Source organism: Candidatus Terasakiella magnetica (genome assembly GCF_900093605.1).
Classification (GTDB): domain Bacteria; phylum Pseudomonadota; class Alphaproteobacteria; order Rhodospirillales; family Terasakiellaceae; genus Terasakiella; species Terasakiella magnetica.
On sequence record NZ_FLYE01000046.1, the window covers coordinates 115,344 to 173,014 of the forward strand.

The following is a 57,671-nucleotide window of genomic DNA, read 5'->3' on the forward strand; positions in this document are numbered from 1 at the left end:
GTTCCGTTATTGGCTTCTTCAAATTTACCGATACGGCGTGCAACAGCCCCTGTAAAGGCCCCTTTTTCATGACCAAACAGTTCAGACTCAAGCAGGTTTTCAGGAATGGCAGCACAGTTTACCGCAACAAACGGCCCATCTTTACGCTTGGAGCTGCGATGGATAAAACGTGCCATAATCTCTTTACCCGTTCCGCTTTGTCCTGTGATCAGCACACTGGCATCACTGGGTGCGATCTGTTTGGCAAGGCGCACCACATCATCCATGACCGGATCATGATAGATCATGGCATGGCTTTCTTCGGCCACCGCACTTAAAACAGCGCCGATCAGCTCGGCATCAGGGGGAAGGGGAAGATATTCTTGGGCACCGGCGCGAATTGCGCGCACAGCGGCTTGGGCATCAGTTGCCACCCCACAGGCGACAATCGGGGTGTTGATGCGTTCTGCATTTAGGTTGGTGATAAAGCTTTCAATATCAAGCTGGATATCAACCAAGACAAGGTCAATCCCTTTACCTTGGCGTAAAGTTTCCAAGCCATCATTAATGTTATCGGTATGAATGACCTTGGCACCGCGTTTCACTGCAATCTGACTTGCAGCGCCCACTTGCCCATTCAAGGTTCCGACAATCAAAATCTTCATCTAACTTCTAACCTCTTTATCACGTTAATCAAAATATTGAACGCGACGGTTCGGTGGTAAAATACTGTTCAACATCATTTCCAAACGGCGCGGGTTTTCCTGTCGCCCAATGGATGCGGTCGCAAGAATATAGAGCTGATTGACAAGGAGTTCCTCATCAGAATTACGCTCTAATTTTGCGGCTAGGGGTATCAGTACCATATTTGACAGCACTGCACCATAAAAGGTGGTTAACAAAGCAACTGCCATGGATGGGCCGATTGTGCTTGGGTCATCTAGATTACCCAACATTTGAACCAGACCGATCAAGGTGCCGATCAACCCCATGGCAGGGGCAAATTCAGCCGCTTTTCTAAGGACATTCGCGCCTTTGTTATGGCGTCCTGCCATGGCTTCAAGCTCACCGATCATCATGTTTTCAACTTCATCGGCGGGCGTGCCATCCACAATCATGGACAGGCCTTTGTGAAAAAATTCTTCGCGTTTGATGCTTTCAAGTACGCCTTGCAGCTGGAGAACGCCTTGTTTGCGCGCCACTTCAGCGATTTGGATGGATTGTACGGCAATTGCACTGGCGTCATGTGTTTTATACAGAACGGTTTTAACGATGAGCTGACCACTGCGCAGCATCTCACCAAGGGAGAAACACACCATTGTGACCCCGATCGTCCCACCAATCACAATCAAGATGGAAGGCGGGTTGAAAAAGGAGTCTGGAGACCCACCCACAACGATAGCGGCCCCTACCAAGGCAAAGGCAATCAGAAGACCAATAATGGTGGCAGTATCTAAGGTCGATTTGGCGCGGCCAATTCCTTCACCTTCACTCATCGTGCTGTATCTTAGCTCCGTTCAGATTTGATAATCTCTGTCATGGTCACGCCAAGGCGCTCTTCCACAACAACAACTTCGCCACGTGCGACAAGTCGGTTGTTTACATAGATATCAATCGCTTCACCAACTTTACGGTCAAGCTCAACAACCGCACCGCGGCCCAGTTTAAGAAGGTCACTTACCGGCATGGTCGCTTTGCCCAAAACGGCAGAAACACGAACCGGGATATCATAAACAGCTTCGAGTTCACGCGCACTTGTGGGAAGGTCTTGGGATGGTCCCATTGAAGGGCTGGCTTGTCCCATTTGAGCTTCAGGTGCCATCGGGCCTTCTGGGTTATCCAGATTATTGAGTTCTAGGTTATTTTCTTCATCAGCCATCTTAAGATGTCTCCTCTAGTCCTGCCTGAGTGTCCAAAGGACCATCAACAGGAGCTTCCCCATGGGTGTCAGCCGTGGGCTGATTTTCGCCGGAATTGGCACCTTGCGTCAAGTTCCGTTCTATAATTTCATCAATTAGTTGCCATAAATCATCACTATTGCGCTCAGCCCCGCCTTCTGACCATTCCACACGGCAATCACCGGGCACAATATCTTCTTGGGCCATAACAACCACGCGTCCGTCAAAACCGATCTGATCGGCAATAACCGTGAGTTTATCATGCACATCATCGCGCAAGGATTCATGAACTTTTACAATGATGCGTGGTTCTGCACGAAGGGGTTCTAAGCATTGCGAAACCACATGGACAATTTCATCCAAGCCATTTTTTTCTGCATAAGCCGGAATGATTTTTTTCACAACAGCTGTTGCAACTGAAAGCGCATGGGATTCATGGTCTTCCTGAGTTTGGCTGTGGGATTGAAAAACATCCGGTATGTTTTGTGAAATCTGGGTCAGCGCGGTTGCAATGAGATGTTCAAACTGGGCATTGGCTTCTTGTAAGCCCGCAGTCTTACCTTCATCAAAGGCTGTTTGCTGTGCAGCAAGGACTTCTTCTTCATTAAAGGTCGGTGGAGGAGGGGCTTCTACCTCTTCTTCATCTTCATCATCTTCATTTTGCTCAGGTTCTTCTGTAGCAACATGAACACCTTCTTCACCTTCAAAATCATAGGTGTGGTCCGCCTCCGGGTCATAATCCGGATCGAAGTTCCTGTTTTCAAAAAGATATCTTTTAATGCTGCCCATAAGAATACGTTACCTTGATTAGAAGACCAGTTCGTCTTCTTCGCCTGGTTGTGAGATGTTGATCTCGCCGGCATCAGCCAATTGCTTGGCTACAACAACGATTTCGGCTTGGGCTTCGTCCACATCACGCAGGCGAACAGGACCCATGGCTTCCATATCTTCGCGCATCATCTTGGCTGCACGCTCAGACATATTCTTGAAGAAGAGATCCTTGACCTCTTCGGACCCGCCTTTAAGAGCCATAGACAGTTTGTCTTTTTCAGCTTGACGCAAGAGGATTTGGATACCGGCCTGATCCACACGAACCAGATCATCAAATGTAAACATCAAAGCCTTAATGCGCTCAGCAGACTCACGGTTACGTTCTTCAAGAGCCGTGATGAAGCGGTTCTCGGTGTTACGATCCAAGTTGTTGAAGATATCGGCCATCAACTCGTGGCTATCGCGACGTTGTGTGCGCGCCAGGTTAGACATAAATTCAGAACGTAGTGTTTTCTCAACGCCGTCCAGAACTTCTTTTTGTACAGCCTCCATACGCAGTAGACGCATGATAACTTCCATGGCGTAGTTTTCCGGCAAGAGCGAGAGCACGCGCGCAGCATGGTCGGGCTTAATCTTGGACAGAACCACAGCCACGGTTTGCGGATATTCGTTTTTGAAATAGTTGGCAAGTACGGCTTCATGCACGTTACCCAACTTATCCCACATGGTACGACCCGCAGGACCGCGGATCTCTTCCATGATGTTGGAAACACGATCTTTAGGCAGAGCCTGTTTCAGCAAGCGTTCCGTACTATCAAACGTACCCACAAGGGAGCCCGCAGAAGAAAGCTGATCGGCAAATTCTACAAACAGGCGTTCAATCACCGTGGAACTAACAGAGCCCAGAGAGGCCATGACTTGAGACATTTCACGAATTTCTTCGTCATCCATCATCTCAAACAGCTTACCTGAATGCTCATCGCCAAGAGAAAGCATGAAAATAGCGGCTTTCTCCTGACCTGTTAGACTTCGGTAATCGTCCTTTACGCGTGCCATACTTCTTTACCTTTAACCTTCTTGATACATCCAGTTTCGGATGATCGCCAAAGCTTCTTCCGGGTGTTTCTCAACAATTTCACCAACCTTCTTCACAGAAGACGCCTTCACGCGGCCTTCTACACGGTCGATATCGATAAGTTCTTCAAAGCTGTCATCTTCATCAGCCACCGTATCGGATGGAACAGGTACACCAGCCGGTCCGGCCAAGGCTTCCTGTTCGGCTTCAGCCAGCGCAGCAGCTTCTGCAGCAGCTTGCTGTTCGAATACACGCTTGATAAGTGGGCGAACCACCAAGAGGATAACCAGCAGAGCGACAAAGCCCAGAACGACCATCTCTGCATAATGCATGAGTTCTGGTTTTGTGAAGATCCAGAAGACAATTTCTTCTGTGTCGTCGATTTGCTCAATGGCAGCAAAGCGCATGTTAATCACATCAACACGGTCGCGATCATCGGTAAAGCCGATGGCGCTTTTAACCAGAGTTGAAATCTGGTCCATTTCTTCCTGGCTGCGCGCTTCGTAGGTGACGTTGCCTTCTTCGTCTCTAGTATAGACGCCATCAACAAGAACAGCGACAGAAAGGCGGTTAACAACCGCAGTTTCACGCACACGATTGATGATTTTTTTGGAAATTTCGTAGTTAACAGTTTCCTGTGTGCGGTTGGCACTGGAGCCTGCGGTTGCGGAGTTTCCTTGATCTTGAGCGTCAGGTAGGTTGTTACCTACCGTCACCGCCATGTCGTTTTCGCTTTCGTTGCTTTGTTCGTTTTCTTCCAAGGTGGAACTGGAACGTACAACCTGACCTTCAGGGTCATATTCTTCTTCAACCGATGTGACACGGGAGAAATCCATATCGGCAGCGACTTGAGCGCGCACTTTACCAAAACCGACGGTACGTTCAATCAGCCCTTCGATACGTCGTGCAATGGCTTCTTGTTTCTGAAGGCGTTGGTGCTCAATCTCTTGTGCTTTATCGGCATTACCCGGTTGGTCAAACCCTTTTGCGAGTAAGGCCCCCTTATCATCGACAATGGAGATACGGTCAGGCTTCAAATCAGGAACGGCCGAGGCAACAAGGTGCTGAACGGCAGAAATTTGTTCTTTAGTGAGCCGCTCGGCATTAAGCATTTTTAAAACGACAGAGGCACTTGGCTTTTGACGCTCCCGCGAAAAGAGCTCTCGGCGGGGTAAAACCAAATGGACACGGGCGGCTTTTACATTGCCAATGGAACGGATGGTCCTGGCAAGCTCACCCTCAAGGGCGCGCACAAGGTTTACGTTTTGCTGGAAGTTGGTGGAGCCAATAGCATCGGCATTGTCAAAAACTTCATAGCCGACAGAGCCCCCCGTAGGTAGCCCGTTTTCAGCGATTTTGAGACGCATGGGGCCGACTTGGTCGCTCTTAACGTAAATTTCCGTTCCTTCTTTCGCCACATCGTAAGGAACTTCTTCTCTGGAGAGGATACCGACGATCTGTTGGGAGTCATCAGCGCTCAGGTTGGAATAAAGCAATTCCATCTGCGGCGTGCCGATACGGGTCATCAAATAGATGAAAAAAGCGACAAGCGCCAGTATGACACCACCAACCACAGCTAAACGCTGGGGGCCAAGATTTTTTAATGCGTCAACAAAACCACTCACTTGATGTGTCCCTTCTGACTGTCTCTTTTCGTCTTTGACACCATACGCATCCCAAAAGCGCGTATGAAACTACACTGTAGAATCTAACGCAGTTACCCTAAACAAGAAGTTAACAACCCGGCATTTTTTGCCTAGCAGAAATCAATGTCGCGAATCGCTTCCTCTAAAATGGCCTGAAAACCATGAAGATTCTAGTGTTTTTTTCATATAATTCGTCATTCTGGCGAAAGTCAGAATCCAAGAGTCTGTGGGGGTCGTAGACTTTGGCCTTAGCCAGTGTGACAAAACGTTTAAAAAAAGGGCCTCGACGCGAAAAACGTGCCGAGGCCAAGTCTTAAAGAGAACCGATAAAAATCGGAGATATTCTGAAAAATAAAACGCTAATCTTAACGTTTCACTCTCAGAAGTTCTTCCAACATCTCATCTGATGTTGAAATAATCTTGGCCGCAGCGGAATAGGCGCGCTGGGTAGTAATCATGGAGGTGAATTCTTCACCCAAATCCACGGTAGAGGCCTCAAGGGCCGACTGGTTGGTTGTCCCCGCACCGGCAGAACCGGCTTCACGTACCGTTGGCTGACCGGAGAAATCGGTCTCGATCCAGACGTTACCTGAAAGACTTTCCATACCGTTTGGGTTCACCATAGTGGCAACCGGGATCTGGAAGACCGGACGGGTTACACCGTTATCAAACAGGGCCGTGACAATACCTTCAGAGTTGATGGACAGACCAGCGTAGTTACCAAAGGCGGCACCGTTTTGAGAGATGTAGTTGATCTGGTAGTTCCCACCAAACTGTGTGATCCCATCAGCAACGTTGTAGTTACCTAGTGAAACCTGCAAGGCAGGGCTTGTGGAACCATCCATATCTTCTGCACCGTTTGCCCATGCAATTTTATATTGGATGGTCGGATCAGAAGCCGTGGCTTCATCTGTTCCAAAGAAGGAGTCTGGCGTACCATCACCGTTAAAGGCAACAGCGTGGTTTGTTGATTGTGTCCAGTTGATGGTGGAATTTACCGCTTCCACATCAAATGATGTGGTCTGCATCACCGCATCCACACCTGCTGTTGTCAGGCCAGTGGCATCAACAGTCAGGGAGTCAGATGTATCGACGTTATGGAAAACAACTGCGTTTTCACCAGCAATACGTTCTGCCCATGTGTTTGGCGGTGAGTCCGGCACACCATCAAATTCATATTGCAAGATAGACTGGATTTTCTCACCAAGTTCATCCATCACTTGTGAAAGAGAACGGCTGGAAACTTTAATATCAAGGTTGGTTGTTGCGGCAACAGCGTTGGCAGCAACCGTTGCTGTCATACCACCACCTGCAACACCACCATCAGTGACGTTGGCGTAAGAGGCTGATGTGTTGTTAACCGAGATCACAGAAGCATTTACAGAAACCCATGAACCTTTCCCACGTGCGGAGTCCATTTGGGTCTCCATCGCACTGGCAAGGGCGGCAGCCACTGTGCTTGTGTTGGCACCTGTAGCAACGGTAACAGCGATGTTACCAGCTGTTACGGTACTGTCTGTATCAAGTTCGTAAGTGACACCATCAAGGGTGACCGTGTTGCCATCAGCTGGTGTGCCACCAATTGTAATCGTATCTTGGTGCATGGCTGTTGAGTCAGCTGTGGTGAAATCAATGGTGTAGGTGTTACCGCCCAACTCCATCGTCATAGATGTGCCGGAGTCAGGAACCGATGTGAAATCAAGGCGACCCAGTGACATATAGTTGTTACGTTCTGTATTTTGGTCTTCAATCACGATGGATTCAGAACCTTCTGGGGGAACAACTGATAGGTCCCAGCCGTTAGAGGCACGTTTTGTCCATGTGTGGTTGATGTTATGAGCTCCACCAAGGGAGTCATAAATCAGAACGTCGGTTTTATGTGTGGAACCAACATCATCTTCAGAAGGCAGGTTAGCCCCCATGGAAATGGTGGTGGAGGCAACAGCTGTACCACCGATGGTTTTTAAGTTAAGCGGGCGCAGGTTGGTTGAGTCAACGATGTTATCGTTGATATAGACCGTATCACCCTGAGAGTTCTGATAGGCTTTCATGTAGGTGTCATCATTGATGGTTTTTGTTACCGCTTGGGTAGAACCATCATAGGTCTGTAAAGGCCAGCCTTGCATGTAAAAGCCTGAAACGTTTTGCAGGTAGCCTTCTTTATCTACTTTAAAAGAACCTGCACGTGTGTAGGCATAAATATCACCTGTACCCGGGTCACCAGCTTCGTTCACGATGAACATACCGTTACCGGAAATAGAGATATCTGTTGCAGAAGACGTTGATTGCAAGAGACCTTGAACATCAATGCCTTGGCGTGGTTTAGACTGCACACCACCTGCGGAATATTTTGTTGTAGAGGCTTGTTTCGTGACAAGCGTCTGAAAGTTAACTGTGGTCGATTTATAACCGGATGTGTTTACGTTGGTTACGTTATCGGCGATTGCACCCATGGCACTGGACTGTGCCTGAAGGCCGGATACGCCGGAAAAGAGTGCACCATATAAGCTCATCTTTTATCTCCTTAGCGAGTTTTGTTTTTTCGCGGTTCTCGCATTTTCATTTTGGTGGTTCTATTCTCGAACCACCGGTTCTCTGTATGTCTTATGAAGTTGTTTCTTCAGTTGTTTCTTCCTCAGTTACGTCCTCAGTTGAGTCCGTTAAAGAGGCGGCCTGTTCTTTCAATGTAATGACTTGTGACAGACCGATTTCCATGTTGTTCAACATCAAGGCGGCTTCATCACCAGCGTAAGATACGCCGGTCACTTTACCGATTGCTGTTGTTGTGACATCCACAGGAGCGCCATCACCATCCATGGCTGATACGGTGAGTTTGTACATGCCATCAGGAACTTTATTGCCCTGCATGTCTGTACCATCCCAGATAACACCGTGTTTACCGACGCTGACCTGACCTTCAGAAGAGAAGACTGTGCGGCCCGTATCGTCTTGGATGTTGATGAGTGTCGCTTCTGCACTGTCATGAAGGACGTAATTGAACTCGGACTCACCGTTGTAAACCTGAACGGAACCGCTCTCGGCTTCAACGAAGCGACCGACATAGCTGGCCACGCTTGCCAGTTGCGAGTTTTCTTGGGCACGGATCAAGGTCTCTAGGTTAGAGTTCTGTGAGATCTGTTGCTCAACGCTCGCAAATTGGACAAGCTGTGAAGTAAACTCGGTTGCATCCATGGGATCAAGTGGATCCTGGTGTTGCAACTGAGTTGTTAACAACGTCATGAAATCATCCAAGTCGTCCGCAAGTTTTTGGGCGTCTTGGGTGGCAGCGCTTGCTGTTGAAGCGGCACCAATTCCTGAAACTGCATCAGCCATTGTTCAATCTTTCCTTCAAATCGTTACTTTTTTACGCACTAATATCCACACCGCCCCGAGAGGCTGCGCGTTCTTGAGCACGTTGGGCCAGCACTTCCATATCTGATGCCAGAAGAAGTTCTTCGTCATCATCCATAGAGTCCGCATCACCACCGTTTCCACCATTGGAGGAACCGTTGGCTTGTTCACCCTGTTCGTTTTGTTTTTGCAAATCGAAGTTCATATCACCCATGTTGAGGCCCGCTTCGCTCAGTGCTTTTTCAAGGTTTGAGGAGTCGTTCTTCAGCATTTGCAATGTTTCTGGACGTTCGGCAACGATGGAGGCCATCACTTTACCTGTTGAAAAGTCCAGTTGAACTTCAATGCGGCCCATTTCCAGTGGCTTAAGCTGAATGTTGATACGGTCCGCACCGGCTTTTGCCGCTTTGGAAATCTCAACATGAATTTCTTCAGGTTTTGCCGTTGTCTGGACAGCCGGCTTTTGTTGAGCCGCCTGTTTTGCCTGAGCTGCTTGCTGTGTTTGTTGTGCCTGTTGGGTCGTGTTCTGAGTATTGGTTTGCGCCATCTCAGGGTTTACGCCTTGGGGCTGTTGGACCATGGCGGTTTTCGCCGCACCACCAGCAGCACCTTTCACATCACCAACCATATTTTGGAAATTCTGGTTTTGTGTGTTCTGGTTGTTATTTTGCTGGTTTACCTGGGCTTGTGCATTCGCCATCGCAGCCTGAGGGTTTGGCCCTTGGTTTGCGTTGGTTTGCCCTGTTGTCTGCTGCTTGGTTGCGGCCAATGGATTATTGGCATCTGCGGCAACTTGGGCTGCATTGGACAGGTTTTGTGATTGTGTTGATGTCAATTCAGCCGATTGGTTGGTGACATTCACATTCAGGTTTGCACGTTGGTTTGGTCCAAGTTTCTTTGAAAGGTCGCTTGCTTGGCGCTGGGCTTCTGACATCAACTGACCTTGTAATTGCGGATCAGTATTTTGTTGATTAGCCATAGCGTTCTGATTTTGCTGAATGCCTTGCATTTGACCCTGTCCTTGAGTGGCTGCTTTATTTTGAGCCGCACCGGATTGCCAACCTTGGGAGAACAAGTCTTTATTGTTACCCGCATTAACATCGATGTTCTGGACAGTTTGAGTTGTTTGTTTGGCAGTCGTATCGGTCATACCCGCTTTCTTTGGGTCGACCATTGCAACGATTGCCGGGTCAGCTGCCATTTGTGCAGCCGCAGCTGCGCCTTGAGCAAAGGCATTGCTGGCAGCTTGATCAGATACATTATCGCTATTGGTTGTCTGAGCAGCGCTACTTTCTGTATCGTTGCTATTTTGGTTTTGCGATCCTGTATCAGATTGAACCTGTTCATTTGCACCTTGATCACCTGTATCGTGATCATCGCGTGAGGTATGTTGTTCACGCGGTGCAGTATCGTCTTGACGATGATCATCACGACCATCATGGGATGCTTCCTGACGGTTATCATCAGAACGCGAATGGCGTGGTTCATCGTCACGACTATAGTCTCGATCGTCAGAACGGCTGTGGGCCGGTTCATCATCGCGTCGCTGGGAACCCCCGGCTTCACGTTCGTCACGATAAGACTGATCATATCCACTATCGCCACCTTGGTCATAGACACCTTCGTTCTGTGACTGGTTGGCTGACATGGACATGGAGGTATTCATATTGTCAGTTCCGAACATCAAGAAGCTGGAGAACTGCGGGCCTGCAGAGCTTTGGGCTTTACCCGCGCTCTTGGCAGCCCCGGCAGCAGCGGCAGCGACGCTGTTTCGGGCTCTTACATTTAAATCATCCATGATTGCTTCCTCGCATATTCCACATGTCAGCCCTTATTTTGCAAGGGTCGTGCCAAAAATGATATTTTTAACTAAGTGGTTGTTTTTTAATAGTTAAAGTGGTTTTTAGGATGATGGGGATAGGGAAAAATATGCTTGTCTGAAGGCGAAGGGAAAGGATGACTAGGCAAAAAATACCAAGTCTTTTTGTAAGGAGCATGTTAGAACAAAATAGTCATTAAAGCGGGAGATGGATAATGAGTGAAACACTCTTGGTGCATTTGGGCATTGTGAGAACGGGCAGTTCAAGTGTGCGCCGACTTGTGCGTGATTATTGTCAGATTAAGGGTGAAACCTGTAGCCATTTTCCTGAAACAGAGGATGAGCCTGTAACGGAGCAAACCCGTTATCTCTTCACTGAATGTCCTTATCCCTATCATCTTGATACGGATCGACACTGTCAGTATTTCACCACCATCCGCAATCCGGTTGACTCCGTTATTTCAGAGTATTTTTTCTATCTGGAACGTGAAAAACTGGATGCGAGTGTCAGTCTTGATGACTTTATTGCTGCTTTGCCAAAGTCCTATAATAAGCAAGCGCGCTGGATTGCGGCAATTAACAGTCCTGATAAAAAACTCCATACGCTTGAGCAGCCACGCAATATGTTTGAGCATGGTTTTTATGAGGATATTTCTGATCAGGACTTACTGATGCAGGTTCAGGCCAGTGCGGGAAAATATTTTCCATGCATCGGGCTTTTAGAGCGTATGGAAGAAAGCGCTTTTCAGATTGCGGCTAAATTTGGTTGGAGTACGGTTCCCATTTTATCGCGCATGAATGCGAGCTTTAAAGATGAAGCCTTGAAGCGGGAAAAACCGACTGAACTGCAGATTGCCAAGATCAAGGAATGTAACCGCGCTGATGACATGCTGTATCAGGCGGTGGAGCATAATTTTAATCAGGAAATTTCGCAGATTAGAAGCACATTGGCTGAACAAATGGATTTCTATAAACAGGAATGCAAACGCCGCGATGAAGAGTTACTAAAAAAACGCAGAGAAGTGTTTGAGAAGGTCATGGATATTCCAACAGAAGGTGGCATACATTAATGATCAGGAAATGTGTCTTTCTTTCAAACGGCTTTATGGATAGCTGTACGGGCATTCAACATAACCAGTTTGCTCAGGCCATGAAGCATAATGGTGTTGAGTTTGAATTCGTTAATGCAGCCGAACTAGGTGGCCCGCAGCTTTCTGCCTTGCTCAATGAATTGACTGAGCCACGAGATGACCATCTCTTGGTAACCTTTAATGGGCGGATTGATTTTCCAAAGCAAAAACCGGGTGGGGAGCCTTATGAAATCCGCTGGCATCATTTGTGTTGGTTAGTGGATGATCCTGTACAGCATTTTGCCTCCCTAATTAGTCTGCCTGCCAATACGGTCATGGGGGTTGTAGAACCGTTTCATGCAGATATCTTAAAGCAGTTGGGCTGTGCGTTTAAATCGGTTCAGGTGCCTCATAGCAATCTTGATCCGCTGAATGAGATTATTCCCATTGCCAAAAGACAGCGCCGTGTCTTATTTGCAGGCTCCATTGCGCCGCTGCCAGATTGGGCGGATATGAAACGGATAAACCCTCCACAAATCCATCCTTTTTTAGAAGCAAGCGAACAATGCGGGCAGGATCAGGCAGCTCGCCCGCAATCTGTTTTTGATGCTTTTGATCAAGCCTGTAAAGAACGCTCAATCGACCATAATCAGTTGCCCAAACAGGTGCTTTCCGGTTTGTTGATGTTGGGCGAAATGGCTTCAAACAGTTTGGCGCGCCGCCGTGTTTTAAGAATTTTGCAAAAACATATGCCGATTGATTTAATCGGTAATATTGATGATCCTGAACTCTTGGCTATGGATGATGTCACTTTTTTAGGGCGCAAGGACTTTCAAGAGGTTTTGGAAATCTCTTCTCACCTAAAAGCCAATATTTGCCTGACCCCTAAATTCCCATCAGCCATAACCGAACGTATCTGGGGGGCGATTGCCTCAGGTACCCCGGCTTTTTGTAGTCTTTCAACGGGGCTGGATGAATTTGAAGAGAGTGTCTGTCAGCTGGATTTGAGCCAAAGTGATGCGACGCTGGAAGAAAAATTATTGTCCGTTTTAGAAGATGATGTGGCTTTACAAATGATGCAGGAGGGAGCCTTGGCAAAGGTTGCACCTCACCACCATTACATCCATCATGTGGCTAAAATTCTCGATTTTTTTAATCAGGCTTAACCTTGCAAGTCAACGAAACTACCGCGCTCAAAAAAACGGGCGTTATATTGGCCGCTTGATTGGGTCTGATATTGCACAGGCGGATTGTAACTGCCTGAGGAGGCATAGTTTGAGGCTACATTGGTTGCCAGTGAGGCATTGTTACTGACATTTGTCAGGCTGCCAAAATCAATCTCGTTTCTTAAGGCTTTATCCAGTTGTTCAAGGCGATTGACCCGTTCATTGACCACATAAAGGGCATTTTCAACCCGGCGCGACGCATCTTTAATCCCCAGCTCAGACAGCACATTGATATTGGAAAGGCCAAGGGCTTGGGCGTCAATAGCAACGCCTTTGACCTCAATCTTGCCGCCATATTCAGAAGATTGCAATTTGATGGTGCGCTCTTCTGTGCGCAACAGGCTAACAGAACCCACCTCGGCAGAATTCACAAGCCGTTCAATATTACCAAGAATAGTTGTGATCTCGGCTTGCAGGTTTACCCGTGAGGTTTCTGGGAAACTGTTGGGTAGCGTTGTTTTATCAGCCTGTTTGACCAAGGCGTCTAAGCCTTTAACCAAGGACTGAATGACAGCGCCTTTAACACGGGCAATTTGAGACAGGGCCTTGCTGCGACTGGGGGCGATTTGGGTTTCAAATGGCTGGCGCTGGGCAAGCGCTTTGGGCTGGCTTTTCGGTGCAGCCGTCGCGCTTGGCACATAAAGTGCGGCAGATAAATTGTCAATCGATGGGATTGCCATTTTAAAACAAACATCATTTATGATTTCTAGATGCACATATTATAGCAGAAAAACGCATCTATTGGGATGTTAATCAGCAATGCTAACTTTTTCTTTAGAAGTTGGTGATAGTTATCTTATAGTGAAATGAAACACATCCGTTTCTTTAGAGGTGGCATGTGGTTTAAAAGATAAAAACAGGTAGGGTTTATACGTGTATCAGGACCTATACAAAGAAGCGCTTCGCATTAGGCTTGTCGAAGAGAAAATTATCGAGCTTTACCCTTCTGACAAAATTCAAAGCCCGGTTCATATGTCTATTGGTCAAGAGGCTGTGGCAGTGGGCTGTTGTGCCGCCCTTGAAAAAGACGATCTGGTTTTTGCCACTTATCGCAGCCATGCGTTTTATTTGGCAAAAGGTGGCGATATGCCCAAAATGTTTGCTGAACTTTACGGGCGCATTGGCGGTGGTTGTAAAGGCAAGGCCGGATCCATGCATTTAGCCGCACCTGAAGCCGGCTTTATGGGTGCCTCTGCCGTTGTTGCAAGCTCAATCCCCCATGCAGCGGGCGCAGCACTGGCTGCCAAGCGCCGTGACACGGGCCAAGTTATTATGTCTGTCTTTGGGGATGGGGCAACAGAAGAAGGTGTCTGTCACGAGACGCTAAACTTTACAGCACTACATAGCCTGCCTGTTGTTTTTATCTGCGAAGATAATGGCCTTGCGGTCCATTCTCACATTAAGGATCGCCAAGCCTATAAGCTGGAAGAACTTGCGGCTAATTACGGTATTGAAACGGTCGTGATTGAAAACGGTATGGATTTTGTCGGTGTTTATGAAACCGTTAAAAAACATGTTGATGATGTGCGTGAAAATGCAAAGCCCGTCTTTATCGTGATCAAGACCTATCGCTATAAAGAGCATGTGGGTCCTGGTGATGATTTTAATGCAGGCTATCGCGATGTTTGTGACTATGAAAAATGGTCAGCCCTTGACCCGTTAGTAACAGACAAAGAAACCTATATCGCCCTAAAACCTGAAGTGGATGAAGAAGTTGATGCTGCTGTACAGTTTGCTGAAAATAGCCCATGGCCGGGCCGTGATGAACTTCTAACGGATGTTTGGTAAGGATTAAAAAAAACAATGAGAACAGTTTCTTATCAGGATGCGCTTTTAGAAGCGATGAACCAAGGTTTAGATGAAAACCCCAATGCCTTTATCATGGGCCAAGGTGCAGATGATCATAAAGGTCTGTTTGGTTCCACCACAGGTATGGTTGATAAATTTGGCCCAGAGCGTGTGTTTGACACACCTTTGGCCGAAGAAGGCATTACGGGGATTGCGGTTGGCGCTGCCATGAACGGCATGTATCCCATTACAACCCATATCCGGTCTGACTTTATGTTATTGGCGACCAACCAGATTATTAATATGGCGGCAAAATATCGCTATATGTTTGGCGGCACGACCGAGGTGCCTATGTTGATCCGCGCCATTGTCGGGCGCAGTTGGGGCCAAGGCGCACAGCATTCACAAAGCCTGCAATCGCTTTTTGCCCATATCCCGGGTTTACATGTGATTATGCCATCAAGTTCTGAGACCATCTTGGATACTTATGCCTATGTGATGAAAAATGTAAAAGGTCCGGTGATCAGTTTTGAACACCGCCTGCTGTATACGTTGAATTTTGAAGTTGATGATCAGGCGGTTGCCAATCAGGCTGACCCGCTTCGTGCACGCTTGTTGCGCAAAGGTAAGGATATCACCATCGTTTCAACTTCCATCATGACATTGGAAGCCTCACGGGCGGCAAAATATCTGGCTGAAGAAGCAGGTATTGAGTGCGAGTTGATTGATCTTCATTGCTTATCAAAAATCGATATTGATTTGATTTGTGAAAGTGTGAAAAAGACCGGGCGCTTGTTAATTGCAGATACCAGCTGGGCACCTTTTGGGGTTTGTGCAGAGATTTGTCGCCTTGTGTGTGAGCGCGATCCCTCATTGTTAAAACAAAAAGTGGAAAGCCTTTCTATGGCGCCTGCGCCTTGCCCAACAGCTAAGACACTTGAAGATATGTATTACCCGCATTTGGGTGATTTCTGTGATACGGTTTCACGTTTGGTGAAAGGTTCACAAGATCATGGGGTGAAATTGCCGGATGAGAAATCTATGGCGGATGTGTACAAACGCTTCCGTGGACCATTTTAAGAAATAAGGATTAAACAAAATGCGCGTCTTAATCACAGGAATTACCGGAATGGTCGGCAGCCACTTGGCTGAATATATTCTTGAAAACCATCCTGAGGCAGAAGTCTATGGCATGGTGCGCTGGCGTAGTCCCTTGGATAATATCCAAGGTATTCTTGAGAAAGTGACTTTGGTAAATGGCGATTTGCGCGACCTAAATTCTCTTATCAAGATTATGACGGATATTAAGCCGGACCGTATTTTCCATTTAGCGGCACAATCTTATGTCACCGTGAGTTTTGATCAGCCCGCTGACACATTGGAAACCAACGTGATTGGCACGACAAACCTGATGGATGCGGTGCGTTGGGCAAAGATTGATCCGCGCATTCATATTTGTTCTTCTTCAGAAGTTTATGGTCAGGTTAAAGAAGACGAAGTGCCGATTACTGAACATAACCCCCTGCGCCCGGCAAGCCCTTATGCGGTTTCCAAAGTGGGGGAGGATATGATCTCGCTACAATATTTCCTGTCTTATGGCATCAAAACCATCCGCACGCGCATGTTTACCCATACAGGGCCGCGCCGTGGTGATGTATTTGCTGAAAGTACATTTGCCAAACAGGTTGCAGAAATTGAAGCGGGTCTTAAGCCAAACCCTGTAAAAGTGGGCAATCTTGATAGTGTGCGCACCATTGCAGATGTGCGCGATGCGGTGCGTGCTTATTGGTTGTTGTTAGAACATGGCGAGCCCGGTGAGGTTTATAACATCGGTGGTGAAGAGACTATGACCGTAGGCGATATTTTAGATATCTATAAGGACATGGCAACTTGTGAGATCAAACATGAAGTTGATCCCGCCCGCCTGCGTCCATCTGATGTGACCTTACAAATTCCTGATATTTCAAAATTCCAAGAAGTTACGGGCTGGAAAGCAAAAATCCCACCGCGTAAAACCTTTGAAGATTTGTTGAACTATCACCGCCATCTGATCAAAAAACAGAGTGTGTAAATGAGCCTTGTCATCACCAGAACACCGTTTCGTGTTTCCTTCTTTGGCGGCGGAACAGATTACCCTGAATGGTACTTAAAAGAAGGTGGCTCGGTTCTTTCAGCCGCCATTGATAAATATTGCTATATCACGGCGCGTTATCGCCCGCCGTTTTTCCCAACTGCACACCGTGTGGTTTGGGCTCATATCGAAAGTGTTCAAAGCATTTCTGAAATCCTTCATCCTGCGGTGCGTGAAGGATTGCGCATGCTTGATTTTGATGATAGCCACGGTATTGAAATTCTCCACCAAGGTGATCTTCCTGCCCGCACGGGCATGGGCTCAAGCTCAGCCTTTGCTGTTGGCTTGATCTTGGCGCTTAAAATGATGCGTGGTCAGGCAGTGAGCCAAGAAGACCTTTATTTAAAAGCGATTGAGCTGGAACAAGATTGGTTAAAAGACTCCGTTGGCTCTCAAGACCAAGTGGCCTGTGCCATGGGTGGGGTCAATGTCATTGACTTTAATACCGATGGGGCCATTAACGTAAAACCCATCCAAGCCTCAAAACAGCGCTTAAATGGGCTGAATAGCCGTTTGATGATGTTTTATACGGGCACAAGTCGCCTATCTTCAGAAGTGGCACGCGATGTGATTTCAAATATTGCGGATCGTTCAACGGTGTTGCGTGAAATGAAAGCCATGGTGCCCGTTGCGCAGGCCATTTTGGAAGAAACGGCAAGTGATCTGGATGATTTTGGGCGCATGATGAATGAGACATGGCAGCTTAAGAAAAGCCTGAGTGGGAAAATCAGCAACAGCAATATTGATGATATTTACGAAGCGTCGCAAAAAGCAGGTGCCTTGGGCGGTAAGCTTTTGGGGGCGGGGCATTCCGGTTTCATGATGCTTTATGTGCCGCTTGATAAACGCGAAGCGGTGCGCCAAGCGTTACATGAATTGATGGAAGTGCCGTTTAACTTTGAAATGAAGGGCAGCCGGGTCTTAAACGATCATGGCTGGATGTCGGAGTTAAGCGCGAGCATTATCAAACGAAAAATCGGGCAGGTGAGTAATGGCGTCCAATAATGAACTGGCTCTTATCGCCGCAAAGATGCGCCTGCGTGCCTTAAAAGCTGCTCTTAAAGCCAAAAAAGGCCATGTACCACCTGCTTTTTCCTGTATGGATGTGGTGGTCTCTCTTTTTGAAGATGGCTTGCTCAATGTTAATCCTGATGAGCCCAAAGCGCCTACGCGAGATCGCTTTATCCTCTCAAAAGGTCATGCGTGCCTTGCCCTTTATACCATCATGTCCCATCGTGGTTTCTTTGGGGATGAGGAACTAGACGATTTTGCCGGACATGGCTCATTCTTGCCCGGTCACCCCGATCTGGAAATCCCCGGGGTAGAGGCTATTTCAGGCTCGCTTGGACATGGTCTGGGCTTGGGCTCAGGCATGGCTTTGGCAGCGCGTATGAATGGTGAAGACTGGAAGACGACTGTTATTCTTGGTGATGGCGAATGTCAGGAAGGCTCGATTTGGGAAGCAGCTATGTTTGCAGGCCAGCAGAAACTTTCAAACCTCACAGCGATTGTAGATTACAACAAGCTGGGGGCGACGAATTTTACTGACAATGTGATTTCACTGGAACCTTTTGCTGATCGCTGGACAAGCTTTGGCTGGAACTGTGTTGAGATTGACGGGCATGATTATAACGCGATCCGCAAGGCTTACACGCAAGGGCGAGATGAGCGCCCACGTGCCATTATCGCCCATACGACCAAGGGCAAGGGTGTAGACTTTATGGAAAACTCACCAAAATGGCACCATGCGTTGCCACAGGGTGAACAGGTTGAAGAGGCACTTGCACAGCTTCAAGGTCAAATTGATGCGTTATCGGATATGAGTGAGTAGGGGAAGATAAAATGGATTTTAGAGACGCCCTATTTAACGAAATTCACGCGCTCATGCGCCGTGATAAAGATGTGGTTGTTATCACCAATGATATGGGGGCTTTTGGCTTTGATCTAATCGCCAAAGAATTCCCCGAGCGTGCCGTAAACCTTGGTATTGCTGAGCAGAATTTAATCAGTGTGTCAGCAGGTCTTGCTTTTGCAGGTAAAAAGGTTTTTGCCTTTGGTATTGCCTCTCACGTGGCTTTTCGCTGTTTTGAACAGATTAAGCTTGATATGTGCGTGGGCAACCTGCCAATCGTTTTAATCGGTATGGGACCGGGGCTGACATACGGTAATGACGGGCCAACCCACCATGCAACTGAAGATGTGGGCGCACTGGGGTGTATCCCCAATCTGACCATTTATAACCCATGTGATGTGGTGGCGGTTGGTAAGTCGGTTCAGCTGGCTTTTGAAACGGGTGGTCCCTGTTTTATCCGCCTTGATAAAGAAAAGAATGAACCTGTCTGGCAAGAAGATGAAGCTGCTTTTAAAGCAGGTGTGAAGCTGGTGAAAGAAGGCTCTGAGACCTTGATTTTATCAACGGGCATTCCAACCTATCGCGCGCTTCATGCTGCTGAGGGAGCAAAGGCGGCTGTGGCTGATGTGCTTCAATTAAAACCAGCGCCTAAAGAGGCTCTGCTTGACCTGATAAAAGGGTTTGAGCGTATCATCGTTGTGGATGAACATGTCAAAACAGGCAGCCTTTATAGCAGCGTCTGTGAAGTCATTGCTGAAAACGCTTTGGTGAAAAAGCTTGAAGCCGTCACTTTACCTGATGAATTTCTGCTGGGTTCAGCCAGTCGTGATTGGGCGCATGAAAAATTCGGTTTCAGTGTTGAGGCACTGAAGCAACGTATTGGAGAATAAAGAATGTCTGCTGAATTTGACCAAAAACTGTCCTTGGATGATTTTGCCCAGCAGTTTGGCATGGATGTCTCTGATATTTCTGAGGAAATGAAAGAGTTTATTGCCTCAAAAGATTTCTCCTATCGTTTTCTTGATGGTAAAGAACGCGATAAAACAGCCATTGAAATTTTGGAACGCCGCGCGTGGGAAAAATCCATTGCGGGTGAGGGTAAAGTTGATCGCTGGAATAAAGGCTGGGGGGAAAACCTGCAGGCTTTTTTAGACAGTAAATGTGATCTGGAAACCCTGATCCCGAAATATATCCGCCCCGGTCAGCCCGTGCGTTTATTTAAGCATTTTGCCAAAGTTGCCGATGATGAGTTTGAGCTCAATTGGTATCGGATTTTCCGCGACAGCTTCTTTAGAAAATATCTGTCCGGTTTTAATGAAATTTACGAATTTGGCTCAGGTTCAGGCCATAATGTGGCTGTTTTGGCAAAGATGTATCCTGAAAGTAAGATCAATGCCTTTGATTGGGCAGAGCCCTCTGTGGATATTGTTAATCATATGCGCGATGAGCTGGGCCTAAATGTCTGTGGGCGTCACTTTGATTTCTTTAATCCAGATACATCAGTGAAGATCGCGCCGAATTCTGCGGTTTTGACCATGGGGGCGCTGGAACAGACAGGTGATAAGTTCCATACCTTCCTTGAATATATTCTCGATCAAAAACCAACCATGTGTTTTCATGAAGAGCCGATTGTAGAAGTGCATGATGATGATAATATGGTGGATTACACCTCCTTAAAAACCATGGAACGGCGCAATTTCCTCAATGGTTTGGTCAAGACCCTTCGCGAATATGAAGAAAAAGGCTGGATTGAGATCAAGAAGGTTCATCGTTCCCAGTTTGGTAGCTTGATGTTTGAAAGCTACGCACAGGTTATCTGGCAACCCAAATAAGTAATAAAAGGTAAGAGGTCCCCATGGATTTAGGGCTTAAAGGTAAAAAGGCACTCATCACAGGGGGGAGCCACGGGATCGGTCTGGCAACGGCCCTTCGTTTGGCAAGTGAGGGCTGTGACGTTGCCATTTGTTCGCGCACCCAAGAACGCCTTGATGAAGCCAGTGCATTGTTAAAACCACGGGGCACAAAGGTTCTCGCCTTTAGGTGTGATGTCTTGGAAAATGATGAGATTGATGAAGGCATTGCCCTGATTAAAAAAGAATGGGGCAGTCTTGATATTATCGTTAATAACGTTGGTGGTGGCGGGCGTTGGGGAAAACCCAATATTGTGGAAAGCCCCGATATCGTTTGGTATGAGGTCATGCAGAAAAATGCCATGGCAGCAGCGCGTTTTACCCGTGCATTTCTTGATGATATGAAAGCCCAAAAATGGGGCCGTGTGGTCACGGTTTCTTCCATTGTGGGTAAAGAAGGCGGCGGGCGTCCTTGGTTTAATATGGCAAAGGCGGCTGAGATTAGTTTTTCAAAAACCATGGCCTTGATGCCTGAATACGGCCAAGCAGGCATTACCTTCAATACGGTTTGCCCCGGTGCGATCATGATCCCGGGGACAGGCTGGGAAGATGAGCAGAAAAAAGACCCTGAGGCCTTTGCCAAAATGACGGCAGAGAAAAACCCCATGGGGCGTTTGGGCAAACCCGAAGAAGCAGGCGATGTGATCGCCTTTGTGTGTTCTGAGCGTGCAAGTTATATGTCGGGTGCTTTGATTACGGTGGATGGCTGTGAAACAAAATCATTCTGATCACTGGCCTAAAGGCCGTTATGTTTTATTTGGTGCCAGCGGCCTTGCCGGCACTCATGCGCTTAATCTGTTAAAAGACCAAGATGGTATTTCTGTTCTTGCGGTTTCAAACTCGCGCCTACCCAGTGTGACAGGGGAAAATATCGAGGTTGCGCAAGCGGATTTAACCGATAGTGAGAAATGCCTAGAGCTTTCAAAAGAGGCGGATTATGTGCTGGCTTTTGCAGGTGTGGTGGCAAGTGCGCCTGTGTTAGCTGCTGATCCCATTGCGCCTATTCAGACAAATTTAAAAGTGGCGGTTAATTGTATTGAAGCCGCATGGCGCAATGGGGTGAAACATTGTGTCTGGCTCTCAAGTACAACGGGCTATCCCGCCCTTGAAGGCGATATTATTGAAGAACAGATGTTTGATGATAACCCACCGGGCAATTGGTTTGGCCTTGGCTGGATGACCCGCTATGTGGAAAAATTTGCCAAACATATTAGTGAGAATGTGCCAAACCCCATCCCTGTGACCTGCCTGCGCCCCAGTTTGATCTATGGGGAAAATGACCATTTTGATGATGAGAACGCCCATTTCCTACCCGCCCTTATTCGCCGTGTGATCTTGCGTGAAAAGCCCATTGAAGTATGGGGGACAGGCGAGCAGGAACGCGATGTTATCCATGCAGAAGACGTGGCGCGCGCAGCCTTTTTAGCGCTCAATCGTGCGCAAGGTTTTCGTGATTACAATATAGCGTTTGGAAAAAGCTATAACGTTAACCATATGCTAAGCTTGATATGTTCCAATGATAACTTCGATGATGCCGAGATTGTTCATCTGCTGGATAAACCCCAGAGTTTGGCCAAACGGGCTTTTTCAATAGAAAAGGCGCAAAAGGAACTGGGGTTTGAAGCAAAAGTGTCGCTTAATGAAGGGCTAAAAAGAACAATCGACTGGTATCGAGAGACTATCTAAAAGGGCAGAAGCCCTAGAAAGTGAGTGATTATGACTCTTCAAGTCGGTGTCGTTGTGCCTACATGGCATTACTGGATTGATCCCATTAAGCTACAGCCGTTATGGGAACTCTATTATGCCACTTTGATTGAAGATCATATTGACGATGTTTCCGTGCAAATTATTGATCGACGCGGCAATAAAGACCAGCCTTATCCAGAATGCGATGTATATTTCTATTGGGTGATGAAATCGGCTGATGCGTTTGAGATTTATGACATCATCAAGGATTTGCGCCAACTCAATCCAAAATCCATCCACCTTGGTGGTGGTAACCATGTGGACCATCTGACAGACCAAGCCGCAGAGCATTTTGATGCCTGCCTTCTTGGCACGGCTGAAGGGCTGATCGTTGAGGCCTTTAAAGATTTGCGCACAGGCAAGCTTGAAAAAGTCTATAAGGCGAATGGGCCGTTTAAATTTTGTGAATACGGTCATAGCCGTCGCGAGTTTTTGCCGCCTGAGCGCGTGGTTAATGACAAGCATTTCTCCCAATATGGCGGCGTACCGGGAACGGGTGTTTATTTCTCGCGCGGTTGTAGCTTTAAATGTAGTTTTTGCGTTTATAATAATCCGGGCAAATTTGAATATCGTGAAGCCAGCCAAATCACAGCTGAGATTGAATATCTGAAAAAGAATTTTGGCGTTAAAGGGGTCAACCTTCGCGATGAAGTTTGCATTCCGGTGAACCGGAAACTTGCACAAAATTATCTGGAAGCCATTGGTAAAGGTGATGTGATTTGGCGCGGTCAGACGGTTCCCTTTGGTGATGAAGATATGGTCAAACTGGCGGCTGAATCTGGTTGTCAGGAAGTCGCCTTGGGTATGGAAAGTGCGGATTCAGATGAGGTGCTGATCCTTGCCAACAAGCCGTCTAAAAGCATTGATCGCAATAAAAAATATGTTGAGATGCTGAAGAAATACGGCATTAAGGTGAAAGTTTGCCTCATCTTTGGTCTACCCGGTGAGACTGAAAATGTGGTGGAGCGCACCATCAAGTTTATTGAAGAGATTGAGCCTGATTATGTGGCGCTTTCCGGTTTTGATCCGGTGCCCGGTTCTCCTTTTTATAACGAGCCTGAAAAATACGGCTTGAAGTTTATTGATAAAGACCTCTCAAAACATGCCCATCTTGTGTATCGCTTTGGTGATGAAGAAGATGTCGGCTTGCCGTTTGAATATGACGAAAAAGCCCCATGGGGGACACCGCTCACCCGGGATCAAATCGTCAATAATATCAAAACTCTCCAAGGCTGGCTGCGCGAGCGCGGCATGAGCTATTAAGAAAATCAGTTAAAGATCAAGGAACAAGACAGTGATTGAAGATAAAGTCCTCAAAGCAATGGATGGTGCCAACTGTGTGGTCACAGGTGGGACAGGGATGATCGGGGCGGAAGTTGTCCGTTTGTTATGTGATGCAGGCGCTAATGTAAAAAGTGCCTCGCTTGATGATATCAGTGCTGATGCGCGTGCAGAAACGGTAAAAGCCGATTTGACAGATATCTCAACCTGTATGGACCTGTGTCAGGACATGGATTACGTTTTTCATGTGGCAGGTATTAAGGGCTCAATTGAAGTGACTAAGTCCAAACCGGCAAGCTTTTTTACCAATTTGTTGATGATGAATACCAACATGTTGGAAGCAGCGCGTCGCGTTGGTGCAAAAAAGACGGTGTATACAAGCTCTATTGGGGCTTATTCCTCTGCTGAAGTGTTTGTAGAAGATGATGATGATCCGTCAAAACCTCCGATGGATATGTTTCCCGGCTGGGCAAAACGTATGGCGGAAATGCAGGTAGAAGCCTATAAAATCCAGTATGATCTAGATAATTTTGCCATTGTGCGCCCGTGTAATGTTTATGGGCCCGGTGATAATTTTGATCCGGCAAATGCCATGGTGATCCCGTCTTTAATGGCGCGCATTGATGGTGGGGAAAACCCGCTTTTGGTTTGGGGGGATGGCTCAGCCGTTCGTGATTTTGCCTATACAACAGATTGTGCAGAAGGCGTTATTCAGGCCCTTTATCATGGGACACGCGGCTCATACGTGAATTTGGGTTCCGGTGTGGGCGTGACCATTCGTGAGCTTGTGGAAACATTGGCAAAAGTAATTGATTTCGAATTTGAATTTGATACATCCAAACCAGCGGGTTTCCCGCGCCGTGTGATGGATTTAACCCGTGCGCGTGACTGGATTAATTATGATCCGAACACTTCTCTAGAAGAAGGTCTGCGCAACACATGGGAATGGTATTTAAAGAACAAGAATGCCAGCGATAAACGCCATAATTACTTCACACAGGACTAAGGGGGAAAGACAGATGACTGTAGATTTAAAAGGGGCCAATGTCCTTGTAACGGGCGGTGCTGGTTTTTTAGCCACCAATTATATTTTGAATCTGGTTGAAAAAGGCGCAAATGTGCGCGCAACCCTTCATAATAAAGAGCCCAAGACGATTGTTGAGGGTGTGGAATATATCAAAACGGACCTGCGCGATCTGGCAAATTGTGAAGCTGCGGTTAAGGGTATGGATTATGTCTTTCATTGCGCAGCCAATACCCAAGGCGCAGGCGTTATTGCCACAACCCCGATGGTACATGTGACGCCCAATGTGGTGATGAACACCCATTTGATGGAAGCGGCCTACGTTGAAGGCATTAAAAAGTTTGTCTTTATTGGCTCTGGCGCTTCTTATCCTGATACGGGTGATCGCCCCGTGACAGAACCAGAAATGCTGGATGAACATCCCTCAACTGTATATCACGCGGTTGCATGGATGAAGCGTTATGCTGAAATCCTGTGTGAGACCTACGCAACGCATCTTAAAAAGCCAATGCCATGCTTGGTCATTCGCCCTTCAAATGTGTATGGCCCATGGGATAAGTATGATCCAAAATCCTCTCACGTAACAGCAGCCATGATCCGCAAAGTGTTTGAGCGTCAAACACCGATTGAGGTGTGGGGCACAGGTGAAGATATCCGCGATCTGATCTATATTGATGACTTCATGGAAGGCTCATTTAAGGCGTTTGATTGTGAAGATGAGTATCTGGCGGTGAATGTCTGTTCTGGTTATGGGGTAACGGTAAAAGATATCCTTAATACGGCGATTGAGGCGGAAAGCTTTGATAATAACGATGTGCGCTTTGACCCATCCAAGCCTTCCACCGTGCCGATCCGTTTGATCTCGAATGAATATGCCAAAGAGAAAATCAACTTTGAAGCCAAGACGAGCCTGCTTGATGGGATCAAAAAGACTTGTGACTGGCTACGTGCAAACCCCAAAGCATTAGGTTAAGGCGAGCGTGTAACAATGCAGATTGTGTTTCCAGACAGTATTGAAGGTATTCCCGCTTTTTATCAAAGCTGTCAGGGTGATGAAGAGAAGATCAAGTTTATTGTCAAAGGACTGATTGAGCATGATCTTTTAGATTATGCAGAAAGCTTTACCCGCTTGGCATGTTCTGAATTTCATACTTCTTTTTGGCCTTTTATCAATCTGCTTTGTATTTTGACCAAAGCTGGCAAGAAAGTTGAGTCTATCAGCGTTGCAGCGAACATCATGAAAACCAGCCGTATGTCTGGTGATGTGATGTGTGATCAGGTGGTGTTTGAAATCTATTCAATCATGCGTGATTTCATGCAGGCCAATCAAAAAGATGTGGTGCAGGCCTTGATGGAGTTGGCTGCAAGATTGCGCCCCTATGGCAAGCGACTGATCAGTTCTTCAGGTGAGCTTGCCCCATTAAGCCAAGATGAATTTAAAGCTAAAATTACCAAGGCTATTGAAGAGTTTAAGCAGGGTAAAACGGCACTGCCTTTTGTATTGGATCATTTTAACAAATGTGAGCTTAAGGATATTTCGGCCTTTAAGGGGAAAAAGGTTTTAGGTGTTTTTCGCCAACGGGCCTATTCCTCAAAAGAAGCACGCGATGTGGAGTTTTTGGAGTTTTACCCCAAAACTGCTTTGCCATTGGGGCTGGATTATCGCACTTTTTATCATGATGCTTTTGTTCATACCAAACATTACAGTGCTGAAGACTATATAGAGCAGATTGATCGTTTAGAAAAAGAGGTGCGCGAGTGGCGCCCTGATTACATCTATATTGATAACCTGCTGTCGCATCATGAGCCGGAGATTACCGAGCGTGTACAGGCGCGCTTGGCGGCGTGGAAGGCAGAATACGGTTTTAAAGTCATTGGTTTCTTTGCAGATGCATGGGGTAATAAGCAGAAAAAAGCCATTGGTCAAACCATGGAATTGGCAGATGCTTTTCATCACAGCCATTCAACCTATATCGGCACATTACCTGAAGATGTTGAAAAGAAAACGCTTTGTTTTCCATGCCCTTATCCACGCTCGATCTTTGATTGTCCAGATGTCGAAAAAGATATTTTTACCCTTTTTCATGGAACGTTAAATCCCATGCGGGTGCCGTGGGCGACAAAAATTCTTGAGAGTGACCTCAATGTGAAAATGCATTTTTCCAACCATCATGTAAAAGGCGAAGTCGCCACCATGGATGCATATGCGCGTGCTTTATCACGTGCAAAAGTTTCCTTGATCCTGACGGCGCGCACAACCATGCAAACCGCCATGACGGGGACGGTTTGGGAAGCCATTTTGACCAATAGTATGATCTTGGAAGAAGAGAGTGTGGAAGCACCGCATTATCTGGTGCCTTTTGTGCATTACGTTCCATTTTGTAGCTATGCGCAATTAAAGCACTATATAAAATATTTAGAGCAGGACGAAGAACTGGTATCCTTAATTCGCCAGAATGCTTCAGACTTTTATGATCAATATTATTCTCCAGATCATTTCTGGAGCGGTATTCTCAGTTTAGCAGATGCAAACCATTAATAATCAAGGCAATAGGTGTTCAAATGGGTGACGTGAAAAATAGCAATATTGAAAAAGCATTGTCGAAAGTTCCGGCAAAGCTGTTGCGCAATTGGACGCTGGAGCTGACAAGCCGCTGTAACCTGCGTTGTACGTATTGCAGTGTGCCCCATGCTGAGGAATATGGCATGGTGGATATGTCTGCTGAGCGCATTGAAAAGCTTAAAAGCCTGATGAAAAACAGTGGGGTTGATTTTATTAGCCTGTCTGGACGTGGTGAGTTGACCTATATTGATGGTTGGGAAGAAATTGTCACACCGTTTTTTGAAATGGGTTTGCCTACCCATACGGTGACGAATTTCCAAAAACCACTGACATGGGAACAAGCCCGACTGATGGCGTGTTTTTCCATGTTGACCTTCAGTATTGATAATGTTGATCGCGAGATGACCAGAAAGGTCCGCAAAGGGGGCGACCTGCGCAATGTGATCTATAACGTCAATATGGTTAAAGCTGCCGGCCTTGCCATGGGGCGCAAGCAGATGAATATGCATGTGATTGCTGTTGTGACCAAATCAAGTCTGGGTGGTTTTAAAGACCTTGCGGCCTTGATGGTTTCTTTGGGTGTGCAGCACCTTAAGTTACAGGATTTGGTGATGGATTATTCTGATCGTGTTGATACGGTCGATATCAGTCATATTTCTGAGCTCCCTGACGATGAGCTGGTAGATGCAGCACAGGACCTTGTTGATGCGCGCCAGATTTGTCTGGAAAATGGGGTTGGTTTTTATATGCACCCAAGTCTGGAAACAATCATCAATAAAGCATTGGGCCATAGCCAGAAAGATGAAATCGTTGCTGATCGTGTGACCACAACCAATGTGGGTGACCATATGCGCCATGGTTGTCGCCTAGAAGAGGGTGAGACACGTGATTGTATCCAGCCATGGCAGTTGGCGATCTTATTAGCCGATGGTGGTGTGGAGCCTTGTACGGGCTCTTACGGCCCTATTGGAAATTATGACTTTGCTGAAAAACCGGATGAGTTCTTTAACTCACCCGATATGGTCGAACTTCGTAAATCTTTGCTCACAGGTAATCTGGGGCAAGCCTGTAAGTTCTGCGGGACGGCAAAAGCCATTAAAGTTGAGGACTTCCAAAAGAAAGTCCAAAACTATATTCGTGAGCGTCTAACGACTTAAGTTAGATACTGCGCATCACTATCACGCGGTGAGACAATCGGGTTATTAATGGGCCAGTAAAGGTCTAGTTTCGGGTCATTCCACAGCAAGGTGAATTGGCCTGCGCGGTTATATTCGCTTGTCTGTTTATAATGAAAAATGGCTTCATCTGTCAGGACCACATGCCCATTGCCATGCTTGGGCGGGATGAGAAGCTGGTGACGGTTTTTTGCCGATAAAGTATGGCCTTCCCACTGCCCAAATTGTGGGGAATCTTTATCCCAGTTGATGACGAGAATATAGAATTTTCCATGCAGGCAGCTGATCAGCTTCCATGTCTCTGCATCGCCATGGATGCCGCGCAGGACATGCTGGGAGGAAACTGAGATATCATCTTGAATGAAAGGCTGGTCAATGCCAGCTTCATGATAGAGGCGCTCGTTATAGGTTTCGATATATTCGCCACGGAAATCTTCAAAGATGGTTGGCGGGGTAATTTTCAACACGCCATCGAGTTTGGTTTCTTCAACTTTCATTTTCTTCTACCTGTCTGGTTATTTCACAGCTGTCCATGAAACAAAGGAGGAGGGGTTGTCATCTTGTAGGGCGGATATGTGATAATCGCGCTCTGTTTCAGTGATGACGTTATTGGCAAGTGACTTTTCATAAACTTCAAGGAAGTTCATATTGTATTTTTGGTGTTCCATATACTGCCTGTGGGCTTCTTTACCTTCGAGCACTTCATCAGACTGAAAGCCAAAGGGTTCAATATTGGCACCCGTATGCCCAATGGTGGTGAGGAACTCGAAATAATGCTCAGGAATATGGGCAATTTGTTCGAGCGAGTGGCAGGTGAAAACAAAGGTCTTTTGCGGGTCAAACTGCAAAGCTTCAGGTATTTCCGGTTCTTGATGATCAATGAAGCTGACCTTCATTTTGAGCTGTTCATCAATCTTGGCAATTTTTGCGCACAGCTCTCGTCCGGAATTACTAAACTCCATCCCGACAAAATTGTAATGTTTGTCCTTGTTAATGAGTTTATCCAGCAAAAACAGGTTAATGCCGTAGCCACAGCCAAGCTCAACAATGGTGTCAATCTCACCCTTAATCAGTTTTCGAATACGCTGGAGCAAGGCAAGGCGCATAGCAACTAGAAGACGGGCTTTTTGTGTCACTAAGGCATCAGGAACATCATTTTTGGTAAAAACACCTTTACCGGTGAGATGATAATTATTCGGATCATCTTCTGGATAGGATGTGGCAAGTTTGAGTGTATGCCCCACTTCAAACTGGTTATATTTTTCCACAGCATCAAAAATGGATTTAGGACCATCCTGAATAATACGATCAAAGACTTGCGAGCGCAGGCTCCAGGCAATTTCGTAAAAAAGTTCGTTATTTCTTTCCATCAGATTTACCTTATGCCAGCTACTTTTCAGGCTCTAAAAACATATTAAATTCTTGGGAAAATTCATTATCAGCAAGGGAGTAATTTAAAGGTGTGCCAATATCAATAAAGTAGCCATCATGGGCAAGGCCTGAAATTTTACCTTTTTGAGCGATGGTTTGGAAAATATCACTTTCCAAGGAGAGCTTTTGCACGCTTGCTCGGTGAGCTTCAAAGAGCTCTTTCTTCATGAAATAGATACCTGCATTGATCAGGCCCGGCTTGGCCTCCCCACGCTCAGCAAAGCTCAGCACAGTGCCATTGTCATCAAGTTTAACCACACCGGATGAGGATGTATCTGCAATTTTGCGCAACGCCATGGAAACAAGCTGTTTGGGATTGTTTTGGCTTAAGGAGATAAGCGCACGGGGATCACATGCAAGCCATGAATCACCGTTTGAGGCAATGAAACTATCTTCAAGATGGGGATAGGCGTGGATTAATGAACCGCCTGTACCAAGAGGTTCAGTTTCATGAACCACTTTAATTACGACATCATCTGTGCTGTAGGTTTGGGCAAATTCATCAATCTGTTGACCAAGATAGCCACTTAGCAACAGAATTTCATGCGCACCTGCCCATCTGGCCCATTGGACCAGATAGAGGAGGAAGGGCTGCCCCCCAATGGGAAGCAGCGGTTTGGGTGTCTGTTTTGTCTTCTCGCCAAGGCGTGTGCCAAAACCACCAACCAGAAAAACGAATTGCAAGAAAACCTCTAGAGAAACTTATCTGAAAAGTTACGTAGCTTAGGCTTCTTCATTCAAGCCGCTTGGTACGGTTACCGGTGGTGTTTCTGCATTTGCCTCAGGTGCTGCGGGCTGTGCCGGATAGCCTTGTTGAGGGGGGGCTGCAGCGGCTGCTTCTGGTGCAGGTGCTGCATCAGCATTTTGTGCACCTTCAAGAAGGCCGTTGGCGATATTACGGTTAATATCAACCAGAACCATGACGCGTTCTGCCTGTGGGTCTGAAAGCTGTTGTACAGTGTGGTTATCAACAAATTTTGCCAAGGTCAGCATGTTGATACGTACATCTTCAGGAACCGGGGTTTCTTCAGCAATCGCAAGTTCCGCCTGGAAAATCGTCCAGAGTTTCCAGTTTTTACGCAAGGCAGCCTGCATAGCCGTTTTGCGTTCTTTCTCGTCTTCGATTTGCGTACTTTCAACAAGGTTACGTGCAGCAGCAATCAGGGCCCATGCTTCACTGTACGTGGGCTGACCGCCTGTCGGCGCGCTTTGGTAACCCGTGTCCGGTTTGTCTGTATATGCCATTTTGTTCTGTCTCCAGTGTAATTCTTTCTTGGCCCTAATGCATCCTATAGGGTCACATTAATGGGTTCAACTTCTTTATTTAGTCGTTGAGACATCCCTTGTCTTTTAAGGCTTCGATAACATTGCGTTCAATCTCTTGTGCCAGGTTTTTCTGGTTGAACAAGTTGGTTGATTGCATGTCATCGGCGAGTTTTTTCTTACCATTTGTGACGTTAAGCTTGGCAAGTTCAATGGCTTTATTTGCATAAGCCTCAATGTCGCTGGCAATCCAGTCTTCCTTACCTGCTGCCTTTAAGACATTTACAGCTGATTGAATGGATGTTTGCTCCGTTTGAAGCGCCACAACAGGCGTACCCGTTGATAAAGCCATAGCAGCTGTGCGTGCATTGGACTGTGGTGCCGTACATAACAGAACATCAGAGGTGTTCATCAGCGCAGAGGTTTCAGCTTCTTCACTTGAAAGGTTTTGGAAGAAGATACGGTTGGCAATGCCGCTGTTCATGAAAATTTCACTATAGCGTTGGCGCACAGCACGCTGGTTACAGCCTTTGCCACCAACAAGGATGTTGGCAGATGTATCTTTTGTGAGGATTTCGTTCCATGCCATGATGACATCGGTTGTCACATTAGCAAGGTCACAATGGGTTGCATAAACAAAGGCACGTTCGGCTTCTTGCTTGTCCACGTGGGTGTGGTTCATATCAAAGAGCAGACCACCAAAGTCATAACAAATTCCGCCATTATTCATGGTCTCGTTATTGAGTGTACGGTCTGTTTCAACCAGTTGATCACTTGGCAGGTCATTAAGCCAGGAAAGTACAACTGGTGCCGGTTTTTGCGCAACAAGGTTGAGACGCTGGTTCTCACTAATGCCAATACAATCAATCAGAATATCAATACCGTCACAGGTGATCAGATAGGCTGCTGTCAGGTCATCAAGATCGCGGATTTCGCGCCAATCATCAGAGACATTGCGCATCTTGCCTGTGGTGGCATCGTTTTGGCTATTTTGCTGATAGCAGAAGATTTCAAATTTGCTTTTATCATGATTGCTAAGTGCAGATAAAATAATCTCGCCTTTTTCACAATCAAAAAATGAATCAGATAGATAAGCGACACGGATTTTACGACCATCAAGGTCTTCACCACCGCCCATCAAAATGGCTTCTTCAATATCAGCAAGTGTCAGCTCATTTAAGCGCGCGACAATGGCTTTGCTTTGAGCGTGATCAAGGCGATCGATTTTGCTTAATGAAACCATAATACGGCTAAGTAAAATAGTTTCTTCCTCGTGGCCTTTGGCTGCTTTTGCAGCACTTAGATAACTGTTAAAGGCATCATCAAGATGGCCCAGACCTGTCCAGCTGTCACCGACTTCGATTTGCCATTCAGGCTTGGCAATCATGTTTCCGGCAAGGCCAGTGTGAAGAGATGTTAGCGCATCGTCATAGGAATGCAGGCCCCGAAATGCACGGGCCATGATGTAATACATGTCCCAGTCATTGGGGTTGGTTTTGATGTGGTTTTTACACAGTCTGATACATTCCTGATAACGCCCTTTATCAAGTTCAAGAGCTGGTGAAATAAACAGAGCTTCATTGGAGGAACTGTTAAGGGCGGCTGCGTAATCTTTGAACATTACCGGGATGAGGTCGGCATGTTTTTGATCTGTTTCAAGCACGGTTGCAAGTTTTGCATAATACAGGCTGTCATTGACGTTGCCTGAACGTCCCAAAATGACCGCAAGTGTATCCACAACTTCGCGACAATCAGGAAAAGTCTCATGAAGTTTTTCAAGCAGGTTCAGCGCTTTATGGTTATCCCCCATAAGGAAGGCGATAATAGCCAGAAGGTGGATACCGTAGGGGTGGTCCGGGTTTGCTTCAAGAAATTCAGCACAAGGTACCAGCGCATCTTGATATTGGGATTGATGGATGAAATTGCGGGCTTGTTCAAGCTGTTGAATATTAATGGCGTCGGTCATTTCTATTACCCATTCTCGCTGTTAGACTTGGATGAAATTTCAAAGGGCTGTTCTGACTCTGGGTCCAGCTCATCAAAGAAAGTTTCAACTTTTTTACGTAGATCCTCAATTGATTTTTTCAGTTCTTCAATCACAATTATTTCCACTTTCTTTCGCGTATCAGGATCAGTCACACGCGGTGGATAAAAGACGGCAGTCATGAACATCATGAAAATGGAACCACGCATCATGAGCATTTCTGGTGAGCATTGTTCTTCCGGTGCAATAATGGCGCGGGCGATCTTTTCAAGATATCGAGCCCAATAGCTTCTTTCTTCTTTGTTTTCTAATTCATCATCTAGAATTTTGATAATGTCATTACACAAATTTGACGCTTCTTGCTTCCAGTCCTTTGCAAACCAAGCTCTTTTGAAATGTTCAGGCGAGTAAACACCAAAATTAGCCAAAATTTGTTCTACAGCTTTTTGTTTATCTACTGCGGGGAGTGGTTTTAAGCTTCTGGGTAGACGTGGAATGGTGTTTTCAATAAAACTCCCATCACTACAGTTATAGTATGTATGTCCACGTTGATAGCGGCGAATGCTTCTTTCTGTAATAATGCGGGCCCATCGCATGATATGATCCACATAGACATGCCCCCCAAAATTGCCTTTGTATTTCTGATCAAAGCGACGTTTAAAGGCCACGCCATCATCATAGGCAGAGCCTTTTACATGCATTTGTTCAGCTTGGCGTGCTCCATAATCAAGACCAAAGAAATAAAACTCTCTGCCGCCGATTTGCTGGGCAAAAGAAACAGCCGCATTGCCAACCGTTGGGCTGACCTCACGTAACTGGTGATTGGTTCCCCAGCTAAAGATTGGTGTTGTTGAAAGGCTATTTCTAAAGAAGAAAACTTTCTTATCAAAGCAGTTCGCGGCATCTGGCTGGATGGAGTTTGAGGTCACAAGCGTGGTGCCCTCAGTGCCAAAATTTTCTTTAATATCAGTAAGCACACCAATAACAGCTTCAACGTTTTCAATTTCAATTTGAAAATCGGAGCGAATGCCATTGGCCAAAAGAGGTTTTAAGGCCGTGCCACCTGAAACAATAATAGCTTTGTCTTGGTTTTCGCGAAGAAAGTCAAAAGACATGGATAAAGAGGGGCCACTGCCAATGACGAAAATAGGCAAGTCACAGCGTTTGCCTGAATCTTTAAAGATATAATCCGTGCTGTCTTTAAAGTTACGATAGGTGTTTTCGATCATGATTTTTTCATCATCAAAGAAACCTAAGCCTGTTACAGCCATTGAGGCTTCGCGCACGAAGCTTTTCTTGGTGGCATCCAGAATTGTATTTGGGTAATGGGTATAAATCTGCAGGCCATCACAAAAAGACGGGTTAATGCCACGTATAAAATTCAGAAGTAAGGAGGTGTTATATTCCGGCTCATTGTCACAATAAATATTGGCGTAGCGTCCGGTTTCAGGGCCTTTGAAGGGCTCAAATATCTCTACCCAATCGGTGATATAGAGAGAGTGGTAGATAAATTCTAGATTGGGCTCAAGCATGAGGAGGCCACAGCATTTACTGCGTTTGGCAATCTCTGGAATATGTTTACCAAGTCCGATCCCCATAACCACAATATAAAAGGCTTCTTCTGTATTTTCCGGTTCAGCAGAAAAGGTTGCCTCGACCTCTTCAACGGAACGTTTAAGGACATTGTAATTAAACTCCTGACCGATGGAGTCCATATTTGATGTTTGGGGTGGGGCGAGATGAATCCCTTGTGGGGCGGCGTAATAAGCCTCAAGCTGCTCTTCAACAAACTCATCAATGGGTTTGTCGTACAGCTTTTGCCCGCGAAACTCGATGTCAGGGTTACCGTCTTCATCAAAAATGAGTTGAGAGCTGGTTTCTTCTATTTCAGATAAGTGCTGATGGAGATCGGGCATGGCTTTTTTGAAAAAATCGAGATTTTTCTCAAAAAGTTCAGTGTTCTTAAGCTCGGTCATTTTATCCCACTCGCCATATATTATGTTTAACCGTCTGAGACTATAAGGGATGATCTTTCAACAGAAGGTTAATTTTGCTTAAAAAGAATAAAAAAAAAGAGGGTATGAATACCCTCTTTTTCTCAAAGTAACGTCATGGATCTTAACGGAAGAGACCCAAGATACCTTGTTCAGCTTGACCGGCGAAGGACAGAGCTTGAATACCAAGCTGTTGACGAGTTTGCAGAGCCAAGAGGTTAGCACCCTCTTCGTTCAGATCAGCAAGTGTCAACTTGTCACCACCAGATTGTAGCGTGTTCACATATTCTTCTGTGAATTCCAAGCGAGTTTGTAGCAAGGCTACGTTAGAACCAAGGTTCTGTGCTTTAGAACGCAGAGTAGTCAATGCAGAGTCAAGGTCAGTCAACATTGCGTTGATCTGAGTAGTGAGCTCTTTATCGAGAATACGAACACCTGCGGTGTCTGTCAGAGAAATTGCTGCAGCGTCAGAGTCAGCACCAATTTTAACAGTGTTTGCCAGTGTTGATTCTGTAGCAGAAGCTGTACCGTTAACGGTCAGTGTTACAGCACCACCAGCAGACAATACGTGGCCACCTTGGAATGAAGCAGTTGTTTCCAAAGTACCAGCAGATGCCATTGTCAGTGTCAATGTTTTACCACCGAAGGACACTGTATAGTCACTAGAACTTGTGAGTGTGTAGTTCGTCTCACCCGCATAAGTCAGAGTAATCTTATCGCCTACTGAAATCGAAGATTCAGTTTGGAAAGCGTAAGAGAAGTTCAAGCTTGTTGCGTTTGTTGTGATAGCTAGTGCAGTTTGAGCTTTTTCAATGTTTAGACCGTTACGCTCAGTCGTGATATCTACTGAGTTTACAGTCAGAGTTGAAGAAGTCTCGTTAGAGAACTGAACAGTCAAAGTACTGCCAGTACCGTTTACGAGGTTCAAACCTTGGTATTCGGCATCAGTTGTCAGGTTACTGATTTGTGTACGAAGGTCGTTAAACTGGCTTACCAAGTCACCGATTTGTGTAGAAGTCGCGGATTTAGCAGAAAGGGCAAGACCTTTCAGCTGGTTTACGATGTCTTCAACAGCTTCGGTTGCATCCATAGCGGCAGTAACGGTAGAGATACCTTGGTCGATATCATCTTTTTTACTGTCAAAGTCAGACGCGCGGTCAGTCAGTGATTTAGCCTGGAAGAACTTAACTGGATCATCGATTGCAGATGCAACTTCAAGACCAGTGGACAGGCGTCCCTGTGTACGTTCAATAAGACCAGTTGTATTTTGAAGTGATAATAGGCTGTCGCGTACAGCAGCTGATAGAGTTACGTCGCTCATAGCTAATACTCCTTTCTAGAGTGTAAAGTGTCGGAGATTCTTCTCCGGCGTTCCGAATCTATTTCGGATACCATGCATTCTCTTATAAGTCGGCCTCAGAGTCAATGGGAAAATCATGCCCATTACAGCTTTCTAATAAACTCTTCTAACTCAGGCAGCTTCTGGCTTACGACCTGTTCCCAGCTATGGTTTTTCGGGGCGCGAATGAGCCTCATGCAAGGGTATAAGCTTGTGCTGTTTCCGTGCAGTTTCCAACGCCAGTCTGGAATGGTCGGAATGAACAGCCATGTGGGCTTGTTTAAAGCGCCTGCGAGATGGGCAATTGCTGAATCGCAACAGATAACCATATCGACATTTTCAATAACAGCAGCAATGCGCGAGAGGCCGCGATTGCCTTCAAGAATGTCATCTTCAAGGTCTAAAAGAGGATGGGGGAAGTCTTTAATCTGGTCTGTGCCATGCAGGCATTGCAAGCTGACCAAATCGACCCCGTCAATTGTTGCCAGAGGGCTGAGGTCTTTTAAGGGGATGGACCTTGCCACATCACGTGGATAGTTGGGGTTGCCCTGCCATGAGAGGCCGATTTTTTTGCCTTTAAGCCCGGCCATGCTCTTTGCGAAATGCTCAATGAGGTCAACAGGTGCCTGAAGGTAAGGTGTTTGGATAGGTGGGGTTTCAATGTTGCTATGGGTGCAAATGAAGGGAATATCCATCAGGGAAATCAGATAATCCGCCTCAGGCTGTGGCTGAGCCGTATCATGGATGCGTATCGGGTTTTCTGCGCTATGGGGCAGGCTGCTGAGCAGTTCAATCAAATGGGCCTGAATATCCAAAATAACCTCAGCGCCCATTTCGTTTAAAGCTGTGGCATATCGGGCAAATTGGATGGTGTCGCCAATGCCTTGTTCCCATGTGAGCAACATTTTTTTACCAGCCACATCTTGGCCCTGCCATGTGGCATAGTTGTTTTTAAAACGCTTGAAATGTGGCGGGTTATAGACATGTCGCCATGCATAATGGGGCCAGGCTTCTTTTTGGCGATCAAGCGACAGAAGCAACAGGCCATAGTAAAAATGCTGTTCTGCGTTTTTGGGTTCTTTTTCCAGCAGTTTCTCAAAAACATCTACAGCCTCTTCTTGGGGTCCATGAAACATATAGGCAAAAGCAAGCCGCTTCATATATTCGGTTTCATCAGGAAAAGCGGTATGTAGGAGCTTATATTGATCAATCGCTTCATCAAGTTCACCTGCAAACCATTGCTCATTTGCTAAAAGCAGACGTGTTTCTGCATGGTTTGGATTTAACCGGCTGGTGATTTTTAGATGTTTAAGTTCTTCACTTCGCTTGCCAATAGCCCCAAGTGTTCTCGCATATAATAAGTGATAGGCAGTGTTCTTCGGCTCATGACGAATGGCGAGTTTGGCAAACTCATTTGCTTCTTGGGGGTGATTAAGGCGGAAGTAGCAGCTTGAAAGATGGGCATAGGCAAAGGCATTTTTGGGCTCAAGCGTGATTACGTCTTTATAAAGGGCAATCGCATCTCCCATTTTCTGTAGGCCTTCAAAGTGAAGGGCCTGATCCAATAACATTTTTGCATCTGCCATAATCGTCTTTGCCCCCTTTTTAGCGCGCGTTCAACTCTTTTAATGCATGTTGCACATTTAGGAAGGTGTTTGTCCAGTCTCGCGGCGTTTTTTGTTTAAAAATCCGAATGTTAGGATACAGGCTTGATCTTTCTTCATCATGAAACCATCGCCAGTCTGGTGGTCTATGCAAGATCAACCATGTGGGAATATTTAACTGGCCGCAAAGATGGGCAACCGAGGTATCCACCGTAATCACCAGATCAAGACTTTTGATCAGGTGAGCTGTATCAAGATAGTCGCTTTGAGGTGTAAGCACATGTTTTACATTTAGGTCTGCATCTAAATGGTCGGGGACAAGGTTGGTCCATTCAAAAGTTTGATTGTCTTTGATCAGTTTTTCAAAATGGTTAAAACCCGGTGTCCTTAAATGATTGTTGGCAAAACTTGGTGAACCTGTCCAGCAAAGACCAATATGTTTGGCGCTTTTTATATAAGGCGAGAGACTGGTGTTTTGAGTAGGGTCGTCAAGCTTGAGGCGGTGGGGGAGGCTCAGTAAGGGGCATTGGCGCCAATAACTTGCAAGGGGCTGGTTAAACCCAATTGCAGAAATGTTATAGGATTTGAAATAACGTACCAAGGAGGGATGGCATAACAGGTCATACTCAATATGTTGTTCATCTAAGATTTTCAGATAGCTTGAAAAATGGAGTGTATCGCCTGCACCTTGTTCACTGTAAATCAAGATTTTGCCACCTTTTGGATTTTCACCGATAGAAAGCTCAGGGGCAATATTATAAGATGGGGCACCTGTACGTTTTAAGCGCCATTCAAAGGTCGCAAAGCCTTTGGTGTTTTCGTGTTCTCTCAAGAGAAGCTGGGCATATTCATATTGGGCTTCAATATGGGTAGGCTCTTTGTGAAGGGCCCTTTCCAAGGCACGGCGACATATATCAAGCTGATCAAGGTCGCGGGCCACAAGGGCTAGCTGATAGAGGTCTTGCACGCTTTCTTGTTGTGATTTTTCTATATCAATATAGCATTCAAGTGCTTTTTTATTTTCATCAAGCTGGACGTAAGCAAGGGCAAGCGCGCGTTTGGGCGCAGGGGCTGTAGGGTCCAGTTTTAAAACATCTACAAAACACTCAGCGGCGGTTTGAAACTGGTTTGATTTCAGGGCTGTAGTGCCCAGATTATGCAGGAAAACAGGATCGTTTTTATGGACTTCCTTGCAAGAAATCCAAGCCTTGAGAGCCTGTTCTGGCTGTTGGCTCAGGGCGTAAAAGGTGCCAAGGTTTTTATAGAAACGCGGATCATTCGAGCTGAGTGAGACAGCCTTTTTTTGCTGGATAATCGCCTCATCCATTTTGCCCATGGAGGACAAGCAGATGGCATAAGATTCACAAAGATCGGCACTATCCAAAGGGCTGCTTTTACAGAGTTGGGCAGCCTTGCCTATTTCACCGTTGCGAATATGGCTTTGGATGGTGCGGATCAGGTTCATTCGTTCTTATAGGTTGGCTTTATGTTTACCAATGATAAATTCCTGACGTGGTGCGTCTCTTTCAATCTGCACAGTCACGTCTGGGTGCTTAGCCCCCGGGATAACCATTTGCATATAGCCACGTGTTTCACCTTCAATAAAATGAAGGAAGAAGGAATTGATGAAGATGGAGTTCACCATATGGAAGAGTTGTTTGGTATCCATCACCGTACCTGTGACATACATGTAAGGTGCGCTGTGGATGAGTTCCAGATCAAATAGCTTGTTAAAGCGACCGTCAATGCCATGGCAGAGATCGTTTTTCAGCAGGTGATAAGAAAGCGGAATATTTTCTTTGGCGCTGAACGGGTTCTCTTCATATGTGTCATAGACTTCACGAAGAATTTTGCCATGTTCCGGTTTAAGAACCATGACACCTGTGTTGATCAGATCGTCTACATCACCGGGAAGGCCTGCGCGCTCATAGCGTTCACTAAAGGAAATATTTCCAGCTTGGCGAATGGTCTGGCTAGCGTTTTGTCTTAAGGTGCGCGCAAAGCCGCCATCAAGCATTTCAGGTGAGTAGGTTTCATTATATCGAACAACACCGATTTTATCGGAATTGTTTGAGTCAACAATACAAGGGGCGGTCACAAAGTTAATGGCAATGTCTGTATCAATCCACACAAGGTCTTCATAGCCTTGGGTTTCTTCAGCCTCAAGGATCAAAAGCTTTTGCCAGTGCGGTGTGCGAGGGATTTCGCGTGGGGTTTCATCAAGCCAGCGTTTGATGACGATGATGTCATAGCCATGTTTTTCAGCGTAAGGTCCCCATGTGTTTTTACAATATTTGTCCCAAAGTTGTTCGTAACGCTCACCAATTGCCAATGTGACAAGGGCTTTTTTATTCTTAGGCATAATCAGATCCTATCTTTGAAGAAACGGCTTAATCGTCATCTTTTAAGGTGAATGTGGGAATGGCACGGGCTTGGTCATTCATAAAGACAGTGCGGTGCTCAAACTTCATTTTATCTGGGAAATCCGGCAGGTTGATTGCGCTGGAGGCTGTCATAAAACAAGATCCAAGCAAATGCTGGACAACAGGGCTATCGGGCGTGCGTGATAACACATACGTCGGATAATTTTCCCACGTCATTAAAACGAATTGGTAGTTATATTTTTCAACAAACTCATTTACGGCTTCAACCACACCAAATTTCATTCTTCTTGCTTCTGCATGGTTGGTGAAATCGTGACCAAGGATAAGGCCATCATCCTTAATTTTCATGTGAAAGGCTTCAAGGTCTGCTTTGACGCCTTCATAGCTGTGTAACCCATCAATGAAAATCCAGTCACAGCTTTTATCTTCAAACTGGTCAGCTACATTGGTTGAATAATCTCGGTGCATATGGACGCGCCCGGCATTGATCATGCTTTGAAAGCGTTTCTGCACATCCTGAAAACGCTGTTCTTGTTCATTATCTTCAACATTATTGGCATCTGTTGAATAATCGTCGCGCTGTTGGAATTCCCAAGGATCAATCAGATGGAGTTCTTTGGGATTATTCTGTAGGAGAATTTCATGGGAAAACTCACCCTTGGCGACACCAATTTCGATGACGCGGCCATTTTGTGGCAAAAAAGGGAGAATTTGTTTTCGATTGTTGGGAACGAGATGCATGAAAACCCCAAAATATAAGAACAGCAAAAAATATCTTTATGCCCCGCATAGAAAGAGGCATTTCGCAGTCTTACATGGAAAGGTTAATTAAGAGATAATATCAATAACAGTACCTTTTTGACTGTTATTTTGCTGGATGCTATCAGCGAGTTGCTGGGCCGCACTTGCGCCAACCTCAAAGGCAACCGAGAGATAGGTCAGGAAGTGACCATAATCTTTTTGCAAATCTTCAATTTCCTGAATGGCTTCTGTACGTTCAGCCATTTGATCAGCATTCACTTGAATGTCGATACTGGTCAGGCGTGATTGCAATTCCGTACTCACGCTATAGGCCGTATCACGGTTGATTTCCATGACAGTAAAGGTGGCAAGCAGTGAGTTTTGTAAATCCAAAACCGCATCACTGCGGGTGCTATCATCAGCATAATCGGCATAATCTGTTAGACCGGAGCCATTTTCACGATACTGGTAAAAACCGTCCTTAACGTTAAGGCCAGCCGCAGCGCCATTTACATCTTTAATGGAGTTGAGCATGAGGTCGTCAAGCTCTTCCTTATATTTGTTGAAGTCTGTTGCATTGTTGTTTTCATCGGCTTCAACAAGCTTTTCAACAAGGGCAAGGGATTCGTTAAGCACATCGGCATTATGCTGTGTATCTTTACCAAACTTACCCACATGCTGGAGCGCACGTCCAAGTTTGTTATGTTCTAATGTAAGGAAAGCATCAACTTTGTTGATGTCACGGTCCATGACCTCGTTGATTTTAACATCAAGTTGATCCAGCAACGCATTTTGCAGCATTGCAAAGCCCATCTCAAATTGGGGGCGAGCCGCAGCACTTTGGACTGCTGAAAACGATTTTGCAAAATCGCCGGGACCTAGGATACCAGTCATGATCTTATCCTAACTTTCTGTTTTCAAGAGATCACATTAAACACGATGGGATACTTCCCACAGACAATAATACTATCATGCAGGTTAACAAAAGGCTAGGGATATTGCGCTTTCAGGTGTTTTTTTAGCCCAGTGAAATACCAGCTGATTTGAGCACTTTTTCTTCATGTTCAATCAGGTGTGCGGCCTCTTTCAAGGCTTTATAAATCTGGTCACCCTCTACTAACTCTTTGATTTTTTGGACAATTTCTAAAGAGCTTGGTGTGGCTTGTAAAAAATCAGCAAGGTATTTATCAAAAGCGTGCAGGAATTCGCCTTCTTTTTCCTTGAAAATATATGCCCCTTGTAGGGAGAAATAAACGCGTTTTGCCGGCGTTTTTGCATCGGCTTGCTGCATAATTTCCTTGCCACGGAGAATCGCAGCTTCATTATGGATAATGATTTTCGAGTTCGGGCTGGCCATTTCGATCACAGCGCCGTTGATAATCATGCGGTCACCGTGTTTAAGGTCAATCGTTAAGGGCACTTTTAAATTCCTTCTTTAAAATAGTCAGCCTGTAAAAAACGCAGGTAATGGTAAAGAAAACGGGCTTGAAGAACAACAGTTAGAAACGAGTTTATTGTCTTTATCTCGATTTATCGTGTAAGTGATGATTGATTTCACTGATTTCTGGCTGCTTTTCAAGGAGTTTCAGTATGTCATCTGTTGTTGCATTGACCAAATCGGGAAGCTTTTGAGCCAAGGCTCTAAAAAACTCGAGGTCTTCAGGGTAGTCTAATGTCCAGCGATGCTGACGTAAATCTGTTGGGCTGGGTAGATTTACAAGTTTGATATCTGAGTGCGTGCGAATAAAGGGCATGACATGTTCACGGTGAAAAGGCTCTGTTGCCTCATCATCTGCGCGTCTTAGCCATTCATAAGAGGTCACTTCCGTATCAAAACCATGGGGCCAGCTTGGTGGGGCATTGTTACAGGCAAAGTCTGCACCGGATTGTTCAAAAAGTTTTAAGGTCTGGCTTGAAATATCGGGATCAACCAACGGGCAGTCACTGGTGATGCGGATGATGGTTTTGGCTTGTGTTGCATCAGCAGCCATACGATAGCGTTTAAGCACATCATCTTGGGGGCCGCGCACAACCGTTGTGCCACATTTTTCAGCTTCACGTGCAATGGCGTCATCTTGGGCAAGGTCTGGGATTGCACAGCAGACATCATCAATACCTTTAATGCGCTGACAGCGTGCAATCGCATGATGAAGGGCGCTTATGGGGCCGATTTTTTCAAGCGTCTTGCCCGGCAGGCGGGTAGAGCCAAACCGGGCTTGAATGATAACAACTGTGCGCATATGGGCCATGGCTTTTTAGGTAGCTGGTTCTTTTAACAACAGATCAAGGCGGTCATTATCCAGCCAGTCATCATTGATGTTACTGGCATAACGGAACCCTTTTTGTGCTGCGACTGCGTCATTATAAATTTGGGCAATTTCTTTACTGCCTGCTTCGCGCTCAGACCAGAAACTAAAGGCTGGTTTGACCACATAGCGATCACCGAGGTCATCTGTGTAAGGAGCATCATCTTCAGAAACCATCATTTCATGAAGTTTTTCGCCCGGGCGAATGCCAATGACTTTTTGTGGCAGTTCTGGCGCGATATAGGTCGCCATTTCCGTGATTTTCATACTTGGCATTTTAGGTACAAAAATTTCACCACCGCGCATATAGCGCAGGTTGGAAATTACAAAATCCACACCTTGTTGCAGCGTAATCCAAAAACGGGTCATGTCCGGATCGGTAATGGGCAGATGGTCTGTGCCTTCTGCAACCAGTTTTTTGAAAAACGGCAACACACTGCCGCGTGATCCCACAACATTACCATAACGCACGACACTAAAGACCGTTCCGTCTGTGCCAGAAAGGTTGTTGGCGGCGACAAAGATTTTATCCGCTGCCAGTTTACTTGCGCCATAAAGGTTAATCGGGTTGACCGCTTTGTCTGTTGAAAGGGCCAGAACATGCTTTACATCGTTGGCAAGGGCAGCGCGCACAACATTTTCAGCGCCATTTACATTGGTGCGAATACATTCTGTTGGGTTATATTCCGCAACTGGTACATGTTTGAGGGCCGCGGCATGAATGACGATATCAATATCTTTCATTGCCATTTCAAGGCGGGTCTCATCACGCACATCACCGATGAAATAGCGCATGCATGGATATTCAGTTGTGGAGAACTGCTGTTGCATTTCAAACTGCTTGAGCTCATCACGAGAAAAAATCACAAGACGTTTGAGTTTGTATCTTTCTAAAACAGTTTTAACAAAACGTTTGCCGAAGGACCCTGTGCCTCCGGTTACAAGGATGGATTTGCCATCGAGATTGACGTTCAAATCATAATAATTAGATAACCACACAGTGCAGACTCCTTGATATGCGCATTTTGTCCAATTTTATATTACTATTGGGGATAACAGTTATTTTTTCATTAATAGAACAGCTTTTGTAGAAAAAAACGTCAAGTTATAAAAAGGGGCTAAAAATAGTGATGATTATGAAAATATTAGCTTTTCTTCCGGTGCCAAAACAATATTGATTGACAGGATTCCTATCATCATCCACTATCGTAGTAGCGCTTATTGATGAAGGAGGAAATGTACCATGGCTGAAGCCGATTTTGACAATCTATCAAGTCTCGAGAAAGATGCATTTGGATTGTCCCGTGCGGCCGTTTTGTTGGATCAGGCTCGTGAAAATGATGATGCGGCTGCATTAACAAATGCGCTTAATCATAATTTAGAAATCTGGGTGGCTATTCGTACATTCGTTAGTAAAGAAGATAATGCAGTTCCTGCTGATGTGCGTGATAACTTGCTAAAGCTCGGCCAGTATGTGGCTGAAGTCACGTTCAAAAGTGCAGAAGGTTTATCTGCGAGTGATATTGCTTCTTTGGTTAATATCAATCTACAGATTTCAGAAGGTCTTCTTGAAGGCGCAGCAAGCTAAGTTTTCTTAAATTAAGAATTCTAAAAAAACGGGATGCCTGAGGTATCCCGTTTTTTGTTTTAGAGTTTTGTTGCCATCTCATCAAAGCTGGTAAGCAGGCCCTTAAAATGTATGTCTGAGGCAAAGCTTTCCGGTCTATCCGGTGAAATCAGATAGGTTGGGATTTCGGCCTTTAGCGCGGCACTTGCACCTTGCTCACTATCTTCCACCGCATAAGAATGGGCTGCTTCTACTGAAAGCTTTTCCAGTGCTGTTGTGTAAGGTAGCGGATCAGGTTTCCCCTTTGCCACCATATCTCCGCCAATCACACAAGAGAAATAGCCAGACAGATTAAACTGCTCTAACCAATGTTCAGCTTGGTCTTGCTTGCTGGAGGTGACCAAGGCGATGAGATAGTCTTTTTCTTTAGCTTTTTCTAAAACGGTTTTTGCCCCGCGTGCAGGTTGTGAACTTGCATGGGCAATAACGGTTTTTTCAACATAATAGTCATAAAGATCAGGCAATTCACCGGGGAGCTGATGGGTATGTTTTAAGGTTTTAACCACCTCCAGCAAGGGTGGGCCGTTTAGGGATTGAAATTCTTGATCAGTGCCGCGCACGCCAAAGGTATCAAGAAACCCCAGATAGGCTTTTTTTAAGCCCGTGACGCTATCACAAAGGGTGCCGTCTAAATCTAGAAAAAGCCCACGTTTTGCCATATCAGCCTCTTGCCAGCCATGACTTGATGGCGAGATTACATAGATCAGGATAAAGCGGTTCGAGCTGTTTTTTCACCACTTCGGCATAATCGCTTGGGCTTTGCTCAGATGGGCAGGGGGCAATGGGCAGGTGAACCTCAGCCAGTTTATCCCCGCCATCAATTTCAATGGTCATTTCATGAGCGGTAATGCTCACCGATGTTTCGCCCGCTTCAATGGCGCGGCGCACAGGCTCGGCCCCGCCATAGGTGGGTAGGTAGCCACGATGAAGATTGGTTGTGCCGACTTTAAAACGGTCCAATACATGTTGCGGTACGAGGTATCTCCATGAAAGGGACACCATCATGTCGATTTCATCCTCGGGTAAATAGGGGGAAATATCTTTTGCTTCTGGGTAATCCACAGCGTGAAGCGGGATGTTGTGGGCTTTGCAGAGGTCCTGAAACACCTCAAAATCATCACGGGTTTCTCCGCCCTCAGCCTTTGGGAGTTTGCCGTGGGTGAAGACGCATTTTAGATCAATATCTTTTGAGTGAAGCAGGTAGTCTTTCAAGACATTCAAGCCCGGTTGGCGGGCGAGCAGCGCAACGGTTTTAAGTGGTTTTGTTCTCATTCAACCACATCCCATGATACAGGCGTTCCCGCCACAAGGTCTTGCGTGGCTTTGCCTTTAAGGACATTTTCAAGATGTTTGGGCGCAAGGCCATAGCCCGGGCGCACAGAGCGCACGTTTTCTTTGCTAAAAGCTTCCCCCTGTTTGATGTCTTTGCACACATAAAGGGAGCGGCGAAATTTAATGGAACCTTTTTCATGTTCTGTCGGGCCGTAAGAGATTTCCCCGCGTGCATGAAAGGCCGCAAGGCAGCTGTCGCACAATTCTAAAAACTGTTCAGGTAAAGAGGAAAAGGCTGAGTCCGCCGTTGCAGGTTCGCGCGCATCAATCACATGTTTTTCAATAACCGTGGCACCAAGGGCGACTGCGGCAATGGCTTGCACAGATGTGGTGGTATGGTCTGAATAACCAATGGGCACATTAAAATGCTTTGCCATATCCGGGATATTAACCAGATGACTTTCTTTGGGGTTAGCGGGATATGAGCTGTTACATTGCAGGAGGATCAGCTCTGTACCGCCTGCATCATGAAAAGCATCAACCGCATCTTGAATATCTTCTAGGGTACACAGCCCTGTTGAGATGATCAGCGGTTTGCCCGTTTTAGCACAAGCTGAAATAAGGCCGAGATCAACGGTTTCAAAAGAAGCGATTTTATAAGCTTCAGCGCCTAAATTTTCCATAAACTCAATGCCCGCCTCATCAAAGACAGAGGCAAAAGGCGTTACATTATGTTTTCTTGCATGAGCAAAGAGTTCTTCAAACCACTCATAAGGTGTGGCGGCTTCTTCATAAAGCTCATAAAGGCGACGGCCTTTCCACAGGCTTTCCCCTGTGATGAGGAAATCTTCTTGTGGGCAATTTAAGGTAAGAGAGTCTGCCGTATAAAGCTGGAATTTAACCGCATCTGCACCGGATTTGGCGCTTTGTTCGATGATGCGTTTCGCGCGTTCAATATCACCACCATGGTTGGCGGAAATTTCGGCGATCATGTACGGAGGCTGTCCCTGTCCGATCGGGCGATTTGAAATATTAATGGTCCGCACAAGTCTCTCCATGGTATGAAAGTTTATTAGGAATTTATAACAATCTTTTGAAGGTGGGGGCAACATGATTGAATGGTATGATCTAAATGAAGATGTCGCCCTTGCCCTTGTTGATCCCCCTGAAATAGATGAGGAAACCCAGACCCAAGTGGGTTTGAACTGGGAAGGGGAGCTAAAAGCAAATCCCAACCTGACAAAAGGGCCAATCTATGCGCTGGATAAGATAACGCCTGAGGTCATTCGTCTTTATCAAACAGATTATAGTTATGTGTTGGCAGCGCGCAAAATTCCCAAGCTTGATATTTCTGCCATGGCCGTAACGGGTTTGACCATTTGTCCTGAAGGATTGGTCCTTGGTAGGCGGAGTTCCTTAGTCGTGAATACGCCAAACTTGTGGGAGCCTGCTCCGGCGGGCGGCTTATCCCAACTTGATCTTCATGCCCAGCTGTTTGAAGAATTGGAAGAAGAACTCGGTCTCACATCAAAAGACTGTGCAAGGCCAAAAGTTATTGGTGGTGTTTATGATGGCTCAACCTTTGATGTGGTGCTGAGCTTAAAAACCGCTTTATCTTTTTCTGCCCTTGAAGGTATTTTCCAGTCTTCATCGCGTGATGAATATGATGCAATCAGGCTTTTGCCTTTTGATCAGTTTGATGCGTTTTTGCAAAAAGAAACCGACAGTTCCCTTGAGATACTGCCGGTTATCTTGAAAGAGTTTCAAAAGCTCAATAATTAGAGATATTTGTTGAGCGATAGTTCTTGGAAGCGTGAGAAAACCTGATAGGACGCTTCCAATGTGCGGGCATGATCCTGCATGGTGGTGATGGCTTCCAACAAGTTGACATTCTCGATGTTACCAATGTTTTTATCAAGGAAGCCTACGTATGACTCATGAGATTCATTGGCTGTATTCACACGCACTTGCATGAAGCCCACATCAAAAGCGATTTGCTCGAAACTACCTGTTTGTTCTGCGCCAAAAGGTGGTGTGCCTGATGTTGGGAAGGATAACGAATCTTCCAGCAGATACATGGCATCATCAAGGCGGTCCGTATTTTGGTCCAATCCACCCGCAGTGCCATAAACACCTTGGGCGATAATACCCATGGCACGAATGGCTTTTTCAATCGCTGGATCAATGGCATTGAAATCCATGTCAATTGAGCGGTTTTCATTTAAGCGATGTTCCACATTCTGGTCATTGCCCTGATACCACGTCGCGGATGAAATATCCCAATCATTAACTCTCAGCGTCGTGCCATCATTTGAGGCAACCGTGTAGGTTTTATTGTTTCCTGTGGAGCCTGATACAGTAAATGTCTCACCAACAGCCAGCCCAGAAAGGCTACCTGTTGTACCTGCAACTAAAGTGCCCGGAGGCCCTGCTGTAAAGGTAATGTTACCCGTTGCAGCCGGCAGGTATGTTGTGCCGCCACTTTCCGTTAGGGTTGCAGCCTCTGCGCCACCACTATCAACAACGCCGCCTGTTGTTTCATCTTCAAAGCGTTTAGTATCCAGTGTGATAACTGTACCTGCGGCATCAATGGAGCCAATGGTAAATGTTTTATCGTTTTCACCACTGTTGCCGGAACCTTCGATGGTAATGATATCGCCCGCACTGAGTTCAGAGAAACCGCCAGCGGTTCTTGCCGTTATTGTATCAGAAGCTGCCCCTGTGCCAATCGCCATGGTGACACCGCCACTGGTTGCCCAATCGATTTTAGTGCCGTCATTCTTAACAATATAGACATTTTCCGGTTGTGCGTTTGTCGGGGTGACAAGCTGGGTGCTTTCAATGGTGATTTGTGTGTTACTGTCAATTGATTTGATCGTGTAGTTACCATCGTTATAGCCCGTATCGGCAATGGTAATTGTTGAGCCGGGTTCCAAGTTTGCAAAACTCTGTGTTGAACCAGTGCCTGGTGCAATGGTCAGGGTGCTTGTACCGGCTGTATCATCGCGATCAAATGTCAACGCATCGGTAATGGCAGAAATACCCTCGCCATTATTTGACATGGTGAATTCTTGTAAATGGGCATCACGCGTTGTTGGGTATTTGATTTTTTGACCATCATATTCAGCCTGAAAAGCATCAATGGTTGAAAGCCCCAAATCAACAGGTTGGGTTGTTGTTTTGGTTCCAGAAAAGAGATATTGACCGTCCACGTCAAGATTGAGGTAAGATTGTAAATCTTTCAGGCTGGACAGAGCCCATTTTTGCAGCTCTTGCGTATCATCTTGAACCGGAGGGTTCGAGAGATTGGATTTATAAGACTGCAAGCGGCGGTGAAATTCACTAACGCTTTTTTCAATGGCTTCAAGAGAGGTTGAGGCTGAATCAAGGCGTAGTTCAGCCGTCTGGTTGTTTTGTACATATCGTTCAGATAGAGTCTTGCTCACCTCAAGGCTGACAAGACGGTGCGATTGGGCAACGATACCAGAATAAACTTGGGTCTTTTTCTCGGTTGTGACCTGAATTTCGGCTTCAGTGAGGTTCTGCTGAGTGCGCATCATTTGGCGCACGAGCAATTGCTGTGTTGAGAGGTCTGTTACGCGTGACATTTTCTACTCTCCTTAACCTACAGCTCGATCAAGCACATCGAACATTTCGTTAATTACACTCACAACCCGTGCACTCGCTGCATAAGCTTGTTCATATAATATCAGTTGGGATAGCTCTTCGTCCAGATTTACCCCTTTAAAGGTATCGGATTTATTTTTGAGGCTATCGACCAGTACCTGTTGTGTATCGCGATCAGATGAATTATTTGCCGATAAACTGGCGCTGGAGGCCAAGACATCAATGGAATAATCCATCAAGGATTTACTACCGACAATAAAGCTACCAGCAGCATCAAAATCATGTGAGGTGGTCATGGCCTCTGCCATACCAACCGCGTTTGAGTTATCACTGGCAGCAGTATAATATTCGCCGCCCGCAATCCCGATTGTACTGTCAAATTGAACGCGCTGGGCTGCCACGAGACTTGGTGTAGATTGCAAAGATGTGCGAACATTGATTTCCTGAGCAAGCCCAATATTGGATTCTGCTATGCCCAAGTCTGAGAGCATGGTGCCGCCATTGACTTCGGCAATTACAAGTTCTTTACCCTCGGTATGGGTGATGCGCAGGCGCTCGCCTGAGCCCTCAGGTACAACAACGGCTTCCAGCTCCCCATTTAGGGTCGCATCATTGTTGATCTCGGTTGCCAGTTCTTCCAGTGTTAAGCCTGCTTGAACGGTAAAGCCTGCACCACTATGCTTATCATTACCTGAGCCAACACCACTGTCTTGATCATAAAAGAACAGCGTGGTAGCTGAAGTCGTTGAAGTGGTTGGAACGACTTTACTCTCATATGTATCAGCAACCTGATTGTCGACGAAAAAGTCGTTTAACCCCATGAAGTTTGCAAAGCCGCTGTGACTTTCAGTCGTGTGGCTATAGTTGCCCGAGCCGTCCGATTCACCAGAGGCATCAAAGGTAATAGACGCATTTTGATGGGTCAGGCCGAGGTCACCAATACTTTCCCCAACCGTTGTGTCGGCATATTCATCGCGAAAAGCCAGATACATGCTGCTGTCACCAATGGTGATGTTCATGAAGCCGTGATCTGTCTCACTAAAGGAGATTGTTGCTGTGGCCCCTTCGCCATCCAGCCATTCTTCCATACGGGTGGCAACTTCTTCGATATTGATGATCTGGGTGCCGTTGTTACCCGTGGCGCCATAATCAATACCATCATCATTTGACCCGGTTGTATCTTGAAACAGGGTTGCCAGTGTGGTTGTAGCTTGTTGTTCGCCATCACTGTTAAATAGGACCATACGGGTATCACTGCCGCTGCCAAATTCCATGGTCTGGGCACTGACATCGGCAAAATAATTCTGGCCTTCATAGCTTTGGTTACCGGGAAAGGACATACCCATATTATGGATATCATTTACCGCTTCTTGCATTTCTTCTGATAGCTCATCAAGGGTGCGCTGCATATCGTTAAGCGCGCCATCGCGTAAGTCAACCAGACCTTTCATCTTACCGCCAAGCAAATCATTGGTGATATCGTAACTGTTGACCTTGATCCCGGTAAAGCCGCCTTGGGCGTGGGAAATGGTCGGGCCACTGGCTGCTGCGCGGGTGTGAGAGATGGTTTGGGCATCAGAATCCACAAGGACCGTACCGCCTCTGGAGAAAACGGCAACTTCCCCGTTGGTGCGCTGGAAATATTGAATGTCCATCAGTGTTGAGAGCTCATCCAAAGCCATGTCGCGTTTGTCTTTTAAGTCCGATACATCGTTAGAGACAGCTTGGTTACGAATGATTTTATCATTCATGTCGGCAATGGCATGGATCAACTCATTGGCTTCAGTTGCAGCTTCTGCCAAATCCACATCGGCTTGGAGGCGCAAATCCTGAATTTCAGTTGCCATATCCTGAATTTTATCCACACTATTCATGGCCCAGCGGATGGTTTCCTGCTTATTAAGCGTGCTGTTCGGGCTGGTGGAGAGCATTTCTAAAGAGCCGACAAGCTCAGACATGATATGACTGATTGAGGTGTTATCGCCAGGGGACCCAAACAGTTCTTCCATGCGCTGATAATAGCTGTCTTTCACATCATATTGATAAAGGGCGGCATTTTCTTCGCGCACATCGCGCATGAGCCCTTCATCAACGGTACGTGTGACCTCGGAGATCTGAACACCAGCACCATTGCCTTCAACCACGCGTGTTTCAAGGTTCACGATCTTTCGTGAATAACCTTCCGTGTTGGCGTTGGAAACGTTCTCAGCAACAGTTCCGAGCGCTGATTGCATGGCGAGCAATCCGTCCTTTGCCGTATGTAGTGCGAGCGTAATTGAGCCTGCCATAATAGACCTCCGACTCTCTTCTTAGAGTTCTTGGTTTAGGGAAACAGATGCACTGTGCGGAGCTTGAGAGCCGACCCGCGCGTTATTTGCATAGGTTCCACTATGGGGTGTGTGTTCTTGTGCAGCTTCTGCCACACGGCGCATGAATTTACGATTGGTGTCCATGGCGATTTTGAGCAAACGGCCATTTTCATCAAGGAGCTCCTGCATTTCCTCACCAAGCTCACGCAAATTTTTCCGGGTATCTTCATCAATACCCTTGAAAGCGTCGGGCTTGCGTTGCAGGGATTTCATGTGGCGTTCATAAAACAGGCTGAGCTGGGTTTTCTCATCCAGCCGATCTTGGACTTTATTGCCACCATGGCTGCGCAAGGCGTCATTTTCAGCACTTAAGATTTCGATCATGCGTTCGCAGATGAAAATCAGATCGTTCACGCGTTCCATCATATCCATAATTATAATCCTTCCTGTGCGCGCAAGAGTTGGCGTTCAACTTCATCGGCAAGACCGATGCCGCCGGACTTGGCAAGCGAGCTGCCATATTCATTAACCAACATGCCTTGCCACATTTTTTCAGCATGACCGCCGCCAAAAGGCTCAGTCGCATTGAGCCCTTCAAACATGGGCTGGAGCATTTGGCTTAAAAACTGGGCTTCAAAATCAACAGCGGTTTCACGGATTTTGCGACGCTGGTGGGCTTCCATGAAAGACGGGTCTTTCATTTGCTGAGAGCTCAGTGCTTTTGCAAAACTATCTGCATCTTGTTTTTTAGGTTGATCAAGGCCCGCCATAGCTTGCTGGGATTGTGCTTGTTGCAAGGCCATTTGGGCTTGGCTCATGATTGATAAATCGCTCATTACATCACCTCGATTTTGGCTTGCAGGGCACCTGCGGCCTTAATGGCTTGCAAGATGGTGATCATGTCACGCGGGCCGATGCCCAACGCGTTTAGACCATTAACCAGTTCTTGAAGTGACACACCATCATCCAGAACCGTCAGCTTTTTTTCGTCGCCTTCATCAACATCAACGGCTGTACGATCAACGGTTTCTGTTGTGCCTGTTTCTGCAAACGGGCCGGGCTGGGAGACTTGCTGGTTTTCTGTAATGCGGATGGTCAGGCTACCTTGGGCGATGGCGACAGTACTGATGCGTACATTTTCCCCCATCACGATGGTGCCCGTTGTTTCATCAATGACCACACGGGCCATTTGGTCAGGCTCCACACGGAGCTGTTCAATATCTGTGAGTAGGTTGACCACATTGCCATCGTAATGATCAGGGATGTCCAGTTGTACTGTACCCGGGTCAGTTGGGCGTGAAGAACTTGATCCCAAAAATGCATTGATGGCTTGAGAGACGCGGCGCGCGGTTGTGAAATCTGGATTGCGCAGGGAAAGTTTTACATTTTCCATCTGCGCCATTTCAAACTGAAGCTCGCGCTCAATAATGGCACCACTGGCAATACGACCAGATGTTGGCACACCTTTGGTCACGGTTTCAGCGGCCCCACCAGCGGTGAAGCCGCCAACAGCCAGTTGACCTTGGGCAACAGCGTAAACTTCACCATCAGCACCGATCAGCGGTGTTACGAGCAGGGTTCCGCCCATAAGGCTATCAGAATCACCAAGGGCACTGACGGTTACATCAATGCGTGAGCCTTGGCGGGCAAAGGGTTTAAGTGCTGCTGTGACCATAACGGCGGCAACGTTTTTACTATCAAGGCCAGACTCGGTCGGTTTTACACCCAGGCGCTCTAACATGGAGTGCAAGCTCTGTTTGGTGAAATGACCATCGGCAAGACCGTCACCTGTGCCGTTGAGACCAACGACAAGACCGTAACCGACAAGCATGTTGTCGCGCACGCCTTCAAAGGTGACGATGTCTTTAATGCGTGAAGATGCATTTGCATGATTAGCGTTTAACAAAAGAATGGTACCTGCAACAATGAAGATACCCAGCAACCAAGTCAGCGCGAGCTTCTTGGTTGTTTCTAATGCGCTCTTAAACGCTGGTGTGGTTCTCTTTGTGACGGCAGTCATGGTTTTCTCATCTGTTAGCCGTTAAAAAAACTTGGCCTACATTGAAGCCGATTATTCTTATTAATTTATTAAGCAAAGGCTGTGCCAGAATATAAATGTTTAAAAAATTAATAAAAACAACGTGTTATGTATTGTTATTATGGGGTGTTTCTTGGGGTGAAGGCTTCTTTACCTACCTATGGGTAAAAACTGCCGGGTAAAAGACTATGGGGACACCCGCTTTATAGATGGTGTCCCCATAGGCAAAGAACAGTGTTAATTGGTGCTTAATGAGCCAAGCTAAGCTTTCAAGTCACGGGCAACCTCGGTCATTTCATCAATGGTTTTGACAACCGTTGAGGCCGTGTTATAGGCATTTTGAGTGATGATCATTCTGGTGAATTCATCACTGAGCTCAACGTTTGAGGTTTCGCGTGCATTTGGCACAAAGGTTCCGGCCCCTTGACCATTGGCGGTTCGCACAACGGCTGTCCCCGCATTGGGGTCATAGCGATAAACGTTCCCGTTAATGGGCTCTAACCCATCAGGGTTGGTAAAGGTCACAAGCGGAAGCTTATAGATCGGACGTTGGGTTGCATCTGAGAAACGCCCAACGATTTCACCAGCCGCGTTGAACTCAAAACTCGTGAGTGTTGCATCGGAGCGACCGTTATAATCATAAGAGACTTCAGCAATTTGACCGGAGGCATAGTTGGTCATATTGGTCATGTCCAAGGCAAAGCTCCCGCTTGAGCCTGGAATAGTCACAGATGTGGGCGTGCTGAGAGAACCATCAGGATTGAAAGTTAATTGTAAACGATTGGGGGTGGTATCTGTATCAATACTCAGGGCCGTCCCATCGGATTCAAAAATTTCAAGCGTCCAGTTGTTATTGACTTGCTGGGCTTTCACACCGTCAATTGTTGTGCTGGTCTGGGTGATTGCCGCACCTGCATTTTGCGTGAGTGAGGCAATATCCAATGTGAACGTCGCGCCAAGAGTAGGGCTTGTATCAACCGTGATTGATGTTGGTGTTGAGGTGATGGCCCCGGTTGTGGGGTCAAACGTCACGCTGATGGCATTGGGTGTACCATCAACTGTGCCATCGACATCCAGCTCACTTGAACCCTCAAAGATGCGCAAATCCCATGTGTCTGCTGCCGTTTTTGTAAATTGGAGGTCAACGTCCTGTTCAAAACCTTCTGTGTTATAGAGGGTCGTGGTTGCTGTTTCTGAAAATCCAATAGCTGCTGAGGCTGGAATATTCCAGTTGGGCGTCATGGTATTGGTTTGATTACCCAAGACAAAGTTGGTGAATTTCAGCTGATAAGACTGTAAGTCCCCATTGGCATCATAAGCTTTGATGAAAGTGGATTCATCATAGTTCGCAGCCGAATCTGAAGGTAGGTTCAGCCCAATGGAGGCCGCAGTTGTGGCTTCGCCATTTGAGGTGAAGGCTTCTGGATCAATCCTTAAAGATTGTAGTGAGCCTTCATCAGTGGGGAAAGTTTCTCCATCGGCGTTGACCGGCCAGCCCTGAACGAAATAGCCGTTTTTATCAACTAGATACCCTTCATAGGAAGTCACATCGGTGCCGTTTATATTGATGGTGATCTCGTCACCAAGTTTTTGTTCGAGCATCCCGTCGCGACCATAAACAGTCGTACCGCTCCCATCAATTTCGGAATTTAGCTGGAAAAAACCAGAACCATTGATGGCAACATCATAGTTGCTATCACTGGAAATCATCGACCCTTGCTGGGAAATCATCGAGCGTGAAATCGACCGAACGCCACCTATATCCTTATTATGGTCATAGGTTTGGGCAAGCATCGTAGAGAAATTGGTCTCACTACGTTTATAGCCGCCTGTGTTCAGGTTAGCGATGTTCAAGCCAATGACTTCCATCTTTTCGCTTTGCGCCATCATAGCGCCGACAGGGGCCGCGAATGATCCTAATATACTCATCGCATTCCTCATTAGTTAAATTAACACTGTGGGTACAATGACCCGCAAATCTATACGCAAACCCTGTGCCACAATTTAATCTATTGAAATTAAAGGAAAAAATGTTATCTATTAAGGATTGTTAAGGGAAAGTGGAAAATCTTGCCGGGCAGAGTTTCCCCACTTGGGAAGCGCTTAAAATTGGTCTATAATAAAGACTAGAGATAAATTGAACTGGATGTTGAGATGAAGATTTCAAACGTAGGGCCAAGTAAGCCAGCGGTGAAAAGCACAAAGAAAGAGGGAACTGGTAAATCCGGTGGTTTTTCTACTCATCTCAACCGTGCCACAGGGGGCAACGAGGGGCAGGTCGAATTTCAAGAGGTTAATCCCGTGGCCTCTATGGACTCCATTCTTTCCATTCAAGAAGTCGGTGATGCTACTGAAGAAGAAAACCGTCGTGCCCTTTTCCAACGCGGGGAAGATATTCTGGAGCGTTTAAGTGAGATACAGCGCGAAATTTTAGCTGGTGGTATCTCGGTTGAACGTTTGCAAAATCTTGCTCATTTACTGCGTAGTCGGCGTGAAACGGTCGAAGATCCGGCCTTACAGCAGATTATTGATGAGATTGAGCTGCGCGCAGAGGTTGAAATTGCGAAGTGGGGACGCAACAAATAACCTGTAGGTTATGTAGGTATTCCCTAAGTTATTGTGTTTTCACAAAAAAATAAACTTGCAACTCTATGAAGAAAAATTCTTGCGATATTGCGAGACTCTCCTTATATTGCGCCCAAAATTAGCAGGATGGGCACGCAAGTAAGGGGCACTGGGATGACCGTCACATTGGCACAAGATTATAAGCCGACAAATGAAGAAGAGTTCATGAATGAAAATATGCAACAGTATTTTCGTGAAAAACTCTTGGCATGGAAAGAAGAGCTGATTCGTGAATCAAACGAAACGCTTGAGCATCTCCAACAAGAAAACAACCAAGCACCTGATTTGGCTGATCGTGCGTCTATGGAAACAGACCGCGCACTTGAGCTTCGTACACGTGATCGTGCGCGCAAGCTGATCAGCAAAATTGATGCGGCCATGATCCGCATTGATGAAGGGACATATGGCTATTGCGAAGAAACGGACGAGCCTATTGGTATTCGCCGTTTGGAAGCGCGCCCAATTGCGACGCTGAGCATTGAAGCCCAAGAACGTCATGAACGTATGGAAAAAACCCATCGTGATGACTAAGGTCGGTTGATCTTTGAAGAATTGAAAAGCGGTAATCGAAAGGTTGCCGCTTTTTTTATTCCATGTCATGTTTTATGAGAAATCAGACAAAAGGAAAGCGAATGTCTTTCAAGCCCTATGCGCGACCTGATGTACGCGAAAGTGATATTGATGCTGTTGTTGATGTGCTCAAAAGCCAGTTTTTAACAACCGGACCAAAAGTGCCGGAACTGGAAAAACAGTTTACAGCTTTGGTTCAGGCAAAAGAAGCTGTGGCTTGTTCCAATGGTACAACAGCCTTGCATCTTGCCT

55 protein-coding genes (2 of these 55 cut by a window edge) are annotated in these 57,671 nt (G+C 46.3%); 21 read left to right on the forward strand and 34 right to left on the reverse strand.

All coding sequences use genetic code 11. From position 1 onward, the window contains the following. From MTBPR1_RS14975 to MTBPR1_RS15015, 9 genes are all read right to left on the reverse strand, one after another. Positions 1-644, reverse strand: partial view of a sigma-54-dependent transcriptional regulator gene (locus MTBPR1_RS14975; RefSeq protein ID WP_069189833.1) — the 5' portion only. Its footprint begins 715 nt before the window's first position; only the first 644 of its 1,359 coding nucleotides appear in the window; the start codon lies at positions 642-644; its stop codon lies beyond the left edge, outside the window. Positions 645-668: 24 nt separating this feature from the next. Beyond that, on the reverse strand, positions 669-1,475 hold the full coding sequence (locus tag MTBPR1_RS14980; RefSeq protein WP_069189834.1) for a motility protein A: 807 nt from the start codon (positions 1,473-1,475) through the stop codon (positions 669-671). Between the two features lie 11 nt (positions 1,476-1,486). Next, complete coding sequence (gene fliN, locus MTBPR1_RS14985) at positions 1,487-1,762, reverse strand: flagellar motor switch protein FliN (RefSeq protein WP_420808130.1); 276 nt, start codon at positions 1,760-1,762, stop codon at positions 1,487-1,489. 97 nt (positions 1,763-1,859) lie between these two features. Next, positions 1,860-2,666: a FliH/SctL family protein gene (locus MTBPR1_RS14990; RefSeq protein WP_069189835.1), complete on the reverse strand. Its 807-nt coding sequence runs from the start codon at positions 2,664-2,666 to the stop codon at positions 1,860-1,862. A gap of 18 nt (positions 2,667-2,684) precedes the next feature. Further along, a complete protein-coding gene (gene fliG, locus MTBPR1_RS14995) occupies positions 2,685-3,704 on the reverse strand; it encodes a flagellar motor switch protein FliG (RefSeq protein WP_069189836.1) in 1,020 nt (339 codons plus the stop codon). Positions 3,705-3,716: 12 nt separating this feature from the next. After that, positions 3,717-5,348, reverse strand: a complete 1,632-nt coding sequence (gene fliF, locus MTBPR1_RS15000) for a flagellar basal-body MS-ring/collar protein FliF (RefSeq protein ID WP_069189837.1) — start codon at positions 5,346-5,348, stop codon at positions 3,717-3,719. A gap of 386 nt (positions 5,349-5,734) precedes the next feature. Then, complete coding sequence (locus MTBPR1_RS15005) at positions 5,735-7,882, reverse strand: flagellar hook-basal body complex protein (protein WP_069189838.1); 2,148 nt, start codon at positions 7,880-7,882, stop codon at positions 5,735-5,737. A 91-nt stretch (positions 7,883-7,973) separates the two neighbouring features. Next, positions 7,974-8,702 (reverse strand): flagellar hook assembly protein FlgD, encoded by a 729-nt coding sequence (locus tag MTBPR1_RS15010; protein WP_069189839.1) that lies wholly within the window; start codon positions 8,700-8,702, stop codon positions 7,974-7,976. Between the two features lie 31 nt (positions 8,703-8,733). Beyond that, positions 8,734-10,518, reverse strand: a complete 1,785-nt coding sequence (locus tag MTBPR1_RS15015) for a flagellar hook-length control protein FliK (protein ID WP_069189840.1) — start codon at positions 10,516-10,518, stop codon at positions 8,734-8,736. A gap of 236 nt (positions 10,519-10,754) precedes the next feature. On the opposite strand from MTBPR1_RS15015, the gene MTBPR1_RS15020 reads away from it, so the two are divergent. Both MTBPR1_RS15020 and MTBPR1_RS15025 read left to right on the forward strand, forming a co-directional pair. Next, a complete protein-coding gene (locus MTBPR1_RS15020) occupies positions 10,755-11,609 on the forward strand; it encodes a sulfotransferase family 2 domain-containing protein (RefSeq protein ID WP_069189841.1) in 855 nt (284 codons plus the stop codon). Next, positions 11,609-12,775, forward strand: coding sequence for a glycosyltransferase (locus tag MTBPR1_RS15025; protein WP_069189842.1), 1,167 nt, complete (start codon positions 11,609-11,611; stop codon positions 12,773-12,775). Before MTBPR1_RS15020 ends, MTBPR1_RS15025 begins: the two co-directional genes overlap by 1 nt. Here the strand turns inward: MTBPR1_RS15025 and MTBPR1_RS15030 are convergent. Then, positions 12,772-13,515 (reverse strand): hypothetical protein, encoded by a 744-nt coding sequence (locus tag MTBPR1_RS15030; RefSeq protein WP_069189843.1) that lies wholly within the window; start codon positions 13,513-13,515, stop codon positions 12,772-12,774. The genes MTBPR1_RS15025 and MTBPR1_RS15030 overlap by 4 nt on opposite strands. Positions 13,516-13,708: 193 nt before the next feature. Here MTBPR1_RS15030 and MTBPR1_RS15035 point away from each other — a divergent pair, with 193 nt between their 5' ends. The 14 genes from MTBPR1_RS15035 to MTBPR1_RS15100 are packed head-to-tail and all read left to right on the forward strand — an operon-like array spanning position 13,709 to position 28,287. After that, positions 13,709-14,623 (forward strand): thiamine pyrophosphate-dependent dehydrogenase E1 component subunit alpha, encoded by a 915-nt coding sequence (locus MTBPR1_RS15035; protein WP_069189844.1) that lies wholly within the window; start codon positions 13,709-13,711, stop codon positions 14,621-14,623. A gap of 15 nt (positions 14,624-14,638) precedes the next feature. Continuing rightward, positions 14,639-15,703 carry an alpha-ketoacid dehydrogenase subunit beta gene (locus MTBPR1_RS15040; protein WP_069189845.1) on the forward strand — a complete coding sequence of 355 codons (1,065 nt, stop codon included), beginning with the start codon at positions 14,639-14,641 and terminating at the stop codon, positions 15,701-15,703. A 19-nt stretch (positions 15,704-15,722) separates the two neighbouring features. After that, positions 15,723-16,694, forward strand: a complete 972-nt coding sequence (locus tag MTBPR1_RS15045) for a GDP-mannose 4,6-dehydratase (protein ID WP_069189846.1) — start codon at positions 15,723-15,725, stop codon at positions 16,692-16,694. Continuing rightward, positions 16,695-17,759 carry a GHMP family kinase ATP-binding protein gene (locus MTBPR1_RS15050; protein WP_069189847.1) on the forward strand — a complete coding sequence of 355 codons (1,065 nt, stop codon included), beginning with the start codon at positions 16,695-16,697 and terminating at the stop codon, positions 17,757-17,759. After that, the gene (locus tag MTBPR1_RS15055; RefSeq protein ID WP_069189848.1) at positions 17,746-18,585 is read left to right on the forward strand and encodes a transketolase; all 840 of its coding nucleotides are present in this window, start codon (positions 17,746-17,748) and stop codon (positions 18,583-18,585) included. The genes MTBPR1_RS15050 and MTBPR1_RS15055 overlap by 14 nt, the downstream gene beginning before the upstream one ends. A gap of 11 nt (positions 18,586-18,596) precedes the next feature. Then, positions 18,597-19,496, forward strand: coding sequence for a transketolase family protein (locus MTBPR1_RS15060; RefSeq protein WP_069189849.1), 900 nt, complete (start codon positions 18,597-18,599; stop codon positions 19,494-19,496). A gap of 3 nt (positions 19,497-19,499) precedes the next feature. Next, complete coding sequence (locus MTBPR1_RS15065; RefSeq protein WP_069189850.1) at positions 19,500-20,438, forward strand: class I SAM-dependent methyltransferase; 939 nt, start codon at positions 19,500-19,502, stop codon at positions 20,436-20,438. Between the two features lie 23 nt (positions 20,439-20,461). Continuing rightward, positions 20,462-21,244: an SDR family NAD(P)-dependent oxidoreductase gene (locus MTBPR1_RS15070; protein WP_069189851.1), complete on the forward strand. Its 783-nt coding sequence runs from the start codon at positions 20,462-20,464 to the stop codon at positions 21,242-21,244. Beyond that, positions 21,225-22,202: an NAD-dependent epimerase/dehydratase family protein gene (locus tag MTBPR1_RS15075; protein WP_165602685.1), complete on the forward strand. Its 978-nt coding sequence runs from the start codon at positions 21,225-21,227 to the stop codon at positions 22,200-22,202. Before MTBPR1_RS15070 ends, MTBPR1_RS15075 begins: the two co-directional genes overlap by 20 nt. A gap of 30 nt (positions 22,203-22,232) precedes the next feature. Continuing rightward, positions 22,233-23,525: a B12-binding domain-containing radical SAM protein gene (locus MTBPR1_RS15080; RefSeq protein WP_069189853.1), complete on the forward strand. Its 1,293-nt coding sequence runs from the start codon at positions 22,233-22,235 to the stop codon at positions 23,523-23,525. A gap of 31 nt (positions 23,526-23,556) precedes the next feature. Beyond that, a complete protein-coding gene (locus MTBPR1_RS15085) occupies positions 23,557-24,549 on the forward strand; it encodes an NAD-dependent epimerase/dehydratase family protein (RefSeq protein ID WP_069189854.1) in 993 nt (330 codons plus the stop codon). A gap of 13 nt (positions 24,550-24,562) precedes the next feature. Further along, positions 24,563-25,540 carry an NAD-dependent epimerase/dehydratase family protein gene (locus MTBPR1_RS15090; protein ID WP_069189855.1) on the forward strand — a complete coding sequence of 326 codons (978 nt, stop codon included), beginning with the start codon at positions 24,563-24,565 and terminating at the stop codon, positions 25,538-25,540. A gap of 15 nt (positions 25,541-25,555) precedes the next feature. Beyond that, positions 25,556-27,106: a hypothetical protein gene (locus tag MTBPR1_RS15095; RefSeq protein WP_069189856.1), complete on the forward strand. Its 1,551-nt coding sequence runs from the start codon at positions 25,556-25,558 to the stop codon at positions 27,104-27,106. 23 nt (positions 27,107-27,129) lie between these two features. Further along, positions 27,130-28,287, forward strand: coding sequence for a radical SAM protein (locus MTBPR1_RS15100; protein WP_069189857.1), 1,158 nt, complete (start codon positions 27,130-27,132; stop codon positions 28,285-28,287). Here the strand turns inward: MTBPR1_RS15100 and MTBPR1_RS15105 are convergent. The 15 genes from MTBPR1_RS15105 to pseB form a co-directional block, all read right to left on the reverse strand. Further along, positions 28,284-28,802, reverse strand: coding sequence for a dTDP-4-dehydrorhamnose 3,5-epimerase family protein (locus MTBPR1_RS15105; RefSeq protein ID WP_069189858.1), 519 nt, complete (start codon positions 28,800-28,802; stop codon positions 28,284-28,286). The two genes, MTBPR1_RS15100 and MTBPR1_RS15105, sit on opposite strands and share 4 nt — an antisense overlap. 18 nt (positions 28,803-28,820) lie before the next feature. Then, positions 28,821-29,675 (reverse strand): class I SAM-dependent methyltransferase, encoded by an 855-nt coding sequence (locus tag MTBPR1_RS15110; protein ID WP_069189859.1) that lies wholly within the window; start codon positions 29,673-29,675, stop codon positions 28,821-28,823. 19 nt (positions 29,676-29,694) lie between these two features. Further along, positions 29,695-30,420: a sugar phosphate nucleotidyltransferase gene (locus MTBPR1_RS15115; RefSeq protein ID WP_069189860.1), complete on the reverse strand. Its 726-nt coding sequence runs from the start codon at positions 30,418-30,420 to the stop codon at positions 29,695-29,697. 39 nt (positions 30,421-30,459) lie between these two features. Next, a complete protein-coding gene (locus MTBPR1_RS15120) occupies positions 30,460-30,981 on the reverse strand; it encodes a flagellar biosynthesis regulator FlaF (RefSeq protein ID WP_083223135.1) in 522 nt (173 codons plus the stop codon). Positions 30,982-31,060: 79 nt separating this feature from the next. Then, entirely contained in the window at positions 31,061-32,965 is a 1,905-nt protein-coding gene (locus MTBPR1_RS15125) for an O-linked N-acetylglucosamine transferase family protein (protein WP_069189861.1), read from the reverse strand. A gap of 5 nt (positions 32,966-32,970) precedes the next feature. Continuing rightward, positions 32,971-34,959, reverse strand: coding sequence for a motility associated factor glycosyltransferase family protein (locus MTBPR1_RS15130; RefSeq protein ID WP_069189862.1), 1,989 nt, complete (start codon positions 34,957-34,959; stop codon positions 32,971-32,973). A gap of 142 nt (positions 34,960-35,101) precedes the next feature. Beyond that, a complete protein-coding gene (locus MTBPR1_RS15135; protein ID WP_069189863.1) occupies positions 35,102-36,298 on the reverse strand; it encodes a flagellin N-terminal helical domain-containing protein in 1,197 nt (398 codons plus the stop codon). A gap of 122 nt (positions 36,299-36,420) precedes the next feature. Continuing rightward, entirely contained in the window at positions 36,421-37,902 is a 1,482-nt protein-coding gene (locus MTBPR1_RS15140; RefSeq protein WP_069189864.1) for a tetratricopeptide repeat protein, read from the reverse strand. 19 nt (positions 37,903-37,921) lie between these two features. Further along, a complete protein-coding gene (locus tag MTBPR1_RS15145) occupies positions 37,922-39,385 on the reverse strand; it encodes a tetratricopeptide repeat protein (RefSeq protein ID WP_069189865.1) in 1,464 nt (487 codons plus the stop codon). Positions 39,386-39,391: 6 nt separating this feature from the next. Continuing rightward, positions 39,392-40,282, reverse strand: a complete 891-nt coding sequence (locus MTBPR1_RS15150; RefSeq protein WP_069189866.1) for a hypothetical protein — start codon at positions 40,280-40,282, stop codon at positions 39,392-39,394. A 28-nt stretch (positions 40,283-40,310) separates the two neighbouring features. Next, complete coding sequence (locus tag MTBPR1_RS15155) at positions 40,311-41,045, reverse strand: class I SAM-dependent methyltransferase (protein ID WP_069189867.1); 735 nt, start codon at positions 41,043-41,045, stop codon at positions 40,311-40,313. Between the two features lie 87 nt (positions 41,046-41,132). Beyond that, entirely contained in the window at positions 41,133-41,939 is an 807-nt protein-coding gene (locus MTBPR1_RS15160; RefSeq protein WP_069189868.1) for a hypothetical protein, read from the reverse strand. 124 nt (positions 41,940-42,063) lie between these two features. Continuing rightward, on the reverse strand, positions 42,064-42,465 hold the full coding sequence (locus MTBPR1_RS15165) for a flagellar biosynthesis repressor FlbT (RefSeq protein ID WP_069189869.1): 402 nt from the start codon (positions 42,463-42,465) through the stop codon (positions 42,064-42,066). Between the two features lie 100 nt (positions 42,466-42,565). After that, the gene (locus MTBPR1_RS15170; protein WP_069189949.1) at positions 42,566-43,285 is read right to left on the reverse strand and encodes a cytidylyltransferase domain-containing protein; all 720 of its coding nucleotides are present in this window, start codon (positions 43,283-43,285) and stop codon (positions 42,566-42,568) included. 15 nt (positions 43,286-43,300) lie between these two features. Beyond that, positions 43,301-44,350 carry a UDP-N-acetylglucosamine 4,6-dehydratase (inverting) gene (gene pseB / locus MTBPR1_RS15175; RefSeq protein ID WP_069189870.1) on the reverse strand — a complete coding sequence of 350 codons (1,050 nt, stop codon included), beginning with the start codon at positions 44,348-44,350 and terminating at the stop codon, positions 43,301-43,303. A gap of 244 nt (positions 44,351-44,594) precedes the next feature. On the opposite strand from pseB, the gene MTBPR1_RS15180 reads away from it, so the two are divergent. Continuing rightward, positions 44,595-44,939, forward strand: coding sequence for a flagellar biosynthesis regulator FlaF (locus MTBPR1_RS15180; RefSeq protein WP_069189871.1), 345 nt, complete (start codon positions 44,595-44,597; stop codon positions 44,937-44,939). A 59-nt stretch (positions 44,940-44,998) separates the two neighbouring features. Here the strand turns inward: MTBPR1_RS15180 and MTBPR1_RS15185 are convergent, their stop codons facing one another. The 3 genes from MTBPR1_RS15185 to pseI are packed head-to-tail and all read right to left on the reverse strand — an operon-like array spanning position 44,999 to position 47,242. Next, a complete protein-coding gene (locus tag MTBPR1_RS15185) occupies positions 44,999-45,637 on the reverse strand; it encodes an HAD family hydrolase (protein ID WP_069189872.1) in 639 nt (212 codons plus the stop codon). A gap of 1 nt (position 45,638) precedes the next feature. Continuing rightward, positions 45,639-46,250: a formyltransferase family protein gene (locus MTBPR1_RS15190; RefSeq protein ID WP_069189873.1), complete on the reverse strand. Its 612-nt coding sequence runs from the start codon at positions 46,248-46,250 to the stop codon at positions 45,639-45,641. Further along, positions 46,247-47,242 (reverse strand): pseudaminic acid synthase, encoded by a 996-nt coding sequence (gene pseI, locus MTBPR1_RS15195; RefSeq protein ID WP_240492929.1) that lies wholly within the window; start codon positions 47,240-47,242, stop codon positions 46,247-46,249. The genes MTBPR1_RS15190 and pseI overlap by 4 nt, the downstream gene beginning before the upstream one ends. Before the next feature lie 118 nt (positions 47,243-47,360). Here pseI and MTBPR1_RS15200 point away from each other — a divergent pair, with 118 nt between their 5' ends. After that, positions 47,361-48,032 (forward strand): hypothetical protein, encoded by a 672-nt coding sequence (locus MTBPR1_RS15200; protein WP_069189875.1) that lies wholly within the window; start codon positions 47,361-47,363, stop codon positions 48,030-48,032. On the opposite strand, the gene MTBPR1_RS15205 is transcribed toward MTBPR1_RS15200, so the two are convergent. The 6 genes from MTBPR1_RS15205 to MTBPR1_RS15230 form a co-directional block, all read right to left on the reverse strand. Further along, complete coding sequence (locus MTBPR1_RS15205) at positions 48,029-49,858, reverse strand: flagellin (RefSeq protein WP_069189876.1); 1,830 nt, start codon at positions 49,856-49,858, stop codon at positions 48,029-48,031. The genes MTBPR1_RS15200 and MTBPR1_RS15205 overlap by 4 nt on opposite strands. Positions 49,859-49,870: 12 nt before the next feature. After that, on the reverse strand, positions 49,871-52,165 hold the full coding sequence (gene flgK, locus MTBPR1_RS15210) for a flagellar hook-associated protein FlgK (protein ID WP_083223137.1): 2,295 nt from the start codon (positions 52,163-52,165) through the stop codon (positions 49,871-49,873). A 21-nt stretch (positions 52,166-52,186) separates the two neighbouring features. Beyond that, complete coding sequence (locus tag MTBPR1_RS15215; RefSeq protein WP_069189878.1) at positions 52,187-52,618, reverse strand: hypothetical protein; 432 nt, start codon at positions 52,616-52,618, stop codon at positions 52,187-52,189. Between the two features lie 2 nt (positions 52,619-52,620). After that, entirely contained in the window at positions 52,621-53,022 is a 402-nt protein-coding gene (locus MTBPR1_RS15220) for a rod-binding protein (protein WP_083223138.1), read from the reverse strand. After that, positions 53,022-54,206, reverse strand: a complete 1,185-nt coding sequence (locus MTBPR1_RS15225) for a flagellar basal body P-ring protein FlgI (RefSeq protein WP_083223139.1) — start codon at positions 54,204-54,206, stop codon at positions 53,022-53,024. The genes MTBPR1_RS15220 and MTBPR1_RS15225 overlap by 1 nt, the downstream gene beginning before the upstream one ends. Before the next feature lie 279 nt (positions 54,207-54,485). Continuing rightward, on the reverse strand, positions 54,486-56,153 hold the full coding sequence (locus MTBPR1_RS15230; RefSeq protein WP_165602686.1) for a flagellar hook protein FlgE: 1,668 nt from the start codon (positions 56,151-56,153) through the stop codon (positions 54,486-54,488). A gap of 225 nt (positions 56,154-56,378) precedes the next feature. Between MTBPR1_RS15230 and MTBPR1_RS15235 the strand changes: the two genes are divergently transcribed. From MTBPR1_RS15235 to pseC, 3 genes are all read left to right on the forward strand, one after another. Next, a complete protein-coding gene (locus tag MTBPR1_RS15235; RefSeq protein ID WP_069189880.1) occupies positions 56,379-56,810 on the forward strand; it encodes a flagellar assembly protein FliX in 432 nt (143 codons plus the stop codon). A 153-nt stretch (positions 56,811-56,963) separates the two neighbouring features. Beyond that, positions 56,964-57,380: an RNA polymerase-binding protein DksA gene (gene dksA / locus MTBPR1_RS15240; protein WP_069189881.1), complete on the forward strand. Its 417-nt coding sequence runs from the start codon at positions 56,964-56,966 to the stop codon at positions 57,378-57,380. A 101-nt stretch (positions 57,381-57,481) separates the two neighbouring features. Then, positions 57,482-57,671: the beginning of a UDP-4-amino-4,6-dideoxy-N-acetyl-beta-L-altrosamine transaminase gene (gene pseC, locus MTBPR1_RS15245; RefSeq protein ID WP_069189882.1), read on the forward strand. Its footprint extends 950 nt past the window's final position; 190 of the gene's 1,140 nt are visible here — the first part of the coding sequence; the start codon lies at positions 57,482-57,484; its stop codon lies beyond the right edge, outside the window.

What these genes read in the sequence shown, in the direction of transcription:
- flgK (WP_083223137.1), bottom strand. Translation starts at nt 52,165, where the DNA reads ATGGCAGGCTCAATTACGCTCGCACTACATACGGCAAAGGACGGATTG.
- MTBPR1_RS15070 (WP_069189851.1), top strand. Translation starts at nt 20,462, where the DNA reads ATGGATTTAGGGCTTAAAGGTAAAAAGGCACTCATCACAGGGGGGAGC.
- MTBPR1_RS15180 (WP_069189871.1), top strand. Translation starts at nt 44,595, where the DNA reads ATGGCTGAAGCCGATTTTGACAATCTATCAAGTCTCGAGAAAGATGCA.
- MTBPR1_RS15125 (WP_069189861.1), bottom strand. Translation starts at nt 32,965, where the DNA reads ATGACCGACGCCATTAATATTCAACAGCTTGAACAAGCCCGCAATTTC.
- MTBPR1_RS15090 (WP_069189855.1), top strand. Translation starts at nt 24,563, where the DNA reads ATGACTGTAGATTTAAAAGGGGCCAATGTCCTTGTAACGGGCGGTGCT.
- MTBPR1_RS15110 (WP_069189859.1), bottom strand. Translation starts at nt 29,675, where the DNA reads ATGGAAAGAAATAACGAACTTTTTTACGAAATTGCCTGGAGCCTGCGC.
- dksA (WP_069189881.1), top strand. Translation starts at nt 56,964, where the DNA reads ATGACCGTCACATTGGCACAAGATTATAAGCCGACAAATGAAGAAGAG.
- MTBPR1_RS15020 (WP_069189841.1), top strand. Translation starts at nt 10,755, where the DNA reads ATGAGTGAAACACTCTTGGTGCATTTGGGCATTGTGAGAACGGGCAGT.
- MTBPR1_RS15185 (WP_069189872.1), bottom strand. Translation starts at nt 45,637, where the DNA reads ATGGCAAAACGTGGGCTTTTTCTAGATTTAGACGGCACCCTTTGTGAT.
- MTBPR1_RS15170 (WP_069189949.1), bottom strand. Translation starts at nt 43,285, where the DNA reads ATGCGCACAGTTGTTATCATTCAAGCCCGGTTTGGCTCTACCCGCCTG.
- MTBPR1_RS15100 (WP_069189857.1), top strand. Translation starts at nt 27,130, where the DNA reads ATGGGTGACGTGAAAAATAGCAATATTGAAAAAGCATTGTCGAAAGTT.
- MTBPR1_RS15045 (WP_069189846.1), top strand. Translation starts at nt 15,723, where the DNA reads ATGCGCGTCTTAATCACAGGAATTACCGGAATGGTCGGCAGCCACTTG.
- MTBPR1_RS15050 (WP_069189847.1), top strand. Translation starts at nt 16,695, where the DNA reads ATGAGCCTTGTCATCACCAGAACACCGTTTCGTGTTTCCTTCTTTGGC.
- MTBPR1_RS15130 (WP_069189862.1), bottom strand. Translation starts at nt 34,959, where the DNA reads ATGACCGAGCTTAAGAACACTGAACTTTTTGAGAAAAATCTCGATTTT.
- MTBPR1_RS15040 (WP_069189845.1), top strand. Translation starts at nt 14,639, where the DNA reads ATGAGAACAGTTTCTTATCAGGATGCGCTTTTAGAAGCGATGAACCAA.
- MTBPR1_RS15160 (WP_069189868.1), bottom strand. Translation starts at nt 41,939, where the DNA reads ATGACTGGTATCCTAGGTCCCGGCGATTTTGCAAAATCGTTTTCAGCA.
- MTBPR1_RS15015 (WP_069189840.1), bottom strand. Translation starts at nt 10,518, where the DNA reads ATGGATGATTTAAATGTAAGAGCCCGAAACAGCGTCGCTGCCGCTGCT.
- MTBPR1_RS15135 (WP_069189863.1), bottom strand. Translation starts at nt 36,298, where the DNA reads ATGAGCGACGTAACTCTATCAGCTGCTGTACGCGACAGCCTATTATCA.
- MTBPR1_RS15150 (WP_069189866.1), bottom strand. Translation starts at nt 40,282, where the DNA reads ATGCCTAAGAATAAAAAAGCCCTTGTCACATTGGCAATTGGTGAGCGT.
- fliG (WP_069189836.1), bottom strand. Translation starts at nt 3,704, where the DNA reads ATGGCACGCGTAAAGGACGATTACCGAAGTCTAACAGGTCAGGAGAAA.
- MTBPR1_RS15030 (WP_069189843.1), bottom strand. Translation starts at nt 13,515, where the DNA reads ATGGCAATCCCATCGATTGACAATTTATCTGCCGCACTTTATGTGCCA.
- MTBPR1_RS15055 (WP_069189848.1), top strand. Translation starts at nt 17,746, where the DNA reads ATGGCGTCCAATAATGAACTGGCTCTTATCGCCGCAAAGATGCGCCTG.
- MTBPR1_RS15235 (WP_069189880.1), top strand. Translation starts at nt 56,379, where the DNA reads ATGAAGATTTCAAACGTAGGGCCAAGTAAGCCAGCGGTGAAAAGCACA.
- MTBPR1_RS15215 (WP_069189878.1), bottom strand. Translation starts at nt 52,618, where the DNA reads ATGGATATGATGGAACGCGTGAACGATCTGATTTTCATCTGCGAACGC.
- MTBPR1_RS14980 (WP_069189834.1), bottom strand. Translation starts at nt 1,475, where the DNA reads ATGAGTGAAGGTGAAGGAATTGGCCGCGCCAAATCGACCTTAGATACT.
- MTBPR1_RS15005 (WP_069189838.1), bottom strand. Translation starts at nt 7,882, where the DNA reads ATGAGCTTATATGGTGCACTCTTTTCCGGCGTATCCGGCCTTCAGGCA.
- MTBPR1_RS15205 (WP_069189876.1), bottom strand. Translation starts at nt 49,858, where the DNA reads ATGTCACGCGTAACAGACCTCTCAACACAGCAATTGCTCGTGCGCCAA.
- MTBPR1_RS15230 (WP_165602686.1), bottom strand. Translation starts at nt 56,153, where the DNA reads ATGAGTATATTAGGATCATTCGCGGCCCCTGTCGGCGCTATGATGGCG.
- MTBPR1_RS15065 (WP_069189850.1), top strand. Translation starts at nt 19,500, where the DNA reads ATGTCTGCTGAATTTGACCAAAAACTGTCCTTGGATGATTTTGCCCAG.
- MTBPR1_RS15105 (WP_069189858.1), bottom strand. Translation starts at nt 28,802, where the DNA reads ATGAAAGTTGAAGAAACCAAACTCGATGGCGTGTTGAAAATTACCCCG.
- MTBPR1_RS15190 (WP_069189873.1), bottom strand. Translation starts at nt 46,250, where the DNA reads ATGAGAACAAAACCACTTAAAACCGTTGCGCTGCTCGCCCGCCAACCG.
- MTBPR1_RS15025 (WP_069189842.1), top strand. Translation starts at nt 11,609, where the DNA reads ATGATCAGGAAATGTGTCTTTCTTTCAAACGGCTTTATGGATAGCTGT.
- MTBPR1_RS15225 (WP_083223139.1), bottom strand. Translation starts at nt 54,206, where the DNA reads ATGACTGCCGTCACAAAGAGAACCACACCAGCGTTTAAGAGCGCATTA.
- MTBPR1_RS15140 (WP_069189864.1), bottom strand. Translation starts at nt 37,902, where the DNA reads ATGGCAGATGCAAAAATGTTATTGGATCAGGCCCTTCACTTTGAAGGC.
- MTBPR1_RS15060 (WP_069189849.1), top strand. Translation starts at nt 18,597, where the DNA reads ATGGATTTTAGAGACGCCCTATTTAACGAAATTCACGCGCTCATGCGC.
- MTBPR1_RS15200 (WP_069189875.1), top strand. Translation starts at nt 47,361, where the DNA reads ATGATTGAATGGTATGATCTAAATGAAGATGTCGCCCTTGCCCTTGTT.
- MTBPR1_RS14990 (WP_069189835.1), bottom strand. Translation starts at nt 2,666, where the DNA reads ATGGGCAGCATTAAAAGATATCTTTTTGAAAACAGGAACTTCGATCCG.
- MTBPR1_RS15145 (WP_069189865.1), bottom strand. Translation starts at nt 39,385, where the DNA reads ATGAACCTGATCCGCACCATCCAAAGCCATATTCGCAACGGTGAAATA.
- MTBPR1_RS15010 (WP_069189839.1), bottom strand. Translation starts at nt 8,702, where the DNA reads ATGGCTGATGCAGTTTCAGGAATTGGTGCCGCTTCAACAGCAAGCGCT.
- pseI (WP_240492929.1), bottom strand. Translation starts at nt 47,242, where the DNA reads ATGATCGCCGAAATTTCCGCCAACCATGGTGGTGATATTGAACGCGCG.
- MTBPR1_RS15095 (WP_069189856.1), top strand. Translation starts at nt 25,556, where the DNA reads ATGCAGATTGTGTTTCCAGACAGTATTGAAGGTATTCCCGCTTTTTAT.
- fliN (WP_420808130.1), bottom strand. Translation starts at nt 1,762, where the DNA reads ATGGGACCATCCCAAGACCTTCCCACAAGTGCGCGTGAACTCGAAGCT.
- MTBPR1_RS15120 (WP_083223135.1), bottom strand. Translation starts at nt 30,981, where the DNA reads ATGGCATATACAGACAAACCGGACACGGGTTACCAAAGCGCGCCGACA.
- MTBPR1_RS15080 (WP_069189853.1), top strand. Translation starts at nt 22,233, where the DNA reads ATGACTCTTCAAGTCGGTGTCGTTGTGCCTACATGGCATTACTGGATT.
- MTBPR1_RS15155 (WP_069189867.1), bottom strand. Translation starts at nt 41,045, where the DNA reads ATGCATCTCGTTCCCAACAATCGAAAACAAATTCTCCCTTTTTTGCCA.
- MTBPR1_RS15220 (WP_083223138.1), bottom strand. Translation starts at nt 53,022, where the DNA reads ATGAGCGATTTATCAATCATGAGCCAAGCCCAAATGGCCTTGCAACAA.